Genomic DNA, 41,142 nt, shown 5'->3' on the forward strand with positions numbered 1-41,142 from the left:
TCGCTGCGCTCAGCGCCAACCGACGGTGCTCTGCGTAGGTTGGGTTGAGCGCAGCGAAGCCCAACAAGACGGACCTTCAGCACTCGCCCACCACCCATGCCAACGAAAGTCCCATTCTGGCCAGATCCGTGGGGCAGCTTGACCAGCGCCAGGTCGCCAGGACTGCAATACTCGACTCATCCCTTCCCCGCCCGTGACGATCGCCATGACCCCACCTCCCGCCCTCGGCCAGCGCTATGTCTTCGTCGTCCTGGCACTGATCTTTCTCGCCCTGCTGGTCTCGGCCGGGGTGAGGTCCACCCCAGGCGTGCTGCTCTTGCCTTTGCAGGAGACCTTTGGCTGGAGTCGCGAGACGGTCTCGCTTTCCGCCGCCATCGGCATCTTTCTCTATGGCCTGGTCGGGCCCTTCGCCGCCGCCCTGATGCAGACCCTGGGCATCCGCCGGACCCTGCTCGGCGGCCTGACCCTGATCAGCCTGGCCACCGCCCTGAGCACCCTGATGCGCGAACCCTGGCACCTGGTGGCCACCTGGGGCGTGCTCAGCGGCCTGGGTACCGGTTGCGTGGCCATGGTGCTGGGGGCCGCCATCGTCAATCGCTGGTTCGTCGCCCGCCGGGGCCTGATGATGGGCCTGCTGGCGGCCAGCACCGCCACCGGCAACCTGGTGTTCCTGCCGCTGCTGGCCCATCTCGCCAGTCAGGAAGGCTGGCAGACCGTGGTGCTGAACGTGGCCGTGGCCAGCGCCGCCCTGATCCCGCTGGTGGCCTGGCTGCTGCCCGAACGGCCGGCGGACGTCGGCCTGCGGCCCCATGGCGCCCCGGCGGACTACCAGGCGCCAGTGGCCTCCGCACCGGGCAATCTGTTTCGCGTGACCCTCGGCACCCTGGCCATGGCCAGTCGGCGGCGCGACTTCTGGCTGCTGTTCCTGACCTTCTTCGTCTGCGGCTTCACCACCAATGGCCTAATCGGCACCCACTTCATCGCCATGGGCCACGACCACGGGCTGTCCCAGGTGCAGGCCGCCGGCATCCTCGCGCTGATGGGCATCTTCGACCTGGTGGGCACCACCGCCTCCGGCTGGCTGACCGACAGATACGATCCGCGCCGGCTGCTGTTCGTCTACTACAGCCTGCGCGGCCTCTCGCTGATCTACCTGCCGTTCTCCGGCTTCGCCCCCGAGCAACTGCTGCTGTTCGGCATCTTCTACGGACTGGACTGGATCGCCACCGTGCCGCCCACGGTCAAGCTGACCAACCAGAGCTTTGGTGAAAGGAGCGCGCCGGTGGTGTTCGGCTGGGTGTTCTGCGGGCACATGCTCGGCGCCGCCTGCGCGGCCTTTCTCGCCGGTGCCCTGCGCGAGCACTTCGGCTCCTACCAGGAGGCCCTGGTGCTGGCCGGCCTGACCGGTCTGCTGGCGGCGCTGATGGCGCTGTGGATCGGCCGGCCGAGCGCCGCGGGTGCCGGGCGCTCGGCCGTGCCCGAGGCGGGCTAGGCGGGCTTGAGGTCCAGCGGCACGGCGGTCGGCGTGCGCTGCAGCATCGAGGCCGGGATCGCCAGGATCAGCAGGCCGCTGACGAACAGGCAGGCGCCGAGCACATAGGTGCCGTTGTTGATGTCGCCGGTGAGGGTTTCCATGGTCGCGGTGATCATCGAGCCGGTGAAGCCGGAGAGGTTGCCGATGGCGTTGATCATGCCGATACCCGCCGCTGCGGCGACGCCGGAAAGCAGGGTGCCGGGCAGCGACCAGAAGATCGGCATCAGCGCCAGCAGGCCCGAGGCGGCCACGGTGAGGAAGAAGATCGACAGCACGATGTTGTGGATGAACCAGGCGCTCAGCACCAGGCCCAGGGCGCCGACGAAGGCCGGCACCGCCGCATGCATCCGCTGCTCGCCGGTGCGTGCCGAGTGGCGGGCGTTGAGCAGCATGACCACCAGGGCGACGCTGTAGGGGATGGCGGTGAGCAGGCCGATCTGCAGGCTGCCGCTGACCCCGGCGTTCTTGATGATCGAGGGCATCCAGAAGGCCAGGCCATAGAAGCCGGTGTTGAAGGTCAGCAGGATGAACACCAGCAGCCAGACCCGCGGATTGAAGAACACCTCGCTGAGGCGCGACGCCTTGCCGGCGTTCTGCTGCTCCAGATTGCGCTTGAGCAGGGCCTTTTCCCGGGCGTCCAGCCAGGGCGCCTGGTCGATGTTGTCGCTCAGGCAGCAGAACACCACCACCGCCATGATGATCGAGGGCACCCCTTCCACCAGCAGCATCCACTGCCAGCCGGCCAGGCCGTGCCAGTTGTGCAGGCTGCTCATCAGCCAGCCGGAAAGCACGCCGCCAAAGCTCAGGCTGAAGGGCAGGGCGATGAGGAAGCCCGACATCACCCGACTCTGCCGGCGGGTCGGAAACCAGTAGTTGAGATAGAGGATCACCCCGGGAAAGAAGCCCGCTTCGCAAACGCCCAGCAGGAAGCGCAGCACGTAGAAGAGGGTGCTCGACTGCAGGCCGAAGAATTGCGCCAGCGGCTGGGTGAAGGCCACCGCCATGGAGATGATCGCCCAGGTCAGCATGATGCGGGCGATCCAGAAGCGCGCGCCGTAGCGATGCAGCAGCAGGTTGCTGGGGACCTCGAAGAGAAAGTAGCCCCAGAAGAACATGCTGGCGCCAAGGGCATAGACGGTGTTGCTGAAGCCCAGGTCGTCGAGCATGTCCAACTTGGCGAAGCCGACGTTGACCCGGTCCAGGTAGGCGGCGATGTAGCAGAGCAGCAGGATCGGCAGGATGCGCAGCACCACCTTGCGATAGGTGCGTTCTTCGAAGGCGTCGCCAGCGGCGCCCTGGGGAGCGGTGGTCTCGAACATGGGAATGACCTTCGGGGCCTTGGGGCCCGTTGTTGTTATTGAAGAGGTCGAAGGCGGCCGGGGATGCGGGGTGGCCGTCTGAATCGCCAGGCCACTCTAGGAGCGGGAACGATTCTTTCCCAATGGCATTTGCGGATCATTCGATAACGGCGCGTTATCGAGCTGTCTAGGCTGCGGACTCCTCGCGACCGGCATGGCTCAGCAGGATGGCGGCGAATTCCCGGGCCGCTTCGCCGAGGGGTTCGCCCTTGCGGGTGAGGATGCCGTAGTCCTGCGCCGGCAGGTGCAGCGGCAGCTCCAGGGCACTGAGCGCGCCGCTGGCGAGATAGGGCTCGACCATGGCCTCCGGCAGCATGCCGATCATGGGGCCGGCGCGCAGCACCTGGAGAAAGGTCTGCATGGAGATGGTATCGATGGTGTTGCTCGGCACCGGCAGGCCGGCGGCGGCGAAGGCCCGCTCCATGCGCCCGCGGATGGGCGTGCCCTTGGGATAGAGGATCCAGGGCCAGGCCAGCACCTGGTCGAGGCCCACGGGCCCGCTGCCCACCAGCGGGTGATCGGCGTTGACCACGAAGCGGAAGGGCTCCGGCGCCAGGGGCTGGAAGTCGAAGCGCTGGGCCTGGGCTTCGTCGGTGAAGCGCGCCACCGCCAGGTGCAGCAGCTTGTCGTCGAGCATCTCCATCAGGTGATCGCTGGTCTGCTCCACCACCTCGATGGCCAGCAGCGGCCAGCGCTGCTTGATCGCGACGATGGCCTGCGGCAGCGCCACCGCCGTGGCGGCGAAGATGCCACCGACCTTGAGCTGGCCGTGGCCGCCGCGTCTCAGGCTGTCGATCTGCTCGGCGAAGTCGCGGGCATCGTTGAGCGCCACCCGGGCATAGCGCAGCACGTGCTCGCCCAGCGCCGTGGGCGGCATGCTGCGCGGCTGGCGCTCGAACAGGGCGAAGCCCAGCAGGTGCTCGAGCTCCTTGAGCATCTTGCTGATGGCCGGCTGGCTGAGGTTCATCTGCTGCGCCGCCAGGTGCATATTGCGGGTGCGCCCCAGGGTGTCGATCAGCAGCAGGTGGCGAAACTTGAGCCAGTGGCTGATCTGGCTGAACGACGGCTCGGACACGTATGCCTCCCAGGCGATAAGTGCAGGTTATCGAATGATGAAATAAGCCCATTTGAGTTTATCAGTCCGGCTGCCTAGCGTGGACCCATCAGCCCTGGAGTCCTGCCCATGTCCCTTCGTCTCTCGCCTGCCAACACCCTTCCCACCGATGGCCTGGCCGGCACCCTGGTCGGTCGTGCCTGGGTGCCCGGTCCGCTGGCCGGTCCCTCACCCGTGGTGCTGCGCGAAGACGGCGTCTTCGATGTCTCGGCACGCTTCGCCACGCTGAGCGCCCTGTTCGAGGCAGAGACGCCGCTGCAGGCCCTGCGCGATACCCCCGGGCGCTACCTCGGCAGCGTGGAGGAACTGCTGGCCAACAGCGGCGAACAGGCCGATCCGGGCCGCCTGCACCTGCTGCCGCCGGCCGACCTGCAGGTGATCAAGGCCGCCGGGGTGACCTTTGCCGCCAGCATGCTGGAACGGGTGATCGAAGAGCAGGCCGGCGGCGATGCCGGGCGCGCCGTGGCCATCCGCGAGCAGGTGCAGGCGGTGATCGGCGCGGACCTGCAGGGCCTGGAGCCGGGCAGTCCGCGCGCCCAGGCGCTCAAGGCGCTGCTGATCGAGAAGGGCATGTGGTCGCAATACCTGGAGGTGGGTATCGGGCCGGACGCCGAGATCTTCACCAAGGCGCCGGTGCTGGCCGCGGTCGGCAGTGGCAGCGCCATCGGCATCCATCCCGTGTCCCAGTGGAACAATCCCGAGCCCGAGGTGGTGCTGGTGGCGGACAGCCGCGGCCGCCTGCATGGCGCCACCCTGGGCAATGACGTCAACCTGCGCGACATCGAGGGCCGCAGCGCCCTGTTGCTGAGCAAGGCCAAGGACAACAACGCCTCCTGCGCCCTGGGGCCCTTCATCCGCCTGTTCGACGAGACCTTCGATCTCGACCAGATCCGCCAGTGCGTGGTGACCCTGGAAGTGCTGGGCGAAGACGGCTTTCACCTCAAGGGCAGCAGCTCCATGGCGCAGATCAGTCGGGATCCCACCGATCTCGCCGCCCAGACCCTCAATGCCAACCACCAGTATCCCGACGGCTTCGTGCTGTTTCTCGGCACCCTGTTCGCCCCGACCCAGGACCGGGACGCTCCCGGCGGCGGCTTCACCCACAAGGTGGGTGACGTGGTGAGCATCGCCAGCCCGCTGCTGGGAACCCTGCACAATAGAGTGACCACCAGCGACCAGGCCCCGGCCTGGCGCTTCGGCCTCGGTGCCCTGATGCACAACCTGGCCGCCCGCGGCCTGCTGGGCCGCTAACCGCTCTTTCCTAATAACAACTAGAGACCATCATGACTTCCGCCAAACGCCCGCTGCGCAGCCAGCAATGGTTCGATGATCCTGCCCACGCCGACATGACCGCGCTCTATGTCGAGCGCTACATGAACTACGGCCTGACCCGCGACGAACTCCAGTCCGGTCGCCCCATCATCGGCATCGCCCAGACCGGTAGCGATCTCACGCCCTGCAATCGTCATCACCTGGAACTGGCCCAGCGGGTCAAGGCCGGTATCCGCGACGCGGGCGGCATCCCCATGGAATTCCCGGTGCACCCCATCGCCGAGCAGAGTCGCCGCCCCACCGCGGCCCTGGATCGCAACCTGGCCTACCTCGGCCTAGTGGAGATCCTGCACGGCTTCCCGCTGGATGGCGTGGTGCTCACCACCGGCTGCGACAAGACCACCCCGGCCTGCCTGATGGCCGCGGCCACCACCGACCTGCCGGCCATCGTGCTGTCCGGCGGGCCCATGCTCGACGGGCATTTCAAGGGCGAGCTGATCGGTTCGGGCACCGTGCTCTGGCACGCGCGCAACCTGCTGGCGACCGGCGAGATCGATTACGAGGGCTTCATGGCCCTGACCACCGCCGCCTCGCCCTCGGTGGGCCACTGCAACACCATGGGCACGGCCCTGTCGATGAATGCCCTGGCCGAGACCCTGGGCATGTCGCTGCCCGGCTGTGCCAGCATCCCCGCGCCCTATCGCGAGCGCGGCCAGATGGCCTATGCCACCGGCAAGCGCATCTGCCAACTGGTGCTGGACGACGTCCGCCCCTCGCAGATCATGACCCGCGAGGCCTTCGAGAACGCCATCATAGTGGCCTCGGCCCTGGGCGCTTCCAGCAACTGCCCGCCGCACCTGATCGCCATTGCCCGGCACATGGGCATCGAGCTGTCGCTGGACGACTGGCAGCGCCTGGGCGAGGACATCCCGCTGCTGGCCAACTGCATGCCGGCCGGCAAGTACCTGGGCGAGGGCTTCCACCGCGCCGGCGGGGTACCGGCGGTGCTCCACGAACTGCTCAAGGCGGGGCGCCTGCACGGCGACTGCCTGACGGTATCCGGGCGCACCATCGGTGCCATCGCCGAAGGTGCGGCCAGCTCGGATCCCGCGGTGATCCAGCCCTACGAAGCGCCGCTCAAGCACCGCGCCGGCTTCATCGTGCTCAGCGGCAATTTCTTCGACAGCGCCATCATGAAGATGTCGGTGGTGGGCGAGGCGTTTCGCCAGACCTACCTGGCCGAACCCGGCAAGGAAAACAGCTTCGAGGCGCGAGCCATCGTCTTCGAGGGTCCGGAGGACTACCACGCGCGCATCGACGACCCGGCCCTGGACATCGACGAGCGCTGCATCCTGGTGATCCGCGGCGCCGGGCCGGTGGGTTATCCGGGCAGCGCCGAGGTGGTCAACATGGCCCCGCCGGCGGCGCTGATCAAGAAGGGCATCGACTCCCTGCCGTGCCTGGGCGACGGTCGTCAGAGCGGTACCTCGGCCAGTCCGTCGATCCTCAACATGTCGCCGGAAGCGGCGGTGGGCGGTGGCCTGGCCCTGCTCAAGACCAACGACCGGTTGCGCGTGGACCTCAATGCCCGCAGCGTCGATGTGCTGCTGGATGATGCCGAACTGGAGCGCCGCCGCGCGGAATGGACGCCCAATCTGCCGCCGGCCCAGACCCCCTGGCAGGAGCTCTATCGGCAACTGGTGGGCCAGCTTTCCACCGGCGGCTGCCTGGAACCGGCCACCCTGCATCTCAAGGTGATCGCCCGCGAAGGCGGGGTGCCGCGGCATTCGCACTAGAGTGAACAGGCTCGCACTGGCGGCCGGGCTTCATTAAGCTCTGCCGCCATGAACCGTACCCTCTATAGCCTGATCTTCACCCTGGCCTTGCCCTTCATCCTGCTGCGCCTGCTCTGGCGCGGGCGCAAGGCTCCCGCCTATCGGCAACGCATCGGCGAGCGCCTGGCGCTGGGCTTGCCAGAGGTGCCGCCCGGCGGCATCTGGGTGCATGCGGTGTCGGTGGGGGAGAGCATTGCCGCCGCGCCGGTGATCCGTGCGCTGCGCCAGCGCCATCCGCAGCTGCCGATCACCGTGACCTGCATGACGCCCACCGGCTCGGAGCGCATTCGCGCCCTGTTCGGCAGCGACGTCCACCACTGCTATCTGCCCTACGACCTGCCGGGGCTGGCCGGACGCTTTCTCGACCGGCTGCGGCCCAGCCTGGGGGTGGTGATGGAAACCGAACTCTGGCCCAACCTCATCCACCAGGCGGCGCGCCGCGACATTCCCATCGCCCTGGCCAATGGCCGGCTGTCCGAGCGCTCCGCCCGGGGCTACGGCAAGCTGGGCGGGGTGACCGCGCCGATGCTGGCGGAGCTGGCCTGGCTGGCGGTGCAGACACCGGTGGAAGCCGAGCGCTTCCTGGCCCTCGGTGCCCGTGCCGAGCGGGTCACGGTGACTGGCTCCATCAAGTTCGACCTGCGCATCGACCCCGAGCTGCCGGCGCGCGCGGCTGCGCTGCGCCAGGGCTGGGGCCGTCGCCCGGTATGGATCGCCGCCAGCACCCACGCCGGCGAAGACGAGATCCTGCTTCAGGCCCAGCGCCAACTGCTGGCCACCCGCCCCGATGCCTTGCTGATCCTGGTGCCGCGTCATCCCGAGCGTTTTCCCGAGGTGCTGGGCGAGGTGCGGGGTGAAGGCTTCAGCGTGATCCAGCGCTCGACGGGGGAGGCGGTACAACCGCAGACCCAGGTCCTGCTGGGCGACACCATGGGCGAGCTGCTGTTTCTCTACGCCCTGGCCGACGTCGCCTTCGTCGGCGGCAGCCTGATCGAGCGCGGCGGGCACAATCCGCTCGAGCCGGCCGCTCTCGGCGTGCCGGTGCTCAGCGGACCGCACGTATTCAACTTCCTCGACATCGTCGCCCAGTTGCGCGACGCCGGCGCCCTGGAAACCGTGGTGGAAGCCTCGGCCATCGCTGCCGCCGTGGCCCGGCTCTGGGCCGAACCGGCGGAAGCCGCGCGGCGCCGGCAGGCGGGCCTGGCGGTATTGGCCGCCAATCAGGGCGCGCTGGAGCGGCTGCTCTCCGGACTGGATAAATTGCTCACGCCCTGAGCGGAACGCGCCGGCAGGACGTCGGCGCGGGTCTTGGCCAGGTCCGGCGGCAGGAAGTCGCGATCCGGGTCGTAGTGGGGGTCGAGATAGCCCGACAGCGCCAGCAGGTCGTTGGGCGCCAGGGTGCCGGCCGCCTGCTTGAGTCTCAGAGTGTCCAGGATGTAGTTGTAGCGGGCGTCGTTGTACTGGCGCACGGCGTTGTACAGCAGCCGCTGGGCGTCGAGCACGTCGACGATGGTGCGGCTGCCCACCTGGTAGGCGATCTCGGTGGCTCTCAGGGCGCGCTGGCTGGAGGCGATGGACAGCCGCCGGGCGCGCACCTGCTCGATGTCGGTGTTGATCGCCCGATGGGCATTGCGGGTGTTCTGCACCACCTGGCGACGCAGGCTTTCCTGCTGCTGCTCACTGCGGTCCAGCTGCTGGTAGGCCTGGCGCGCCTGGGAGCTGGTGGCGCCGCCGCTGTACAGCGGTAGCTCCACCTGGATACCGATGCTGCGGCTGTTGACCGGGCTGCCGAACAGGGACAGCTGCTCGGCGTTGGGCAGATTCACCGCATCGTTGTCGCTGTGGCTGTAGCGCGCCACCGCATCCACCGTCGGCAGGTGCCCGGCGCGGCGCTGGCGCAGGGTTTCCTGGGCCGCATTGACGCCCTGGCCGGCAGCCAGCAGCTGCAGATTCTGGCGCATGGCGGTGTCCACCCACTGGCGGGCATCGTTGGGTTGTGGCGGCAGGATTGGCAGGTCGTGGCGGATGCCGGCGATGCTGCCGTAGTCGCGATCGGTCAGCCGGGTCAGGGCCTGGAAGGCGTCGGCTACCTGCTGCTCACTCTGGGAGCGGTTGGCCTGGGCATTGTCGAAGCTGGCCTGGGCCTGGAGCACGTCGGTGTCGTCGGTGAGGCCGACCTTGTAGCGCTCGCGGGACTGGTCCAGCTGGCGGTACAACGCCTTTTCCTCGGCGCGAGCGGTGGCCAGGGCGTCCTGGGCGCGCAGGGCGCTGAAATAGCCCTCGGCGGTCTGCAGGATGAGTTGCTGCTGGGCGGCGGAAAACTGCAGCTCGGCCTGCTCGGTGGCGGCCTGGGCTGCCTTGAGCTGGAACCAGCGATCGGCGCGGAACAGTGGCTGGCTGAGGGTCGCCTGGATCAGCTGGCTGCTGCGATCGCTGCTGTAGCGGCCACCCTGGACGCCCAGCGCCGGATTGTCCTTGAGCTGCAGGCTGGTATGGGTGTCGTTGAACTGGGCACCGAGCCCGATCTGCGGTAGCAGGCCGGCGCGCGCTTGGGGCACCGCCTCGCGCTGGGCGCCAAGCCCGGCGCGTTCGGCGGCGAGGTCGGCATTGTTGTCCAGCGCTTCGCGGTAGACGTCGAGCAAGCCATTGCCGGCGACCTGGGCCTGGGCCAGCCCGGCCGTGCTGCAGAGCGCCGCGAGCAGCAGGAATCTTCGCATTCTTGGAGCCTTCCTTGAGGGACCGCGCCAGTGTAGTGGCTTCGTCCGAATCCGCCATAGGAGAGGAAATAGCGGTCGAAGTTTCTGCTGCTCTGGGTTTACACTGGCCACGTTCTTGTCGGGGTGCGCTACGAGGCGCTGAGATCGGGTAGTCCCGGATCCCGTTGAACCTGATCAGGCTAGGCGCGCCGCATGGCGGTGCGTCAACCTGCGTAGGGAACAAGAGGGCGTCCGCCGTCTCCATCCGTGGTCGCCATCCGTCCGGGCTTGCGTCTCCTTGCGTGCCCACCCTTCGTCCAGGTTCTTCCCTCGGCAACGCGCCCACCAGGAGAGCCTCGATGAACAAGCAGAACAACGTCACCGACTTCACCCGCGTCGACCGCCAGTCCACCCAGCCGCTGCCCAATTCGCGCAAGGTCTATCTGACGGGCTCGCGTCCCGACATTCGCGTGCCGGTGCGGGAAATTTCCCTCGCCGATACTCCCACCGCGTTCGGCGGTGAAAAGAACGCCCCGGTGTGCGTCTACGACACCTCCGGTCCCTATACCGATCCGGCGGTGCACATCGACCTGCGCAAGGGCCTGCCAGACGTGCGTTCGCGCTGGATCGAAGCGCGCGGCGACACCGAACTGCTGGCCGGGCTGTCTTCCGAGTTTGGCCAGGCGCGGCTCGCCGATCCGAGCCTGGCCGCCCTGAGATTCGACCTGGCGCGCCAGCCGCGCCGGGCCAAGGCCGGGCGCAACGTCTCCCAGATGCACTATGCCCGCCAGGGCATCGTCACCCCGGAGATGAAATACATCGCCATCCGCGAGAACATGAAGCTGCAGGAAGCCCGCGCCGCCGGCCTGCTCGGCAATCAGCACCGTGGCCAGAGTTTCGGCGCCAGCATTCCCCAGGAAATCACCCCCGAATTCGTCCGCGACGAGGTGGCCCGCGGCCGCGCCATCATCCCGGCCAACATCAACCACCTGGAGCTGGAGCCGATGATCATCGGCCGCAACTTCCTGGTGAAGATCAACGGCAACATCGGCAACAGCGCCCTGGGCTCCTCCATCGAGGAAGAGGTGGAGAAGCTGACCTGGGGCATCCGCTGGGGCGCCGACACCGTGATGGACCTGTCCACCGGCAAGCACATCCACGAGACCCGCGAGTGGATCATCCGCAACTCGCCGGTCCCCATCGGCACCGTGCCCATCTACCAGGCCCTGGAAAAGGTCGATGGCGTCGCCGAGGAGCTGACCTGGGAGCTGTTCCGCGACACCCTCATCGAGCAGGCGGAGCAGGGCGTGGACTACTTCACCATCCATGCCGGGGTGCGCCTGCACTACGTGCCCCTGACCGCCAAGCGCGTCACCGGCATCGTCTCCCGCGGCGGCTCCATCATGGCCAAGTGGTGCCTGGCGCATCACAAGGAAAACTTCCTCTATACCCACTTCGAAGACATCTGCGAGATCATGCAGGCCTACGACGTGAGCTTCTCCCTGGGGGACGGCCTGCGCCCGGGCTCCATCGCCGACGCCAACGACGCCGCCCAGTTCGGCGAGCTGGAAACCCTCGGCGAACTGACCAAGATCGCCTGGAAGCATGACGTCCAGACCATGATCGAAGGTCCGGGCCACGTGCCCATGCAGCTGATCAAGGAAAACATGGACAAGCAGCTGGAGTGCTGCGACGAGGCGCCGTTCTACACCCTCGGCCCGCTGACCACCGACATCGCCCCCGGCTACGACCACATCACCAGCGGCATCGGCGCCGCCATGATCGGCTGGTTCGGCTGCGCCATGCTCTGCTACGTGACGCCCAAGGAGCACCTCGGCCTGCCCAACAAGGACGACGTCAAGACCGGCATCATCACCTACAAGATCGCCGCCCATGCCGCCGACCTGGCCAAGGGGCACCCTGGCGCCCAGATCCGCGACAACGCCCTGTCCAAGGCGCGCTTCGAATTCCGCTGGGAAGATCAGTTCAACCTGGGCCTGGACCCGGACACGGCGCGCGCCTTCCACGACGAGACCCTGCCCAAGGACTCGGCCAAGGTGGCGCACTTCTGCTCCATGTGCGGGCCCAAGTTCTGCTCGATGAAGATCACCCAGGAGGTCCGTGACTACGCCAAGGAAAACGGCCTGACCGACGAGCAGAAGGCCATCGAGGCCGGCTTCCAGGAACAGGCGGCGCGCTTCAAGGACGAAGGCGGCGTGATCTACAAGCAGGTCTGACGACCGTAGGTTGGCGCCGAGCGCAGCGAAGCCCGACAATGCCCGGCGTCACCCAAGGACGTCGGGCGCCCTCAACCCCTTGCTCACGAGACCCATCATGGCCCAGGCCCCCGGCCTCTATACCCCCACCGTCCCCGTTCCGGCGGACCGCCGCGTCCTTGGCGGGCGCGATCTCTTCACCCTCTGGTTCTCCCTGGGCATCGGCCTCATGGTTGCCCAGGCCGGCGCGCTGCTGGCACCCGGCCTCGGCCTGGCCGATGGCCTGCTGGTGCTGGTGCTCGGCACCGGGGTCGGGGTGCTGCTGCTGGCGGCTGCCGGCCTGGTGGGCAGCGACACCGGCCTGGCCGGCATGAGCGCCCTGGGCCAGAGCCTCGGCCAGCGCGGCGCGCTGTTGCCGGCGGTGCTCAACATCACCCAGCTGATCGGCTGGGGCGCCTTCGAACTGGTGGTGATGCGCGAGGCGGCCAGCGTGCTGCTGGGCAGCTGGGGCCTGCAGAGCTGGGCCTCGCCGGTGCTCTGGACCCTGGTGTTCGGCGCCCTGGCCACGGCCCTGGCGGTGGCCGGCCCGCTGACCTTCGTGCGCCGCTTTCTCAGTCGCTGGGGCATCTGGCTGCTGCTGGGGGCCTGCACCTGGCTGACCCTGGACCTCTTCCTGCGCGCCGACCTGAGCGCGCTCTGGCAGCGTCCGGGCGATGGCTCCCTGACCCAGGCGCTGGGCTTCGATCTGGTGGTGGCCATGCCGCTGTCCTGGCTGCCGGTGATCGCCGACTACACCCGCTTCGCCCGCACCGGCCGCAGCGCCGGGCGCGGCGTCCTGCTGGGCTATTTCTGTGGCAACCTCTGGCTGATGGGCCTGGGCTTCGCCTACACCCTGGCTTTCGCCAGCGGCGGTGAAGCCGACGCCCTGCTGCGCGCCCTGGCCGTGGCCGGCCTGGGCCTGCCGCTGCTGCTGATCCTGCTGGACGAATCGGAAAACGCCTTTGCCGCCTATCACTCGGCGGCGGTGGCGACGGGTTTCCTGGCCCAGGTGAAGATCTGGCAGCTGACCCTGGCCATCGGCATCCTCTGCACCCTGCTGGCGCTGCTGGTGCCCCTGGCCCAGTACGAGCACTTCCTGCTGCTGATCGGCTCGGTGTTCGCCCCGCTGTTCGGCGTGGTGCTGGTGGATCACTTCCTGCTGCGCCGCCGCAAGGCTCCGCAGCGGGTACGGGCGTTGCGCCTGGAATCCCTGATCGCCTGGGCCCTGGGCGTGGCCGTCTACCACCTGCTGCCGACCCTGCTCCCCGCCTGGGGCGCGACCCTGCCAGCCATCGTGGTGGCCGGCACCGCGCAGGCGCTGTTGGGATTGAAGCGGGTTTAGGGGCCGGCCTGTTGGGCTTCGCTGCGCTCAACCCAACCTACGCCTAACTGCCCCCTCTCCCGCGTGCGGGGGAGGGTTGGGGTGGAGGTATCGCGGCCATGGGTCCGGCGATGCGGCCGCTCCTACAGAAGATTGAGTCCGCTGTAGGAGCGGCCCATGGCCGCGATCAACCCCGTTTGCAGCAGATGATTTCGGTTGACCAGGTCCTACGGCTGCCGCGCCTTGCCCCGCCCCGGGAAATACTCGCCCTTGAGGATGCCATTGAGCTTGGGATAAGGGATTTTCAGCTCCGGATGGCCCATGGCGTAGGGGGCGATGCTGCCGATGTCGTACTTGAGCGTCAGGGCGCCGAAGTCCAGGGCCACGTTGTTGGTCTTGAGGAAGGGCCACTGCTGGCGGAAGTCGGCATCGCCGACGTTGTTGCTGACCATCCAGGCCCCGCGCGACAGCTGCGCCAGCCGCCAGAACTCGGCTTCCTGCCCCGGCACCAGCATGTCGCCCAGGGTGATCTGCCGGTCGAGATGGCGATCCCAGGTGACGAAGTCGCGGCCGGCCAGGCCATGGGCACCGCCATTGGCCAGGTAGCTGGAGAACTCGATGATCACCAGGCCGTCATGCTGTTCACGCACCTTGGCCTGCAGATAGCTGCTCCAGCGTGGCTGCGCCTTGGCGAGGAAGTCCCGCTCGTAGCTCTCCAGCGAAGCCGGGATGGGCGCACCCGGCTCGGCGCGGGCCAGGCCCAGCAGGTGCCGCTGCACCAGGGCGTCCAGCGCCGGGTCGCCGAATTCCACGTAGTCGATGTTGATCAGCGGGCAGTCTTCGCCCTGGCAACCGGCCGGGCGGTGCTCCCAGGCCTGATGGCGAGGCGTGAGGGGTTTGTCGAGGTTGGGGCCGAAGACGCTTTGGCAACCACCGAGCAACAGGCCGGCGAGCAGGAGGAGTGGGCGGATACGCATGGGATTCCTTGTCATGGAAACAGAGAATGACGGCTTTCGAACCCGTCTGGCTCGATAAGTTTGCCAGGGGCGGACGGAGGTTTCCCGGCTTGTTGTCCTTTTCGCGACTTGGCGCGCCAGGGGCTGCACGAGCGCGGGGGGCACGCTAGGATGAGCTGATCACCTTCATTCAGCGCTGGAGCGCCCATGACCGAAGCCAACGAATCCCAGGCGCCCGCCGTTGAAATCCTGAGCCGCGAGATCTGCTTCCAGGGCTTCTACCGCATGGCCCGCTTCCGGCTGCGCCACCGCCAGTTCTCCGGTGCCCTGGGGCCGGAACTGGAACGCGAGGTCTTCGTGCGTCCCGATGCGGTCTGCGTGCTGCCCTACGACGCCGCGCGGGACGAGGTGGTGCTGATCGAGCAGTTTCGCGTCGGCGTCATGGAAAAGACCGCTCATCCCTGGCTGCTTGAGCCGGTGGCAGGCTTGGTGGACAAGCAGGGCGAGGCCGTCGAGGCGGTCGCTCATCGGGAAGCCGAGGAAGAAGCCGGGCTGACCTTGCAATCGCTCTGGCCCATCTCCACCTACTTCCCCTCGCCCGGCGGCAGCGACGAACAGGTCTATCTCTACCTGGGTCGCTGCAGCACCGCGGATGCCGGTGGCGTCCACGGCCTGGAAGAGGAGGGCGAGGACATTCGCGTCCATGTCTGGTCGCTGGACGAGGCACTGGCCGGGGTTCGCGACGGTCGAATCAATAACGCAGCGGCTATCATCGCCCTGCAATGGTTGGCGCTCAATCGCGCCGAGGTACGGGGGTTATGGGGCTGAAACTGCGAGATCGCTATCGAGTTGACCTGCCGGGCCTGCAGGCCACGTGCGAGGCCAACTACGTGCGGCTGATGCGGCTTCTGCCCAAGATGCGCGAAGCCGTGGTGTCGCGCCGCGTCATGTTGTCGCAAGGCGAGCGCCCACTGGGCGTGCTCGCCCTGGAAGTCACCGAGGCCTGTCCCTACACGACGGTCTTGCGGGTGCGTCAGGAACTGGGGCTGCCCTGGCTGCCGGTGCCTGAACTGGAAGTGCGCGTCTACCACGATGCGCGGATGGCGGAAGTGGTGTCGGCCGGGGCCTCCCGCCACCTGCTCGGACGCTATCCCTACCCCAATCGGGCCATGTATCAGCCTGACGAAAAGAGTCAGCTGAACCTGTTTCTCGGTGAGTGGCTGAGTCACTGCCTGGCCTGTGGCCACGAAGCTGAACCTATCCTGCAGCGATGAGCATTGGAGCGCAACGCTGACAGCCGTAGCTTCCCTCGCACGGTGCAAGCTGCGAAAATGTGAAGCATGCACGCAAGTTCCCGGGAACTTTTCTGCACCCTGCCTGCGCTCGTTGTCCCCTTATGCCCCAGGAGGCTTTGGTGAGTTTGCCGGATAGTGTCAACGCTCCCCTCGTCGTCCAATTGACCGATAGCCATCTGTTTGCGCGCGCCAATGGTCGGTTGTTGGGTATCGATACGGCAGCCAGCCTGCAACAGGTGGTGGCCCAGGTGGTACGGGAGCAGCCACGCATCGATCTGCTGCTGGCCAGCGGCGACCTCTCCCAGGACGGCTCGGTGGCTTCCTATCAACGCTTCTGCGAGCTGACCGAACCGCTCGATGCCCCCATGCGCTGGCTGGCTGGCAATCACGACGAGAACGTGCCCATGGCCAAGGCCTGTGGCAATCGCGATTTCCTGGAAACCGTCACCGACCTGGGCGCCTGGCGCTTGATCCTGCTCGACAGCACCGTGCGCGGCTGCGTCTTCGGCGAGCTGGAGCCGACGCAACTGACAGCCCTGGACGAGGCCCTGAGCGCCGCGCCCGAGCGTCCGGCACTGATCTGCCTGCATCATCACCCGGTACCCGTGGGTTGTGGCTGGATGGAGCCCCTGGGCCTGCACCGGGCGGACGAGCTGTTCGCCGTGCTGGATCGCCATCCCCAGGTCAAGGTGGTGCTCTGGGGACACATCCACCAGGAGTTCGATCAGCTGCGCAACGGCGTGCGCCTGCTGGCCTCGCCCTCCACCGGCCTGCAATTCGAGCCGGGCAGCCAGGACTTCAAGGCCGGTGACCAGGCCCCGGGCTATCGCTGGTTGCGCCTGTTGCCCGACGGCACGCTGGAGACCGGTGTCTCGCGCCTGCAACAGCATGCCTTCACCGTGGATCACAGCGCCGCGGGCTACTAGGGCTGCCCGGGCTGACGCCGGTCGGCTGTCTTGGTCGCGAGGGTCGAAACGGGTTACTCTTTACCTGTTTTTTTATCCAGTAGGAGCGGCCCGATGCCGTCGATCCTCTATATCCATGGTTTTAACAGCTCACCCGCGTCCCTGAAGGCGCGGCAGCTCACCGCCTGCATGACCCGCCTCGGCCTGGCGGACCGCTTGCGCGCGCCGGCGCTGCCCAATGATGCCGACGCTGCCTTCGCTTTACTGGAGCGCGAACTGGCCGAGCTGGACGCCCCCTTGCTGGTCGGCAGCTCCCTGGGCGGCTACTATGCCACCGTCCTGGCCGAGCGCCATGGGCTCAAGGCCGTGCTGATCAACCCGGCGGTCCGGCCCTGGCGCTTCATGGAGCATTACCTGGGGCCCCAGCGCAATCACCATACCGGCGAGAGCTGGATGCTCACCGAGGCCCATGTCGAGGCCATGCGTGCGCTGGAAGTCGCGGCGCCGGCGGATCCCGAGCGCTTCCACGTCTGGCTGCAGACCGGCGACGAGACCCTCGACTACCGCGACGCCGAACGCTACTACGGCGGCTGCACCCTGCGCATCGAGCAGGGCGGCGACCACGGCTTCCAGGGCTTCCATCGCCAGCTGCCGCTGCTGCTAGAGCTGGCCGGCTTCGACCCGGCGCTCTGGCGCGAGCTGGATTTCAACACCTTCGAATAGAGACCCCATGGCCACGCAGAACGCCTATAACGCCGACGCCATCGAAGTCCTCTCCGGACTCGATCCGGTGCGCAAGCGCCCTGGCATGTACACCGACACCTCGCGGCCCAACCACCTGGCCCAGGAAGTCATCGACAACAGCGTGGACGAGGCCCTGGCCGGTCATGCGCGCCAGGTGCAGGTGATCCTGCACGCCGACAATTCCCTCGAAGTCATCGACGACGGTCGCGGCATGCCGGTGGACATCCATCCGGAAGAGGGCGTTTCCGGTGTCGAGCTGATCCTCACCAAACTGCACGCCGGCGGCAAGTTCTCCAACAAGAACTACCAGTTCTCCGGCGGTCTGCATGGCGTGGGCATCTCGGTGGTGAACGCCCTGTCGACCCGGGTCGAGGTGCGCGTCAAGCGCGAGGGCAACGAATACGGCATGGCCTTCGCCGACGGCTTCAAGGCCAGCGAACTGGCCGTGGTCGGCAGCGTTGGCAAGCGCAATACCGGCACCAGCGTGCATTTCTGGCCGGACCCCAAGTACTTCGATGCGCCCAAGTTTTCCGTCAGCCGCCTCAAGCATGTGCTCAAGGCCAAGGCGGTGCTCTGCCCGGGCCTGGCGGTGAGCTTCCTCGACGAAGCCAGCGGCGAGCGCAGCGAATGGCATTATGAAGACGGCCTTAGATCCTATCTGATCGACACCGTGGGCGACGCCCTGCGGCTGCCCGAGGCACCCTTCCACGGCAGCCTGGCCTCGGCCCGGGAGGCGGTGGACTGGGCGCTGTTCTGGCTGCCCGAAGGCGGCGAGTCGGTGCAGGAAAGCTACGTCAACCTGATTCCCACCGCCCAGGGCGGCACCCATGTGAACGGCCTGCGCCAGGGCCTGCTGGACGCCATTCGCGAATTCTGCGAATTCCGCAACCTCCTGCCGCGTGGCCTCAAGCTGGCCCCGGAAGACGTCTGGGAGCGCATCGCCTTCGTCCTCTCGATGAGGATGCAGGAGCCGCAATTCTCCGGCCAGACCAAGGAGCGCCTGTCCTCCCGCGAGGCCGCGGCCTTCGTCGCCGGGGTGGTCAAGGACGCCTTCAGCCTCTGGCTCAACGCCCATCCCGAGCTGGGCCAGCAGATCGCCGAACTGGCCATCAACAACGCCGGTCGCCGCCTCAAGGCGGGCAAGAAGGTCGAGCGCAAGAAGATCACCCAGGGCCCGGCGCTGCCCGGCAAGCTGGCCGATTGCGCCGGTCAGGATCCGATGCGTTCCGAGCTGTTCCTGGTGGAGGGTGACTCCGCCGGTGGCAGCGCCAAGCAGGCGCGCAGCAAGGAATTCCAGGCCATCATGCCGCTGCGCGGCAAGATCCTGAACACCTGGGAAGTGGACGGCAGCGAGGTGCTGGGCAGCCAGGAGGTGCACGACATCGCCGTGGCCATCGGTATCGACCCGGGCAGCGCCGACCTGAGCGGCCTGAGATACGGCAAGATCTGCATCCTCGCCGACGCCGATTCCGACGGCCTGCACATCGCCACCTTGCTGTGCGCGCTGTTCGTGCAGCACTTCCGGCCGCTGGTGGATGCCGGCCACGTCTATGTGGCCATGCCGCCGCTGTACCGCATCGACCTCGGCAAGGAAGTCCATTACGCACTCGATCCCGCCGAGCGGGATGGCATCCTCGATCGCCTGGCGGCGGAGAAGAAGCGCGGCAAGCCCCAGGTGACCCGCTTCAAGGGCCTGGGCGAGATGAATCCGCTGCAACTGCGCGAGACCACGATGGACCCCAATACCCGGCGCCTGGTGCAGCTGACCCTCGACGACGTGCCCGCCACCCTCGAGATGATGGACATGCTGCTGGCCAAGAAAAGATCCGGCGACCGCAAGAGCTGGCTGGAATCCAAGGGCGATCGCGCGGAAGTGCTGCTCTGAATACCCGTTCTGGCCGTGCCTATCGCGGACATGGGCCGCTCCTACAGCTCCCGTAGGAGCGGTCCATGACCGCGATGGACCGGGCCCCCCGATCAAAGACGTAACACCAAAGGACCCCCATGAGTGCACCCCTCGACCTGAGCCTGGATGGCGTCGAACGCCGATCGATGGCCGACTTCACCGAGAAGGCGTATCTGGACTACTCCATGTACGTCATCATGGATCGCGCCCTGCCGCACATCGGCGACGGCCTCAAGCCGGTCCAGCGCCGCATCATCTACGCCATGAGCGAACTGGGCCTGGATGCCGACGCCAAGCACAAGAAATCCGCCCGCACCGTGGGTGACGTGCTCGGTAAGTACCACCCCCATGGCGACTCGGCCTGCTACGAAGCCATGGTGCTCATGGCGCAGCCGTTCTCCTATCGCTATCCACTGGTGGATGGCCAGGGCAACTGGGGCGCGCCGGACGATCCCAAGTCCTTCGCGGCCATGCGCTACACCGAGGCACGCCTGTCGCGCTATTCCGAGGTGCTGCTCAACGAACTGGGGCAGGGCACCGTGGACTGGGTGCCCAACTTCGACGGTACCCTGAACGAGCCGGCGGTGCTGCCGGCGCGGCTGCCCAACCTGCTGCTCAATGGCACCACCGGCATCGCCGTGGGCATGGCCACCGACATCCCGCCGCACAACCTGCGCGAGGTGGCGGCCGCCTGCATACGCCTGCTGGACGATCCCATCGCCGGGATTCCCGAACTGCTCGAACACGTGCCGGGCCCGGACTTCCCCACCGAAGCCGAGATCATCACGCCCCGCGCCGACCTGCGCAAAATCTACGAGACCGGTCGCGGCTCGGTGCGCATGCGTGCCGTCTATCGCCGCGAAGACGGCGACGTGGTCATTACCGCGCTGCCACACCAGGTCTCAGGTTCCAAGGTGCTGGAGCAGATCGCCGCCCAGATGCAGGCCAAGAAGCTGCCCATGGTGGCCGACCTGCGCGACGAGTCGGACCACGAGAATCCGACCCGCATCGTCATCGTGCCGCGCTCCAACCGCATCGATGCCGACGAGCTGATGCAGCACCTGTTCGCCACTACCGATCTCGAATCCAGCTATCGGGTCAACCTCAACGTCATCGGCCTGGACGGCAAGCCCCAGGTCAAGGACCTCCGGCAGATCCTCCAGGAATGGCTGATCTATCGCATCGGCACCGTACGCCGTCGCCTGCAGTTCCGCCTGGACAAGGTCGAGCGTCGCCTGCACCTGCTGGATGGCCTGCTGGTCGCCTTCCTCAATCTGGATGAAGTCATCCACATCATCCGCACCGAAGAGCATCCCAGGCAGGCGCTGATGGCCCGCTTCGAACTCTCCGAGGACCAGGCCGACTACATCCTCGAGACCCGCCTGCGCCAGCTGGCGCGCCTGGAAGAGATGAAGATCCGCGGCGAACAGGCCGAACTGCTCAAGGAGCAGAAGCGCTTGCAGACCCTGCTGGGCAGCGACAAGAAGCTGCGCAACCTGGTCCGTGACGAACTGATCAAGGATGCCGAGACCTATGGCGACGCTCGCCGCTCGCCCATCGTCGCCCGGGCCGAGGCCAAGGCGCTGTCCGAAACCGAGCTCATGCCCACCGAGCCAGTGACCGTAGTGCTTTCCGAGAAGGGCTGGGTGCGTCAGGCCAAGGGCCACGACGTCGATCCGACCGGGCTGTCCTACAAGGCCGGCGACGGCTTCAAGGCGGCGGCCCTGGGGCGTTCCAACCAGTTCGCCGTCTTCATCGACTCCACCGGCCGCAGCTATTCCGTCGCCGCCCATTCGCTGCCATCGGCGCGTGGCCAGGGCGAGCCCCTGACCGGCCGGCTGACGCCGCCGCCGGGGGCCAGCTTCGAATGTCTGCTGCTGCCGGATGACAGTGGCCTCTATGTCCTGGCCTCGGACGCCGGCTATGGTTTCGTGGTCAAGGGCGAGGACCTGCAGGCCAAGAACAAGGCCGGCAAGGCGCTGATCAGCCTGCCCAATGGTGCCAGGGTACTGTCTCCGAAACCGGTGGCCTCCCTGGAGGACACCTCCCTCGCGGTGGTCACCAACGAAGGGCGGCTGCTGGTGTTCGCCATCACCGAGCTGCCGCAACTGGCCAAGGGCAAGGGCAACAAGCTGATCTCCATTCCCGGCGAACGGGTCGCCAAGCGCGAGGAATACGTGGTCGACCTGGCCGTGGTGCCGGCCGGCGCTTCCCTCACGCTGCAGGCCGGCAAACGGCCCTATACCCTCAAGGGCAGCGACCTGGAGCACTATCGTGCCGAGCGCGGCCGGCGGGGCAACAAGCTGCCTCGGGGCTTCCAGCGGGTGGACTCGCTGCAGGTGGAAACTTGAGCCGCCCGCGGTCAGCCGCTAGCATAGCCCGGATTTTTTCGACCAGGACTCGCCGGGCCTCGCTGCCCGTCGAGAGAGAGCCTCGATGAAACGGATGTGTCTTGCCAGGCTGGCGCTGGTTGGCCTGCTGGCCGGCCTGGGTGGCTGTGCCAGCCTCGGCCCCAGTCACTACTACCAGCTCGACGGCGGCAATGCGCGTGCGCCGGCGAGCAGTGAGCGCGGCCTTGCGGTATGGGTCGAAAGCCTGCAGCTGGCCGACTACCTGCAGCGCGACGTGCTGCTGGAGCGCCAGCCCGACGGCAGTCTCAAGACCACCCGCGACCACTGGGCCGGACCGCTCGACGCCAACGTGCGCCAGTTGCTGCAGCGGCAGCTCGCCGGTCGGCTGAACAGTGGGCGGGTGATCGTCGGTGAACAGCCCGCGGGCTTCGATCCGCAGTACCGGGTGGAGCTGGTGGTGACCCGCCTCGATGCCGGTGACCAGGCGCCTGCCACCCTCGATGCCAGCTGGCAGTTGCGCGACGGCCAGGGCCGGCTGCTGGACACCGAGGTGATTTACCTGCAGACCCGGCACGCGGGTGATCGCGCGGCCCAGGTGCGGGCCCAGGGCGAATTGCTGCAACAACTGTCGGCGCGGCTGGCCACCGATCTCACCAAGGTCGCCCAGCGCGGCCGCCGCGAGACCGAGATGGCGCGCAAGGAGCCGAAGAAACTTGTCGAAGAGGCCCAGGCCCGGCCAACGCTGCCGGCTGTGGTGCCCATCCGCACCGGCGCCGAGGTCTATCGCTTCTGACCCGACCAGGCTCCCGCGCGTCGCCGCGCGGGAGCCTTCGGCGGCGCTCGATGCTCTATCCAGCAGGACCCTCAAGCCCCGGAGGTTTCATGACGCTGCCCCTGTTTCCGCTCAATACCACCCTGTTCCCCGGCTGCCGCCTTGATCTGCAGCTGTTCGAAGCCCGCTATCTGGACATGCTCGGTCGCTGCCTCAAGCAAGGCAGCAGCTTTGGCGTGGTGACCATCCTCGAAGGCCACGAGACCGGTGGCGCGCCGAATCGCCTGGGTGCCTACGGTTGCGAGGCGCTGATCCGCGACTGGCAGCAGCAGAGCAACGGCCTGCTGGGTATCCGCATCGAAGGCGGTCGACGCTTTCGCCTGCTGAGTCAGGAAGAACAGCCCGATCACCTGGTGGTGGGTGAGGTGGAGTGGCTCCCGGAAACCGATCCCCAGCCGCTACGCGATGGCGACGCCGACCTGATGGCGCTGCTGGCGGCCCTGGCCCAGCATCCGATGGTGGCCAGCCTGGACATGGGCGGCGAGGTTGCCGACCGCCAGGCCCTGGGTTGCCAGCTGGCCTACCTGCTGCCATTCGAGGCGCACCTCAAGCTGGATTGGCTGGGCATGAGCGATCAGGGCCAGCGCCTGGCCGACATCGAGCGCCATCTGGTGGATCTGCAAGGTGATTTCCACGCCTGAAGCCTGTTCAAAATCTGCTGCGTGTCGGCCAGGCGGCATCGCAAACACCCTGGAAGGCCAGCCCCGTCGGAAAACCTATTTGCCCCGTGTAAACCCGAGCGCGGGTCCGATCCGCTTCCTCAAGTGTTTTTGCGGGGCCATCTACGCCTGGTTTGGCTCTAGCTCGCAGGATTCTGAACAGGCTCGCGGCCAAACGCCGGGCAAAAGAAAGCCCGCCGGGCAGGGCGGGCTAAAAGTGCTTTGGGGGCACTCGATAAGACTCTGGCACTTTGCCACAGTTCCGTCTTATGAGATCAAAGTGCCATTCTTTCTGGATCAGCCGGCCAGCAGCTTGATGAACTCGCGATTGAAGGCCGGGATGTCGTCCGGTTTGCGGCTGCTCACCAGCTGACCGTCGACGATGACCTCCTGGTCCTGCCAGGTGGCGCCGGCATTCTTGAGGTCGTCGGTCAGCGAGGGCCAGCTGGTGAGGGTCTTGCCCTGTATCAGGCCGGCGGAGATCAGCAGCCAGGCACCGTGGCAGATGACGGCGACCGGCTTGCCGGCGTCGGCGATCTGCTTGGTCAGCTGCTGGGCCTGCGCGTCGATGCGGATGGTGTCGGCATTGACCACGCCGCCGGGTAGCAGCACGGCATCATAGTCACCGGCATTGGCTGCGGCGAAGGTGAGGTCCACCGGAAAGCTGTCGGCCGGCTCGGTGCCGTCCCAGCCGCGCACCTGACCGTTCTCGGCGGAGATGATGTGGGTCTGGGCGCCCGCCTGCTCCAGGGCCTGCTTGGGACCGGTGAGTTCGGCCTGCTCGAAGCCGTCGGTGACCAGGATGGCGATTTTCTTGCCGTTCAGGGATGTAGCCATGGTTGCGGATACCTCGATTGGAATTCGGTTGGGCTAGCCTTTTGCCAGCGCTCCTGAATCCGGCCCGTTTTGCCCCCGCGAAGTTCCTTCGTCGCGCCCGATGGCATCGTCGGGCGGCGCGGAGTAAATTTGTGACATCCCTAGCAGAGTAGTCCCCATGTCCCAAGCGTCCCCTCAGCTGACCGAGGAGCAGATCCGTCAGGCCCTGCAAGGCATCAGCATTCCGCCGCAGCCGCAGATCATGGTGGATCTGCAACTCGAACAGCTCATGCCCAACCCCGATCTCAAGGTCATCTCCCGCCTGATCGGCCAGGACCCGGGACTCTCGGGCGCCCTGCTCAAGCTGGTGAATTCGCCGTATTTCGGCCTCAGCAATCGCATCACCTCGATCCAGCGGGCGGTCAACCTGCTGGGCAGCCAGTCGGTCATCAACCTGATCAACGCCCAGTCGATCAAGGGCGAACTCACCGACGAGACCATCGTCATCCTCAACCGCTTCTGGGACACCGCTCAGGACGTGGCCGAGACCTGCTTGAGTCTGGCCAAGAAGACCGGCTACCCGACCCCGGACGAGGCCTATGCCCTGGGTCTGTTCCACAACTGCGGCATCCCGCTGATGCTCAAGCGCTTCCCCAACTACATGGCGGTGCTGGAAGAGGCCTATGCCAGCGTCAACGAGCAGGTGCGGGTGGTGGACGTGGAGAATCGCATCTTCAACACCAATCACGCCGTGGTGGGCTATTTCATCTCCCGCTCCTGGCGCCTGCCGGAACACGTCGGCCAGGCCATCGCCAATCACCACAACGCCCAGTCGGTCTTCGACGAGGATTCGTCCACCGACATCCAGATCAAGAATCTGCTGGCGCTGCTGAAGATGGCCGAGCACATCTGCCGCTGCTATCGCGCCCTGGGTGGCCAGGACGAGGACCACGAATGGCAGGCCATCGCGCCGCGGGTGCTGGATCACGTCGGCCTGTCCGAATACGACTTCGAGTCGCTCAAGGAAACCATCCTTGAGATGGGCAGCGGTCGGATCAATTACTAGATTTGGTTAAAAGGGCCTGCGCTCGGCCAGGCGGCGTTGAAAACCAGCTCGGAATGCTCATTTACCCTTTGTAAACTCCGCTTCCTCGCTGTTTTTCGCCTTGCCTGACCTTCGCTCGGCGCCTTTTAAGCCAAATCTCTGGAATAAGTCTCCTGGATCCTCATGCCCGAATTACCTGAAGTCGAAACCACTCGCCGGGGCATCGAGCCCCATGTCGTCGGTCAGCGTGTGCGCCGGGTCATCGTCCGCGATGGCCGGCTGCGCTGGCCGGTACCCGAGGATCTGGACGTGCGCCTCTCCGGGCAGCGCATCGAGGCCGTCGAGCGACGGGCCAAGTACCTGCTGATCCGCGCCGAGAGCGGTACCCTGATCGGTCACCTGGGCATGTCCGGCAGTCTGCGCCTGGTGCCCGCCGACCAGCCGCCGGCCAAGCACGAGCACGTCGACATCGAGCTGGAATCCGGGCTGTCGTTGCGCTACACCGATCCACGGCGCTTCGGTGCGCTGCTCTGGACCCAGGATCCCCATGCCCATGTGCTGCTGAGCAAGCTGGGGCCCGAACCGCTGACCGAGGCCTTCGACGGTGGTCGGCTGTTCGAGCTGTCGCGCGGGCGCAGCATGGCGGTCAAGCCCTTCATCATGGACAACGCCGTGGTGGTGGGGGTGGGCAACATCTACGCCGCCGAGGCACTGTTCGCCGCGGGTATCGATCCCCGCCGGGCCGCTGGCAGCGTTTCCCGGGCGCGCTACGAGCGCCTGGCCGTCGAGATCAAGAAGGTCCTGGCGCGCTCCATCGAAAGCGGCGGTACCACCCTGCGCGACTTCATCGGCGGGGACGGGGCGCCGGGCTATTTCAAGCAGGAGCTGTTCGTCTACGGGCGCAAGGGCGAATTCTGCAAGGTCTGCGGCACGGGGCTGCAGGAGATCCGCCTTGGCCAGCGTGCCAGCGTCTACTGCCGCAAGTGCCAGCGATGAAAGCCCTGGCCGGGGTGGTCCTGCTGACGCTGCTCGGCGGGGAGGCGGCCTGGGCGGATGCCGACAACGGCCGCAATCTCTTCCTGCGCCGCTGCCACAACTGCCATTCGGTGGGACCGGGCGCCCAGTCCGGTTTCGGCCCCCAGCTCAATGACCTCTTCGGGCGCCAGACCGGGAGCCTAGCCGGCTATAACTATTCCGACGCCATGCGCCAGGCCGGTTTCGCCTGGGATCGCGAGGCCCTGGCGGCCTTTCTACGCGATCCCGAGCGGAAGGTGCCGGGCACCAAGATGAGATTCTGGGGCATTGGCGACGCCGAGGATCTGCGCGACATCGCCGACTACCTGGAGACCCAGCCCGGCACTCCCTGAATGCCGGGCTAGTGGTCGCCGCCACCGGCCCCCGGCTTGGCCGCGAAGGGCGGCTTGGCCAGCCAGATGATCAGGAACAGGCCCATGAAGATCCAGCCGAGCAGGGTGAAGTAGTCCACCGTGGAGAGCATGTAGGCCTGGCTCTCCACCACCTTGTCCAGCTGGGCATAGGCCTGCTGCGACGGCCCGCCGAGGGCGTCCAGGTAATGCTGGGTCGCCGGGCTGTAGACGGTGACGTCCTCGGTCAGCTGGGCATGGTGATGGATGGCGCGGCGCTGCCACAGCCAGGTGGTCAAGGACGAGGCGAAGCTGCCCCCCAGCACCCGCAGGAAGGTCGCCAGACCGCCGCCGTCCGCCAGCTCCGACGGCTTGAGGCTGGACAGCAGGATGCTGGTGGTGGGCATGAAGAACAGCGCCACGCCCAGGCCCATGAAGGTCTGCACCTCGGCGATGTGGCGATAGTCCACCTCGTTGTTGAAGGTGGCGCGCATGAAGCAGGACGCCCCTATCACCAGGAAGGAGCCACCGGCCAGCAGGCGCAGGTCGGTCTTGTGCGCGAACTTGCCCACCAGCGGTGAGAGGATCACCGGCAGGATGCCGATGGGCGCCGCGGCCAGACCCGCCCATACCGGGGTGTAGCCGAGCTGGGTCTGCAGCCACTGGGGCAGCAGCAGGTTGATGCCGAAGAAGCCCGAATAGCCCAGTACCAGCGCCAGGGTGCCGAAGCTGAAGTTGCGATAGCGGAACAGCCGCAGGTTGACGATGGGATGCTTGTCGGTCAGCTCCCAGATCACCAGGGCGGTCAGGGCCACGGCGGAAAAGGCCGCGCCCAGGCAGATCAGGTTGGATTCGAACCAGTCCAGGTCGTTGCCCTTGTCCAGCACCACCTGCAACACGCCTACGCCCAGCACCAGGAGGATCAGCCCGACATAGTCGATGGGCTGGTGCACCAGCTTTTCCGGCTTCTTGCCCAGCTGGCTCCAGACCACCAGGGTGGCGAAGATGCCGATGGGGATGTTGATGAAGAAGATCCACGGCCAGCTGTAGTTGTCGGTGATCCAGCCGCCGGCGATGGGGCCGATGATGGGCGCCACCACAGTCACCATGGCCAATAGCGCCAGGGCCATGCCGCGTTTGGCCGCCGGAAAGATCGCCAGCAGCAGGGTCTGGGCCATGGGATAGAGCGGGCCGGCGACGAAGCCCTGCATGGCGCGGAAGATCACCAGTTCCGGCATGGAGGTGGCGATGCCGCAGAGGAACGAGGTGATGACGAAGAGCACCACGGCGGCCATGAACAGCTTGACCTCGCCGAAGCGCCGCGCCATCCAGCCGGTCAGTGGCAGGGCGATGGCGTTGCTCACGGCAAAGGCGGTGATGACCCAGGTGCCCTGTTCCGAACTCACCCCGAGGTTGCCGGAAATGGTGGTCAGGGCGACGTTGGCGATGGTGGTGTCGAGCACCTGCATGAAGGTGGCCAGGGACAGGCCCACCGTGGCGAGCACCAGGCTCGCCGGGCGAAAGGCGTTATCGCTCATGACGGATTACCAGAAGGGGTGGACGGGGAGGCTCGCCAGGGAGCCTCCTTGGCTGTCAGCGCTTGGCGACGCCCGCGGCGCGCGCCGCCGGACCGTTGTTGTGGACGATCTGCTGGATCAGCTGATCGGCATCGGCCAGCTGATGGTCGTAGACGTCGGTGCTGTAGCGCGGCTGCTGCGGCGTGGTGGTGGGCAGGCGGGCGCCGTCCTGGTCGTGCAGGTCGACGTCGACCACGGTCGACAGGCCGATGCGCAGCGGATGCTTGTCCAGATTGTCGCCTTCCAGGCGGATCCGCACGGGCAGGCGCTGGACGATCTTGATCCAGTTGCCGGTGGCGTTCTGCGCCGGCAGCAGCGAGAAGGCGCTGCCGGTGCCCACGCCCAGGCTTTCCACCACGCCGCGATAGCGCACGTCGTCGCCATAGAGGTCGGAATGGATTTCCACCGGCTGGCCGATACGCATCTCGGCGAGCTGGGTTTCCTTGAAGTTGGCATCGATCCAGATCTGGTCCAGGGGCACCACGGCCATCAGCGCCGCACCGGGCTGCACGCGGCTGCCGACCTGCACCGAGCGCTTGGCGACATAGCCGCTGACCGGCGCCACCAGGGTGCTGCGGGCATGGTTCAGATAGGCCTGGCGCAGCTGGGCGGCGGCGGCCTTGACGTCCGGGTGCGAGGCGATCTCGGTGTCGTCTACCAGCGCCTGGTTGGTGTCCAGTTGCTGCTGGGCGGAAGTCATGGAGCTCTGCGCCGCCACCAGGGTGTCCCGGGCATGGGCCAGTTCTTCCTTGGAGATGGCGCCACCCTTGGCCAGTTGCTGGCGGCGGGCGTAGTCGGCACGGGCGCGCTCGACCTCGACGCGCCGCGCGGCCACCTGGGCCTTGTAGCTGTCGACGTTGCTGAACAGGCCGCGCACCTGGCGCACGGTCTTGGCCAGGTTGGCCTCGGCGCTCTGCTGGGACACGGCGGTGTCGCTGGGATCGAATTCCACCAGCGGCTGGCCCTGGCGAACGAAGTCGCCATCGTCCACGGCGATGCGGGTCACGGTGCCGATGACCTGGGGCGTGATCTGCACCAGGTTGCCGTTGACGTAGGCGTCGTCGGTGCTGGCATGGAAGCGGCCATAGAACAGGTGGTAGCAGTAGACGCCCACGCCAGCCAGGATCACCACCAGCAGCAGGAGCAGCAGGAGGACTTTGCGTTTGCCGGAGCGCTGCGGTTTCTGCTCCTGGGCATTGTCATTGGGGGTTGCGGCGGAATCGGCCATGGTCGGGCTCTCGGTATCAGTGTGTGGCCGCGGCGGCGGGTGCCGGCGGCAGATTGGACGGTTGGAAGCCGCCACCCAGGGCCTGCATCAGCAGCACGCCGCTGTCGATGCGATCGGCCCGGAGGCTGGCCAGCTGGCGCTCCGCCTGCAGCAGTTGCTGCTCGACGGTCAGGGCGTCGAGGTAGTTGCCGATGCCGGCGCCATAGCGCTGGGTGGCGATGTCGAAGGAGCTCTTGGCGATGTCGCGGGCCCGTTGCTGCTCGACGATCTGCTGGTCCAGCGAGCGCTGGCGGGTGATGGCGTCGGCGATGTCGCCCAGCGCCTGCACCAGGGTCTGGTTGTACTGGGCCACGGCCAGGTCGTAGTCGGCGTCCCGGCTGGCGAGATCGGAGCGGCGGCGGCCACCGTCGAAGATCGGCAGCGACAGCGCCGGGCCGACGTTGAAGAAGCGGGCCGGCCCGCCGAACAGGGCATCGCCGAGGATGGCCTTGCTGCCGGCGGCCACCGTCAGGTTGAGATTGGGATAGAAGTTGGTCTTGCTGGCGGTGATGTCCTTGCTCGCGGCCTCCACGCGCCAGCGGGCGGCGATCAGGTCCGGGCGGCGACCGGCCAGTTCGGCGGGCAGTTGGGCCGGCAGATTCACCGCGGCGGGAGCGATCAGCTTCGGCCGCGGGAGCTGGGCACCGCGGTCGGGCCCCTTGCCCAGCAGCACGGCGAGACGGATCTGCGCCGTGCGCACCTGCTGTTCGGCGGCGGTATGGGCCGAGGCGGAGCTGGCTTCCAGACTCTGGGTCTGCTGCAGCTGGTAGTCACTGTCGAGGCCGGCGTCGACCCGGCGCTGGGCCAGGTCGAGCATGCCGCGGGTGCGTTCCAGGTCCTGCTGGGCCACGTCCAGGCTGGCATAGGCCAGGCCGAGCTGGTTGTAGGCGCGGCTGACGTTGGCCGCCAGGGTCAGGCGCGCGGCCTGGCGATCCACCTCGCCGGCGCGGGCACGACCGAGGGCGGCTTCCCAGGCGGCGCGCTGGCCGCCCCAGAGATCGAAGCTGTAGCTGCCGCTCACATCGAACTGGCGCAGGGTGCTGTAGCGGTCGCCCTGGCCGAGGGGGTCGTCCGGCCGTGCCAGGCGCGAGCGGGTCACGCCGCCGCTGGCGTCGATCTGCGGATAGCGATCGGCGTCGGCGGCGAGCACCGCGGCATCGGCCTGGCGACTGCGCGCATCGGCTTCCTGCAGCGAGGGGCTGTCGCGCAGGGCCTCGCGAATCAGGCTGTCGAGTTGCGGATCGCCCAGCCGGGTCCACCAGTCGGCGCTCGGCCACTGGGCGGGGGAGAGGCGATCGCTGGCAAAGGTGGCTTCGCCCTTGAGCGTCGCCGGATCCACGGCGCGCCCCTGGGTGTGCAGCCCTTCGGACGACACGCAGCCGGCCAGCAGCAGGGCGGCGCAGAGGGCGGTCAATGGCAGGCGAAAGGTCATGGGTCAGAGGTCTCCAGAGGTCTCCGGCAGCAGGCCGGAGGGGCTGAGCAGGCGGCGCAGCAGGCGTTCGAGGTCGTCCAGTTCCTGGCGGTCCAGGCAGTGGGTCAGGTCATTGAGCGCGTCGACGGCGATCTGCATGAGTTCACTGCTCAGGGCCTGACCCTGTTCGGTCAGTTCCAGGCGTACCTGGCGGCGGTCGCTGAGGCTGCGCACGCGGCGCAACAGGCCCTTGGCCTCCAGGCGATCGAGCATGCGGGTCATGGCGCCGCTGTCGAGGGACAGGCAGCGACTGAGCTCGGCCGGGGTATCGGTCTGGTCGCGGGCGAGCAGCAGCAGCACCTTGAACTGGGCAGCGGTGATGTCGTAGGGCGCCAGGTGACTGTCCAGCACGCGATCCTTGTACTGGTTCGCCAGGTGGATCAGGTGGCCTACGGAATTGCGCAGCGGAAAGTTGCTACGGTCGAAATGTGACATTGCAGTATCTGCCCAGGCAATCAAGCGTATCCAGAATACTGCCTAGGCAGCGAAATATTCAGACACCTTTGCGCAGGGCAGAGTTGCGCATTTTGAAACAATTGGAAAAGTCTGTTGGCGAACCCTTGTCCTGCGGCTGCCTGGACACCGATCATGGCGGCCACTTCACGCTGAACCGAGCCATGACGCCTCTCTTCGATCTAGACCGCCTGCGCCAGGCCCTGGTGCCCTTGCGGCGCGACCTGCCGCCGGATTTCGACCACCAGAGCTATCGGGCCCATTACCGCCTGGCGGACAGCCGCGCGCGGCCGGAGGTGACCGTGGCCCTGGGCGCGCTGGCCGCCGGCGGCTACCAGCTCGCCGTGCAGGGCTGGTGGCCGCGCGAGCCGCGGGGCAGCCTGCTGCTGCTGCACGGCTACTACGACCATATGGGCCTCTATGGCCACGTCGTGGACTGGGCCCTGTCACGGCAGTGGGCGGTGCTGGCCTGCGACCTGCCCGGGCATGGCCTGTCGAGTGGGGCCCGCGCCAGCATCAACGACTTCGGCGAATACCAGACCGCTCTGACGGCCCTGATCGCCGAGGCCCGGCGCCTGGACCTGCCGCGGCCCTGGCACCTGCTCGGCCAGAGCACCGGCGGCGCCATCCTGCTGGACTATCTGCTGCGCGGTGAGCCCGCCCCCGAACTGGGCGAGACGATCCTGCTGGCGCCCCTGGTCAGACCCCACGCCTGGCGTCAGGGGCTGTGGACCTATCGCCTGGTGAAGCCCTTCGTGCGCGCCTTGCCGCGACGCTTCTCGGTGAATTCCGGGGATCCGGCCTTTCTCGACTTCCTGCAGCAGGATGGTCTGCAGCCACGCGAGTTGCCGGCGCAGTGGGTCGGCGCCCTGGCACGCTGGATCCCGCAACTGGAGCGGGCGCCGGCCAGTACCCGCAGCCTGCTGGTGATCCAGGGTGAGCAGGATTTCACCGTCGACTGGAGGCACAACCTGGGGGTGCTGGAAGCCAAGTTCGCTCGACCCGAGGTGCTGCGCCTGCCGGAGGCGCGGCACCATCTGGTCAACGAGACCGAAGCCCTGCGCCAGCGCTATTTCCGCTGGCTGGACGAGCGTCTCGCCTGAGTCGCCTTACTGGCCGCCGCCACCCAGGCCGGCGCGCAGGGCCGCCACGGCGGCGCGGTAGTAGGCGCTGCCATTGGGCGAACTGGCGAAGTCGGCGAACTGGCCGAGTTCGCTGTCGTTCAGGGGGCGATAGACATAGAGCAGGGTGTTTTCCAGGTCACCGGCATTCATCTGCTGGATGAAGCGCTGGCGCTGCTGCTCGATCATGCCGCCGGATTGCTGCTGGCCCAGCAGGCCCGGCAGCATCGAACTCAGGCTGTCGGCGGCGAGACCCGCCAGGGCCACGCTGACCTCGGCCCCGGCTTCGCGCACGGGCAGGGCAGTGGCCAGGCGCTTGGCCTGGGCACGCCGGGCCGGGCTGGCCTGCATCTGGGGTACGCCATTGGCGTTCTTGGCCAGTTGATCGCTGCGCGTGGCGGCGATTTCCGCGGCGACCACCTTGCGGCCCACCGGCGACTGGAAGAACTGCAGGGCGGGGCCGTCGGCCGGCAGGCTCTGGCGCAAGGCGGCCAGGGCGCGCTGATCGATGGCCGCGGCGGTGTAGCGCTTGTTGCTGTTGTCCACCAGGCTCTGGTAGAGCGCCGGCGGCAGGCTGTTCTGGTAGCGCTGTTGGGCAGCCTGCAGGGCGTCGCGGAAGTGTCCGCGCTGCTCGGGCCAACCTGCGGCCTGATAGAGACTGACCGTATCGTCGGCCAGGGCGGGCAGGCTGATGGCGAAAAGCAGGGAAGCGAACAAAACGCGCATGGACACCTCGGGCAGCGGCGCAGAGCCGGAAAGTCCGCCATTGTCGGCAACCCCAGGCTGGCTGTCGAGGCGCTCATCCCGGGCATTCGTCGCCTGGTCAAGGCAGGCGCGCAGCCGTGGCCGACTTCTCTTACACTCGGCATCCCGCCGGCCTGGCCCGGTTCTGACGGTTTCCGCGATGGCGCTGCACCCCGAGCATCCCCTGCTGCAACGTATCGTCGACGATCTCGCCGAGCACGGCTGGTCGCGGCAGAGCATCTTCCTGCCCCTGGACCTCACCACCGAGCTGGCCGCCGAGTGCCGGTTGCGCCACGCCCGCGGTGAGCTGGAGCGCGCCGGCATCGGTCGCGGCGAAAGCCCGCTGATCCGCGAAGGGGTGCGAGGCGACCATATCGCCTGGCTGGAGCCGGACGATGCCCATCCCGGCGTGCAGCGTTATCTGCACCTCATGGACACCCTGCGCGAGGCCTTCAACCGCTCCCTGTTCCTGGGGCTGGAAGACTACGAGAGCCACTTCGCCCTCTATCCGCCCGGCGCCTTCTATGCGCGGCACCTGGATCGCTTCCGCGACGATGACCGGCGCATGGTCTCCCTGGTGCTCTATCTCAACGACGCCTGGTTGCCGGAGCAGGGCGGCGAGCTGCGGCTGTATCTCGACGAGCAGCGCCAGCAGGATGTCCTGCCCCTGGGCGGCAGCCTGGTGTGCTTTCTCTCCGGTCAGTTGCCCCACGAGGTGCTGCCGGCCACCCGCGAGCGGCTGTCGCTGACCGGCTGGTTCCGCCGGCGTGGCGACAATCCGCTGCAGGCCTAGGGCGTAGACTGGCGGCGGACCGGGAGGCTGCATGGAAAAGATACTGGTGAGTCGCTGCCTGCTGGGGCATCGGGTGCGCTATGACGGCGGTGCCCACGGCCCCTTCGATCTGCTGGCGGTCTGGCAGGCGCAGGGCCGCGTCGTGCCGCTCTGTCCGGAAGTGGCCGGTGGCCTGCCCACGCCCCGTCCGCCGGCGGAAATTCCCGGCGGCCAGGGTGGCGCGGTGCTGGACGGCTGGCTGCCGGTGTTGACCGATGGCGGAGAGGACGTGACTCTGGCCTTCATCGCCGGGGCCGACGCCGCGCTCGAACTGATCGCGCGCCATGGCATCCGCCTGGCGGTGCTCAAGGCGCGCAGTCCGTCTTGCGGCAATGTGGAAAACTACGACGGCAGCTTCAGCGGCACCCGGGTGGCTGGCGAGGGCGTCACGGCGGCGGCGCTTAAGCGCGCGGGCGTCGCCGTGTTCAACGAGACCGAACTGCAAGAGGCGCAGCGCCTGCTCGCGGCGCTGGAAGGCAACGCCTAGAGGGTCTCCGGCTGGCGACCCAGCAGGCTCTGGAAATGCGCCTTCTGCACGAAGCAGCCCTTGGGAAAGCGCCAGCCGACCAGTTCGCCCGGCTGCTTTTCGAGGTTCTGGGCAAAGACGGTGGCGCCCATGGCACGCGCCAGGACGGCATATTCGCGCAGCGGGACCTTAACGACAGGAACATCCGGGCTGATCATGGGCGCTCTGCTGGGTGGGTCGCCCACGATCGAAACGACGATCGCGGCGAGCCCACAGGTGACTTGCCAGGCTTATCGGCACCCCTGCGCGGAACTTCAGCCCGCCGATTAAAAAGCTCGCTCTAGTCGGCGGCTCTGGGCGTCTCCGGCAGGAACCAGTTCATCAGCAGCGCGCACAGGCCGCCGGTGGCGACGCCGGATTCCAGTACCGCTTTCAGGCCGGCCGGCATATGGGCAAGAAATTCCGGTACCTGGGAAATGCCCAGGCCCAGCGCCAGGGACACGGCGATGATCAGCAGCGCGCGTCGGTCCAGCTCGACACTGGCGAGGATGTTGATCCCCGAGGCGGCGACCGCGCCGAACATCACCATGGCCGCGCCGCCGAGCACCGGCTCGGGCACTGCCTGGATCACCCCGGCCACCGCCGGGAACAGCCCCAGCAGGACCAGGATGGCGGCGATCCACAGACCGACATGGCGACTGGCGATGCCGGTCAGCTGGATCACCCCGTTGTTCTGGGCGAACACCGAACTGGGAAAGGTGTTGAACAGCCCGGCCAGCAGCGAGTTGGCGCCGTTGACCAGCACCCCGCCCTTGATCCGCTGCATCCACAGCGGACCTTCCACCGGTTCGCGGGAGACCTTGCTGGTGGCGGTGATGTCGCCGATGGCCTCCAGCGAGGTCACCAGGTAGATCACCAGCAGGGGCACGAACAGCGACCAGGAAAAGCCCAGGCCGAAGTGCAGCGGCAGGGGGATCTGCACCCAGGCGGCCTCGTGCATGCCGCTGAAATTCAGCCTGCCCAGCCAGGCCGCGAGGGCGTAGCCCAGCAGCAGGGCGACGACGATGGCGCTGCTGCGCAGACCGCGCAACGGAAGGCGATTGAGCACCACGATGGTGGCCAGTACGGTGCCCGACAGCAGCAGGTTCTCGCCATTGGCGAAGGTGCCGTTGCCCAGCGCCGCGAAGCCGCCGCCCATGCTGATCAGGCCGACCTTGATCAGCGTCAGGCCAATCATGAGGACCACGATGCCAGTCACCAGCGGGGTGATGAGGCGCTTGACGAAAGGCAGCACCCGCGACACCCCCATCTCGACGAAGGAACCGGCCATGACCACGCCGAAGATGGCCGCCATCACGGCTTCCACCGGGGTGCCATTCTTGACCATCAGGGCGCCACCGGCGATCAGCGGGCCGACGAAGTTGAAGCTGGTGCCCTGGACGATCAGCAAGCCGGCGCCGAAGGGCCCGAAGCGGCGACACTGGACGAAGGTGGCGATGCCGGAGATCACCAGCGACATGGACACGATCAGGTTGGTGTCGCGCGGCGAGACGCCCAGGGCCTGGCAGATCAGCAGACCGGGGGTGACGATGGGCACGATGATCGCCAGCAGGTGCTGGATGGCCGCGAGCAGGGCGATCAGCGGGCGCGGTCGGTCGTGGGGACCATAGAGCAGTTCGGAGCGGGAAGGCTGGGACATGGGCGGAGTCGTCGCGGAAAAAGCGCCGATCTTACCGGATGCCCGCCCCGTGGCGCAGGGTCTTCGGCCGGGACGCAGCCGCCGGCCCGGGGGGCGGCTGTGTTTGAGGGGTTACAGGATGAAGCGGGCCACGTCGCGATTGAGATCGGCGGCGTGATGCTGCAGGGAGCGCGACTGGCGTTCCGAATCCTCGGCGCCGCTGGCCAGGGTGTCGCCGAGGCCCTTGATGGTGATGACGTTGCGGGTGATCTCCTCGGTGACCGAGGTCTGCTCCTCGGCAGCCGTGGCGATCTGCAGGGACATCTCGGAGATGACGCCGGCACTCTGGGCGATCTCTTCCAGGGCGCTGGAGGCGCGTTCCACGTCGGCGACGCTGCGCTCGGCGATGGCCATGCTGCTGTCCATGCGCTGCACCGCCTGGCGGGTCATCTGCTGCAGGGTGCCGATGGTCTCGTTGATCTCCCGGGTCGAGGCCTGGGTTCGCTGCGACAGCGTCCGCACCTCGTCGGCGACCACCGCAAAGCCCCGGCCGTGCTCACCGGCGCGGGCTGCTTCGATGGCCGCGTTGAGCGCCAGCAGGTTGGTCTGCTCGGCGATGCTCTGGATGCTGTCCAGCACCTTGGCGATGGCCTGGGAGTGATGGTCCAGTTCGCCAATGACCCGGGTGGCGTCGTCCACTTCCCGCGCCAGGCTGTTGATGGATTCCTTGCTGGTCTGCACCAGGGTCAGGCCCTGGGCGGTGCTGTCGGAGGACTGGCGGATGGCCTCGGCGGTCTGCTCGGCATTGCGGGCGATCTCCTGGGTGGCGGACGCCATTTCCGTAACGGCCGTGGCCACCAGGGTGATCTCCTGCTGCAGGCGACCCAGCTCCTGGGTGGCCGCGGCGCTGCGTTGCAGGACCTTCTGCGATTCGGCGTCGACGCTCTGGGCATGCTGGCGCACGCCACCGATCAGGCCGTGCAGGCTGGCCACGAACTGGTTGAAGTGGCCGGCCAGACCGCCGACCTCATCGGTGCTCTGCACGGCGATGCGGCGGGTCAGATCGCCCTGGCCCTCGGCGATCACCTGCAGGCCGCTCGAGACCACGCCCAGGGGCCGGAGCAGATAGCTGCACAGCAGGTTGATGAGCAGCAGCGAGCCACCCAGCACCACGGCCAGGATGGCGAGGCTGAGCCACAGCTGGCGTTGCAGCGGCGCCATGAGCACGCCGCTGTCGACGATCATCACCAGAGTCTCGCCATTGTGATTCATGGGCGCGGCATAGAGGCGCTGGCCGGCGACGGTGTCGACATGGCGCTCGCCGGGCGCCTGGGCCAGGCGCTGGAGGGTGTCCGCGTCGAGCTGGGGAAAGAGCTCGGTGATCGGCTTGGCCAGCAGGGCGGCGTCCTCGTGGCCCAGGACGATGTTCTGGCCGTTGACCAGCACGGCGCTGCCGGCGCCCGGCAGTTGCACGCGCTTGAGCTGATCGAGGATGTCGCTGATGCTGACGTCCACGCCAAGGATCGCCGTGGTCTTGCCCGCCGACTGCAGGGCCCAGCCCAGCGACAGCACATTCTGCTTGGTTGCCGCCGCCACGGTGGGAATGGAAAAGAACACCTTGCCGGGATTCTGCTGCGCCTGCTGGTACCACAGCCACTTGCGCGGATCGTTGTTGTCCGGCGGCAGCTGGACGCCATTGGCATTGACCTGGCTGCCATCAGGCCGGGCATAGAAGACGTTGTCGAAGCCGCCGGAGTTCTTGACCTGATTGAGCCCGGCCGGGAGGTTCGCCTCCTGGGTGTCGGCGGCCAGGGCGCCCAGCGCCGCGGCCTTGCCGTCCAGCCACTGGCGCACCCCGCCGTTGAAGACGAAGCTGACCGTCTGCAGCTGCTCGACCGTGGAGGCTTCCAGCGCCGTGCGGGTATTGAAGAAGTTGATGGCGGTCAGACCCACCCCCACGACCAGGACGGCCGCGGTGGCAGACAGCGAGAGTTTCTGTTTCAACGACAAGGCAGGCACGGCGGGGTGACTCCGATAATTAATTAATTGTCGGACTTTATCGGTGCCTGCCGGAGATAACTTGAGCGGCCAGTCAGGTTTTTCCTGTCGGGCCGGATCATGGGCGATCAGGCAGGCCCCGGGTCTCCCGCTCAGCCGTGGGCTGGGAAACCCTGGGCCTGGCCTGTGCCTAGGCGGCCACCGTCTGGGCGCCGGTCATCAGCGCCACGGCGTCGGCCATGGAGTGCTGGCGCGGATCGATCACCGTCAGCCGGCGACCCAGGCGATGGATGTGGATGCGATCGGCGATCTCGAACACATGGGGCATGTTGTGGGAGATCAGCACGATGGCGATGCCGCGGGCGCGCACATCGAGGATCAGCTCCAGCACCTTGCGCGATTCCTTCACCCCCAGCGCCGCGGTGGGTTCGTCGAGGATGATCACCTTGGAACCGAAGGCCGCCGCCCGGGCCACGGCCACGCCCTGGCGCTGGCCACCGGACAGGGTTTCTACCGCCTGGTTGATGTTCTGGATGGTCATCAAGCCCAGTTCGGAGAGCTTTTCCCGGGCGATGCGCTCCATTTCCTTGCGGTCCAGGGTGCGGCAGAGGGTGCCCAGCAGCCCCGGCTTGCGCAATTCGCGACCGAGGAAGAGGTTGTCGGCGATGGACAGCGCTGGCGACAGCGCCAGATTCTGATAGACCGTCTCGATGCCCGCCCGCCGCGCCGCGATGGGCGAGGCGAACTGCACGGGCTGGCCCTCGAAGCGGATCTCGCCCTCATCGGGCCGCAGGGCACCGGAGATGGCCTTGATCAGCGAGGACTTGCCGGCGCCGTTGTCGCCGATCACGGCGAGGATCTCGCCGGGCAGCAGGTCGAAGTCGGCATGGTCGAGGGCGGTGACGCGGCCGTAGCGCTTCACCAGGCCACGGGCCATGAGCAGGGGTTCGGTAGTCATCAGCTGGCCGCCTTTCTGATCCATTGGTCGATAGCCACGGCCGCGATGATGAGCGTGCCGATCAGCAGATAGGTCCATTGCACATCGGTGCCCAGCAGCCGCAGGCCGAGGGCGAAGACGCCGACGATCAGGGCGCCGAACAGCATGCCGAGGATGGAGCCGCGGCCGCCGAACAGCGAGATGCCGCCGATCACCACGGCGGTGATGGACTCGATGTTGGCGAATTGGCCGGCGGTGGGCGAGACCGAGCCGATGCGGCCGATCAGCACCCAGCCGGCGAAGGCGCAGATGAGCCCCGACAGCCCGTACACGGTGATCAGCATGCGGCGGACGTTGACCCCGGCCAGCGCCGCGGCCTCGGGATCGTCGCCCACGGCATAGAGGTGGCGCCCCCAGGCGGTGTGGTTGAGCACGTACCAGAGCAGGGCGACCAGCACCACCAGGGCGATCACGCCATAGGTGAAGACCGCGCCGCCCAGGCGGAAATTGTCGCCGAACACCTGCAGCAGCGGCGCGGTCGCGCCGATTTCCTGGGCGCGGATGGTCTCGTTGCGCGAATAGAGGAAGTTGGCCGCGAGCACGATCTGCCACATGCCCAGGGTGACGATGAAGGGCGGCAGCTTGATGCGGGCGATCAGCCAGCCGTTGGCCATGCCGCACAGGGTGCCCACCGCCAGGCCGCAGAGGATCGACAGCTCCACCGGCAGGCCGTAGCGGAAGGTGAACTGGCCCATGACCACCGAGGACAGCACCATGATGGCGCCTACCGAGAGATCGATGCCGGCGGTGACCACCACCAGGGTCTGGGCGGCGCCGACGATGCCGGTGATGGCGACCTGCTGCAGGATCAGGGTGAGGGCGAAGGCGGAAAAGAACTTGCCGCCCAGCAGGGCACCGAAGATGGACAGCGACAGCAGCAGCACCAGCAGCGAGACCGCCGAGGGGCGCGAATGCAGGAAGTGACGGAATTTGACCAGCGAGCTGCGCTCGTCACGGGCGAAGGAGGCGACCTCCGTCGCACTGTGCTTGAGCACCTGTTCGAAGGGCTGGCCGGACGGGGAGGGCGAGGTCGGATCGCTCATGGCAATCTCCTGAGAGCGGGAAAGCGGCTAAGAGTCGATCGCCCGCGCCGTCGCGGCGGGCGCTCAGGCGGGGCGATCGATCTGCTCTAGCCTGGACGAGAGGCCATCAGCCCCAGCATTTCTGTAGGGCGGTCTTGCTGTCGATGGATTGGATGCCGGGGACCGGCTTGTCCGTCACCAGCTTCACGCCGGTGTCGACGAAGCTCTTGCCTTCGGTGGGCGTCGGCTTCTTGCCAGTGTCGGCAAAGGTCTTGATCGCCTCGATGCCCAGCGCCGCCATCTGCAGCGGATACTGCTGGGAGGTGGCGCCGATGACGCCGTCGGCGACGTTGTGCACGCCCGGGCAACCGCCGTCGATGGAGACGATCAGCACGTCCTTCTCGCGACCCACGGCCTTGAGCGCCTCGTAGGCACCGGCGGCGGCCGGTTCGTTGATGGTGTGCACCACGTTGATGGTCGGGTCCTTCTGCAGCAGATTTTCCATCGCTGCGCGGCCGCCTTCTTCGTTGCCGTTGGTCACGTCGTGGCCGACGATACGCGGATCGCTCTCGTCGCCGATACGGCTCTGGTCCTTGGGATCGATGCCGAAGCCAAGCATGAAGCCCTGGTCGCGCAGGACGTCCACCGAGGGCTGGGAGGCGTTCAGGTCGAGAAAGGCCACCCGGGCGTCCTTGGCCTTGTCACCCAGGGTTTCCCGCGCCCACTGGCCGATCAGCTTGCCGGCCAGCAGGTTGTCGGTGGCGAAGGTCATGTCGGCGGCGCTCACCGGATCCAGCGGGGTGTCCAGGGCGATCACCAGCAGACCGGCTTCGCGCGCCTTCTGCAGGTTGGGCACGATGCCCTTGGTGTCCGAGGCGGTGATCAGGATGCCCTTGGCGCCGTCGGCGATGCAGGTCTCGATGGCGGCCACCTGGCTTTCGCTGTCGCCGTCGATCTTGCCGGCGTAGGCCTTGAGCGTCACCCCCAGTTCCTTGGCCTTGGCGGTGGCGCCTTCCTTCATCTTGACGAAGAAGGGATTGGTATCGGTCTTGGTGATGAGGCAGGCGGAAACGGGGGCTGCCTGGGCGGTGCCGCTGGCGAGGGCGGCAGCCAACAGGCAACCGGCGAAGGACGCGAGGGAGACGGTTCTTTTCATTGTTGTGCGCTCGGGTTCGGAGACAGGAACGCGGCCCGCCGCACCCCCGGGGCGGGTGAGCGTGTTACACCCCAGCGCGCGAGGGGAGCGGTGTGTTTATAA

General features: G+C 67.2%; 36 protein-coding genes, 1 pseudogene and 1 riboswitch. Of the genes and pseudogenes, 20 read left to right on the top strand and 17 right to left on the bottom strand.

Annotated elements, in window-relative coordinates; genetic code table 11:
• The first annotated feature begins 205 nt into the window (after positions 1-205).
• The gene (locus tag QMX82_RS16050) at positions 206-1,492 is read left to right on the top strand and encodes an MFS transporter (protein WP_282285326.1); all 1,287 of its coding nucleotides are present in this window, start codon (positions 206-208) and stop codon (positions 1,490-1,492) included.
• On the opposite strand, the gene QMX82_RS16055 is transcribed toward QMX82_RS16050, so the two are convergent.
• Together QMX82_RS16055 and QMX82_RS16060 are read right to left on the bottom strand one after the other, a co-directional pair.
• A complete protein-coding gene (locus tag QMX82_RS16055; protein WP_208692532.1) occupies positions 1,489-2,853 on the bottom strand; it encodes an MFS transporter in 1,365 nt (454 codons plus the stop codon). The genes QMX82_RS16050 and QMX82_RS16055 overlap by 4 nt on opposite strands.
• Before the next feature lie 166 nt (positions 2,854-3,019).
• The gene (locus QMX82_RS16060) at positions 3,020-3,967 is read right to left on the bottom strand and encodes a LysR family transcriptional regulator (RefSeq protein ID WP_133862595.1); all 948 of its coding nucleotides are present in this window, start codon (positions 3,965-3,967) and stop codon (positions 3,020-3,022) included.
• Between the two features lie 108 nt (positions 3,968-4,075).
• Here QMX82_RS16060 and QMX82_RS16065 point away from each other — a divergent pair, with 108 nt between their 5' ends.
• The 3 genes from QMX82_RS16065 to waaA are packed head-to-tail and all read left to right on the top strand — an operon-like array spanning position 4,076 to position 8,388.
• Positions 4,076-5,257, top strand: coding sequence for a fumarylacetoacetate hydrolase family protein (locus QMX82_RS16065; RefSeq protein WP_208692531.1), 1,182 nt, complete (start codon positions 4,076-4,078; stop codon positions 5,255-5,257).
• A 32-nt stretch (positions 5,258-5,289) separates the two neighbouring features.
• Positions 5,290-7,074 (top strand): IlvD/Edd family dehydratase, encoded by a 1,785-nt coding sequence (locus tag QMX82_RS16070; protein WP_282285329.1) that lies wholly within the window; start codon positions 5,290-5,292, stop codon positions 7,072-7,074.
• Between the two features lie 48 nt (positions 7,075-7,122).
• A complete protein-coding gene (gene waaA, locus QMX82_RS16075) occupies positions 7,123-8,388 on the top strand; it encodes a lipid IV(A) 3-deoxy-D-manno-octulosonic acid transferase (RefSeq protein ID WP_282285331.1) in 1,266 nt (421 codons plus the stop codon).
• Here waaA and QMX82_RS16080 read toward each other — a convergent pair.
• Positions 8,334-9,830, bottom strand: coding sequence for a TolC family outer membrane protein (locus tag QMX82_RS16080; RefSeq protein ID WP_282285335.1), 1,497 nt, complete (start codon positions 9,828-9,830; stop codon positions 8,334-8,336). The genes waaA and QMX82_RS16080 overlap by 55 nt on opposite strands.
• Before the next feature lie 109 nt (positions 9,831-9,939).
• A riboswitch (TPP riboswitch) is annotated at positions 9,940-10,066 on the top strand.
• A gap of 102 nt (positions 10,067-10,168) precedes the next feature.
• Here QMX82_RS16080 and thiC point away from each other — a divergent pair.
• Positions 10,169-12,046, top strand: coding sequence for a phosphomethylpyrimidine synthase ThiC (gene thiC, locus QMX82_RS16085; RefSeq protein ID WP_282285337.1), 1,878 nt, complete (start codon positions 10,169-10,171; stop codon positions 12,044-12,046).
• A gap of 97 nt (positions 12,047-12,143) precedes the next feature.
• A complete protein-coding gene (gene cytX / locus QMX82_RS16090) occupies positions 12,144-13,406 on the top strand; it encodes a putative hydroxymethylpyrimidine transporter CytX (protein WP_282285339.1) in 1,263 nt (420 codons plus the stop codon).
• A 206-nt stretch (positions 13,407-13,612) separates the two neighbouring features.
• Here cytX and QMX82_RS16095 read toward each other — a convergent pair whose 3' ends face one another.
• Positions 13,613-14,362, bottom strand: a complete 750-nt coding sequence (locus QMX82_RS16095) for an RsiV family protein (protein ID WP_282285340.1) — start codon at positions 14,360-14,362, stop codon at positions 13,613-13,615.
• 186 nt (positions 14,363-14,548) lie between these two features.
• Here QMX82_RS16095 and QMX82_RS16100 point away from each other — a divergent pair, with 186 nt between their 5' ends.
• From QMX82_RS16100 to QMX82_RS16135, 8 genes are all read left to right on the top strand, one after another.
• A complete protein-coding gene (locus tag QMX82_RS16100) occupies positions 14,549-15,169 on the top strand; it encodes an NUDIX domain-containing protein (protein ID WP_133862587.1) in 621 nt (206 codons plus the stop codon).
• Positions 15,160-15,615 carry a DUF1249 domain-containing protein gene (locus QMX82_RS16105; protein ID WP_187980199.1) on the top strand — a complete coding sequence of 152 codons (456 nt, stop codon included), beginning with the start codon at positions 15,160-15,162 and terminating at the stop codon, positions 15,613-15,615. The genes QMX82_RS16100 and QMX82_RS16105 overlap by 10 nt, the downstream gene beginning before the upstream one ends.
• A 122-nt stretch (positions 15,616-15,737) precedes the next feature.
• A complete protein-coding gene (gene cpdA, locus QMX82_RS16110; protein ID WP_208692519.1) occupies positions 15,738-16,562 on the top strand; it encodes a 3',5'-cyclic-AMP phosphodiesterase in 825 nt (274 codons plus the stop codon).
• Between the two features lie 93 nt (positions 16,563-16,655).
• Positions 16,656-17,264 (top strand): YqiA/YcfP family alpha/beta fold hydrolase, encoded by a 609-nt coding sequence (locus tag QMX82_RS16115; protein ID WP_208692518.1) that lies wholly within the window; start codon positions 16,656-16,658, stop codon positions 17,262-17,264.
• 7 nt (positions 17,265-17,271) lie between these two features.
• Positions 17,272-19,170, top strand: coding sequence for a DNA topoisomerase IV subunit B (parE, locus tag QMX82_RS16120; protein WP_282285354.1), 1,899 nt, complete (start codon positions 17,272-17,274; stop codon positions 19,168-19,170).
• Between the two features lie 119 nt (positions 19,171-19,289).
• A complete protein-coding gene (gene parC, locus QMX82_RS16125) occupies positions 19,290-21,542 on the top strand; it encodes a DNA topoisomerase IV subunit A (RefSeq protein ID WP_208692515.1) in 2,253 nt (750 codons plus the stop codon).
• A gap of 85 nt (positions 21,543-21,627) precedes the next feature.
• Positions 21,628-22,335 carry a PqiC family protein gene (locus QMX82_RS16130; protein ID WP_208692513.1) on the top strand — a complete coding sequence of 236 codons (708 nt, stop codon included), beginning with the start codon at positions 21,628-21,630 and terminating at the stop codon, positions 22,333-22,335.
• An 89-nt stretch (positions 22,336-22,424) separates the two neighbouring features.
• Positions 22,425-23,015, top strand: coding sequence for an LON peptidase substrate-binding domain-containing protein (locus QMX82_RS16135; protein WP_208692511.1), 591 nt, complete (start codon positions 22,425-22,427; stop codon positions 23,013-23,015).
• A gap of 315 nt (positions 23,016-23,330) precedes the next feature.
• Here the strand turns inward: QMX82_RS16135 and QMX82_RS16140 are convergent, their stop codons facing one another.
• Positions 23,331-23,870 (bottom strand): type 1 glutamine amidotransferase domain-containing protein, encoded by a 540-nt coding sequence (locus QMX82_RS16140; protein WP_208692510.1) that lies wholly within the window; start codon positions 23,868-23,870, stop codon positions 23,331-23,333.
• Positions 23,871-24,090: 220 nt separating this feature from the next.
• Here QMX82_RS16140 and QMX82_RS16145 point away from each other — a divergent pair, with 220 nt between their 5' ends.
• The 3 genes from QMX82_RS16145 to QMX82_RS16155 all read left to right on the top strand — a co-directional run bounded on the left by QMX82_RS16145 (position 24,091) and on the right by QMX82_RS16155 (position 26,261).
• Positions 24,091-24,915, top strand: coding sequence for an HDOD domain-containing protein (locus QMX82_RS16145; RefSeq protein WP_208695039.1), 825 nt, complete (start codon positions 24,091-24,093; stop codon positions 24,913-24,915).
• Positions 24,916-25,077: 162 nt separating this feature from the next.
• On the top strand, positions 25,078-25,890 hold the full coding sequence (gene mutM / locus QMX82_RS16150) for a bifunctional DNA-formamidopyrimidine glycosylase/DNA-(apurinic or apyrimidinic site) lyase (RefSeq protein ID WP_093256224.1): 813 nt from the start codon (positions 25,078-25,080) through the stop codon (positions 25,888-25,890).
• Positions 25,887-26,261 (top strand): c-type cytochrome, encoded by a 375-nt coding sequence (locus QMX82_RS16155; RefSeq protein ID WP_282285369.1) that lies wholly within the window; start codon positions 25,887-25,889, stop codon positions 26,259-26,261. Before mutM ends, QMX82_RS16155 begins: the two co-directional genes overlap by 4 nt.
• Positions 26,262-26,269: 8 nt before the next feature.
• Here the strand turns inward: QMX82_RS16155 and QMX82_RS16160 are convergent, their stop codons facing one another.
• Genes QMX82_RS16160 through QMX82_RS16175 form a run of 4 tightly spaced genes read right to left on the bottom strand, consistent with a single transcriptional unit; the run spans position 26,270 to position 31,008 of the window.
• A complete protein-coding gene (locus tag QMX82_RS16160; protein WP_133862577.1) occupies positions 26,270-27,796 on the bottom strand; it encodes a DHA2 family efflux MFS transporter permease subunit in 1,527 nt (508 codons plus the stop codon).
• A gap of 55 nt (positions 27,797-27,851) precedes the next feature.
• Positions 27,852-29,063, bottom strand: coding sequence for an efflux RND transporter periplasmic adaptor subunit (locus QMX82_RS16165; RefSeq protein ID WP_282285373.1), 1,212 nt, complete (start codon positions 29,061-29,063; stop codon positions 27,852-27,854).
• Positions 29,064-29,079: 16 nt separating this feature from the next.
• Positions 29,080-30,534: an efflux transporter outer membrane subunit gene (locus QMX82_RS16170; RefSeq protein ID WP_208692506.1), complete on the bottom strand. Its 1,455-nt coding sequence runs from the start codon at positions 30,532-30,534 to the stop codon at positions 29,080-29,082.
• 3 nt (positions 30,535-30,537) lie between these two features.
• On the bottom strand, positions 30,538-31,008 hold the full coding sequence (locus QMX82_RS16175; protein WP_187980189.1) for a MarR family transcriptional regulator: 471 nt from the start codon (positions 31,006-31,008) through the stop codon (positions 30,538-30,540).
• Positions 31,009-31,190: 182 nt separating this feature from the next.
• On the opposite strand from QMX82_RS16175, the gene QMX82_RS16180 reads away from it, so the two are divergent.
• Entirely contained in the window at positions 31,191-32,129 is a 939-nt protein-coding gene (locus tag QMX82_RS16180; RefSeq protein ID WP_282285382.1) for an alpha/beta hydrolase, read from the top strand.
• 6 nt (positions 32,130-32,135) lie between these two features.
• Here QMX82_RS16180 and QMX82_RS16185 read toward each other — a convergent pair whose 3' ends face one another.
• On the bottom strand, positions 32,136-32,873 hold the full coding sequence (locus QMX82_RS16185; protein ID WP_133862572.1) for a DUF2059 domain-containing protein: 738 nt from the start codon (positions 32,871-32,873) through the stop codon (positions 32,136-32,138).
• A 178-nt stretch (positions 32,874-33,051) separates the two neighbouring features.
• Here QMX82_RS16185 and QMX82_RS16190 point away from each other — a divergent pair, with 178 nt between their 5' ends.
• Together QMX82_RS16190 and QMX82_RS16195 are read left to right on the top strand one after the other, a co-directional pair.
• Complete coding sequence (locus QMX82_RS16190; protein WP_282285385.1) at positions 33,052-33,684, top strand: 2OG-Fe(II) oxygenase; 633 nt, start codon at positions 33,052-33,054, stop codon at positions 33,682-33,684.
• Between the two features lie 31 nt (positions 33,685-33,715).
• Positions 33,716-34,210 (top strand): DUF523 domain-containing protein, encoded by a 495-nt coding sequence (locus QMX82_RS16195; protein ID WP_282285386.1) that lies wholly within the window; start codon positions 33,716-33,718, stop codon positions 34,208-34,210.
• Here QMX82_RS16195 and QMX82_RS16200 read toward each other — a convergent pair.
• The 7 genes and pseudogenes from QMX82_RS16200 to QMX82_RS16225 all read right to left on the bottom strand — a co-directional run bounded on the left by QMX82_RS16200 (position 34,207) and on the right by QMX82_RS16225 (position 41,040).
• Positions 34,207-34,407 carry a hypothetical protein gene (locus QMX82_RS16200; protein WP_007162082.1) on the bottom strand — a complete coding sequence of 67 codons (201 nt, stop codon included), beginning with the start codon at positions 34,405-34,407 and terminating at the stop codon, positions 34,207-34,209. The genes QMX82_RS16195 and QMX82_RS16200 overlap by 4 nt on opposite strands.
• Before the next feature lie 122 nt (positions 34,408-34,529).
• Entirely contained in the window at positions 34,530-35,888 is a 1,359-nt protein-coding gene (locus QMX82_RS16205; RefSeq protein WP_282285390.1) for a nucleobase:cation symporter-2 family protein, read from the bottom strand.
• Between the two features lie 111 nt (positions 35,889-35,999).
• Positions 36,000-36,704: a methyl-accepting chemotaxis protein gene (locus tag QMX82_RS26065; protein ID WP_411566960.1), complete on the bottom strand. Its 705-nt coding sequence runs from the start codon at positions 36,702-36,704 to the stop codon at positions 36,000-36,002.
• Positions 36,705-36,857: 153 nt separating this feature from the next.
• A pseudogene (locus QMX82_RS26070) lies at positions 36,858-37,886 on the bottom strand (HAMP domain-containing protein); the annotation flags it as partial.
• Positions 37,887-38,055: 169 nt separating this feature from the next.
• Positions 38,056-38,823 carry an ATP-binding cassette domain-containing protein gene (locus QMX82_RS16215; protein ID WP_042137188.1) on the bottom strand — a complete coding sequence of 256 codons (768 nt, stop codon included), beginning with the start codon at positions 38,821-38,823 and terminating at the stop codon, positions 38,056-38,058.
• A complete protein-coding gene (locus QMX82_RS16220; protein WP_282285398.1) occupies positions 38,823-39,905 on the bottom strand; it encodes an ABC transporter permease in 1,083 nt (360 codons plus the stop codon). Before QMX82_RS16220 ends, QMX82_RS16215 begins: the two co-directional genes overlap by 1 nt.
• Positions 39,906-40,011: 106 nt before the next feature.
• Positions 40,012-41,040: a sugar ABC transporter substrate-binding protein gene (locus tag QMX82_RS16225; RefSeq protein ID WP_208692496.1), complete on the bottom strand. Its 1,029-nt coding sequence runs from the start codon at positions 41,038-41,040 to the stop codon at positions 40,012-40,014.
• Positions 41,041-41,142 lie beyond the last annotated feature (102 nt).

The sequence above is a fragment of the Pseudomonas sp. PS02302 genome (assembly GCF_029959585.1).
GTDB classification, from domain to species: domain Bacteria; phylum Pseudomonadota; class Gammaproteobacteria; order Pseudomonadales; family Pseudomonadaceae; genus Chryseomonas; species Chryseomonas aestiva.

What these genes read in the sequence shown, in the direction of transcription:
- parC (WP_208692515.1), top strand. Translation starts at nt 19,290, where the DNA reads ATGAGTGCACCCCTCGACCTGAGCCTGGATGGCGTCGAACGCCGATCG.
- QMX82_RS16140 (WP_208692510.1), bottom strand. Translation starts at nt 23,870, where the DNA reads ATGGCTACATCCCTGAACGGCAAGAAAATCGCCATCCTGGTCACCGAC.
- QMX82_RS16185 (WP_133862572.1), bottom strand. Translation starts at nt 32,873, where the DNA reads ATGCGCGTTTTGTTCGCTTCCCTGCTTTTCGCCATCAGCCTGCCCGCC.
- QMX82_RS16100 (WP_133862587.1), top strand. Translation starts at nt 14,549, where the DNA reads ATGACCGAAGCCAACGAATCCCAGGCGCCCGCCGTTGAAATCCTGAGC.
- QMX82_RS16220 (WP_282285398.1), bottom strand. Translation starts at nt 39,905, where the DNA reads ATGAGCGATCCGACCTCGCCCTCCCCGTCCGGCCAGCCCTTCGAACAG.
- cpdA (WP_208692519.1), top strand. Translation starts at nt 15,738, where the DNA reads ATGCCCCAGGAGGCTTTGGTGAGTTTGCCGGATAGTGTCAACGCTCCC.
- QMX82_RS16070 (WP_282285329.1), top strand. Translation starts at nt 5,290, where the DNA reads ATGACTTCCGCCAAACGCCCGCTGCGCAGCCAGCAATGGTTCGATGAT.
- mutM (WP_093256224.1), top strand. Translation starts at nt 25,078, where the DNA reads ATGCCCGAATTACCTGAAGTCGAAACCACTCGCCGGGGCATCGAGCCC.
- thiC (WP_282285337.1), top strand. Translation starts at nt 10,169, where the DNA reads ATGAACAAGCAGAACAACGTCACCGACTTCACCCGCGTCGACCGCCAG.
- QMX82_RS16195 (WP_282285386.1), top strand. Translation starts at nt 33,716, where the DNA reads ATGGAAAAGATACTGGTGAGTCGCTGCCTGCTGGGGCATCGGGTGCGC.
- cytX (WP_282285339.1), top strand. Translation starts at nt 12,144, where the DNA reads ATGGCCCAGGCCCCCGGCCTCTATACCCCCACCGTCCCCGTTCCGGCG.
- QMX82_RS16080 (WP_282285335.1), bottom strand. Translation starts at nt 9,830, where the DNA reads ATGCGAAGATTCCTGCTGCTCGCGGCGCTCTGCAGCACGGCCGGGCTG.
- QMX82_RS16155 (WP_282285369.1), top strand. Translation starts at nt 25,887, where the DNA reads ATGAAAGCCCTGGCCGGGGTGGTCCTGCTGACGCTGCTCGGCGGGGAG.
- parE (WP_282285354.1), top strand. Translation starts at nt 17,272, where the DNA reads ATGGCCACGCAGAACGCCTATAACGCCGACGCCATCGAAGTCCTCTCC.
- QMX82_RS16135 (WP_208692511.1), top strand. Translation starts at nt 22,425, where the DNA reads ATGACGCTGCCCCTGTTTCCGCTCAATACCACCCTGTTCCCCGGCTGC.
- QMX82_RS16065 (WP_208692531.1), top strand. Translation starts at nt 4,076, where the DNA reads ATGTCCCTTCGTCTCTCGCCTGCCAACACCCTTCCCACCGATGGCCTG.
- QMX82_RS16160 (WP_133862577.1), bottom strand. Translation starts at nt 27,796, where the DNA reads ATGAGCGATAACGCCTTTCGCCCGGCGAGCCTGGTGCTCGCCACGGTG.
- waaA (WP_282285331.1), top strand. Translation starts at nt 7,123, where the DNA reads ATGAACCGTACCCTCTATAGCCTGATCTTCACCCTGGCCTTGCCCTTC.
- QMX82_RS16170 (WP_208692506.1), bottom strand. Translation starts at nt 30,534, where the DNA reads ATGACCTTTCGCCTGCCATTGACCGCCCTCTGCGCCGCCCTGCTGCTG.
- QMX82_RS16115 (WP_208692518.1), top strand. Translation starts at nt 16,656, where the DNA reads ATGCCGTCGATCCTCTATATCCATGGTTTTAACAGCTCACCCGCGTCC.
- QMX82_RS16205 (WP_282285390.1), bottom strand. Translation starts at nt 35,888, where the DNA reads ATGTCCCAGCCTTCCCGCTCCGAACTGCTCTATGGTCCCCACGACCGA.
- QMX82_RS16175 (WP_187980189.1), bottom strand. Translation starts at nt 31,008, where the DNA reads ATGTCACATTTCGACCGTAGCAACTTTCCGCTGCGCAATTCCGTAGGC.
- QMX82_RS26065 (WP_411566960.1), bottom strand. Translation starts at nt 36,704, where the DNA reads ATGGCGTCCGCCACCCAGGAGATCGCCCGCAATGCCGAGCAGACCGCC.
- QMX82_RS16200 (WP_007162082.1), bottom strand. Translation starts at nt 34,407, where the DNA reads ATGATCAGCCCGGATGTTCCTGTCGTTAAGGTCCCGCTGCGCGAATAT.
- QMX82_RS16180 (WP_282285382.1), top strand. Translation starts at nt 31,191, where the DNA reads ATGACGCCTCTCTTCGATCTAGACCGCCTGCGCCAGGCCCTGGTGCCC.
- QMX82_RS16215 (WP_042137188.1), bottom strand. Translation starts at nt 38,823, where the DNA reads ATGACTACCGAACCCCTGCTCATGGCCCGTGGCCTGGTGAAGCGCTAC.
- QMX82_RS16105 (WP_187980199.1), top strand. Translation starts at nt 15,160, where the DNA reads ATGGGGCTGAAACTGCGAGATCGCTATCGAGTTGACCTGCCGGGCCTG.
- QMX82_RS16190 (WP_282285385.1), top strand. Translation starts at nt 33,052, where the DNA reads ATGGCGCTGCACCCCGAGCATCCCCTGCTGCAACGTATCGTCGACGAT.
- QMX82_RS16050 (WP_282285326.1), top strand. Translation starts at nt 206, where the DNA reads ATGACCCCACCTCCCGCCCTCGGCCAGCGCTATGTCTTCGTCGTCCTG.
- QMX82_RS16095 (WP_282285340.1), bottom strand. Translation starts at nt 14,362, where the DNA reads ATGCGTATCCGCCCACTCCTCCTGCTCGCCGGCCTGTTGCTCGGTGGT.
- QMX82_RS16055 (WP_208692532.1), bottom strand. Translation starts at nt 2,853, where the DNA reads ATGTTCGAGACCACCGCTCCCCAGGGCGCCGCTGGCGACGCCTTCGAA.
- QMX82_RS16130 (WP_208692513.1), top strand. Translation starts at nt 21,628, where the DNA reads ATGAAACGGATGTGTCTTGCCAGGCTGGCGCTGGTTGGCCTGCTGGCC.
- QMX82_RS16225 (WP_208692496.1), bottom strand. Translation starts at nt 41,040, where the DNA reads ATGAAAAGAACCGTCTCCCTCGCGTCCTTCGCCGGTTGCCTGTTGGCT.
- QMX82_RS16165 (WP_282285373.1), bottom strand. Translation starts at nt 29,063, where the DNA reads ATGGCCGATTCCGCCGCAACCCCCAATGACAATGCCCAGGAGCAGAAA.